The sequence below is a fragment of the Mediterranea sp. An20 genome (assembly GCF_002160055.1).
GTDB classification, from domain to species: Bacteria; Bacteroidota; Bacteroidia; order Bacteroidales; family Bacteroidaceae; genus Bacteroides; species Bacteroides avicola.
Genome location: NZ_NFJV01000026.1, coordinates 1 through 57,671 on the forward strand (window position 1 = coordinate 1; position 57,671 = coordinate 57,671).

Sequence of the window (57,671 nt, forward strand, 5' to 3'; positions counted from 1 at the left end):
ACCCGTTGGCGGAATTAAGTCAGCGCATACTTGACTCTGCCAATGGGCTTGTTGTTTTTGTAGTTAATGTATTGTAGGATTGTAAGTGCGCTGATTTTCCCGATAATCCGGGCGAACAACCCATCCGTGTCTTTCGCATAATTGCGTATGAGCATAAACTGGTCACATAGCTGTGAGAACAAGGTTTCTATCCTTTTCCTGGCTTTGGCAAATGGATGGAAGACAGGTTTCCAGTCCCTTTGGTTTCTCCGGTAAGGCACTTCCAAACGGATATGGGCCGTCTCAAAAAGGTCCAGTTGCACATCGGCACTGATATAGCCCCTGTCTCCAATCACAGTGCAGTTGGAATAATCGACCTTGACATCCTTCAGATAATTGATGTCATGCACGCCCGCCTTCGTCAGGTCGAAAGAGTGTATGACCCCGCTCAACCCGCAGACGGCGTGCAGCTTATACCCATAGTAGTATGTACCTTGTGAGGCACAATATCCGTAGGACGGGGCTTTCCGGTAGTCATTCCCGCCCATCGTACAACGCTTGGCGCGTGCCATCCGACATACCTCTACCGGCTTGGAGTCAATGCAGAAATAATCTTCGCCGCCATCCATCTCATTGGCGATTCTCTCCCGGATGAGCCTGCAGAGCTGTGCCGTAAACTTGCGCCTGTCGTTGTATTGCCTCCGGGATATAAGGTTCGGCATTTTGTCCCCGTATTCCTTCAATCTGGAAAACAACAGGGACTCGCTGTCTATTCCGACCGCTTCGGATGCCATACTCAGAGCGACCACCTCAAGGTCGGAAAACTTGGGGACAACACCCGGACGGGGCACATTCCCTTGTTCATTGACTAAATTTCCTGCTTTTTGTTTGCAGATGTCCAGAAATTTTGCGAATATTGCGTATAAGTTGTGCATACGGTGTATGTAAATCAGATGTTTAGACACCTCTAATTTACTAAATACCAATAATATGCGCAACTTTTTCTTCATAAAAGTTTTATGCCTTTAATTCCACCAACGGGTGGATAATAATGAAGTCTATGCGCTCTTTGAGGACATCAAGAATGACCTCAAGGGTATCAACGGGAAGTTGGAGAACGCTCCAAAAGTAGCAAATAACCAGTCAGGCGGACAGCCTCCGGCGGTGGACTTGATACCCATAAAGGAGCTGTTTGACAGTTCCGCAAAGGAGCATCAAGAGCAAACCAAAGCCATGCTGACCAAGTTCGCGGAAGCGGAGGTTTACGCATCGAACAGGATTTTAGGTCTGTTGCGGAATTTGAAAGAATCGTTTGTCAAAAGTTCAGAAGAACGGAAAGACGAACCGCAGGAACATATCCACCGCCACAGTTTTGACATCCGGTCAAGCAAGGTGTTTTCTCTTTTGGTCGGCATGGGTATCGTGTGCAGCCTTTCCATCTGGGGCAACATCGAGCTTTGGAAATCCAAGCGCCAGTATGCGGACGATGCGTTGAAGTTCCGCGTCATCCGCTCATGGGGAGGATGCAACGCCAATCATATCCTTTGGCTGAATGACGTGTTCGACATCCACCGCAACGAAGAAACCATTGACTGGATACGGCAGAAGGCTGACGCTTACGACAGAGGGTTAAAGACTTTATCCGACAGTCTGATGCAGGAGAAATTGAAAGTGGAACAAATTAAAAAGTAAGATATGGCACATATAAAACGCCCGATACGGCCTCCATAAAAAGAGTGGGTAATACACAAATTTCAATTATAAAAGCAGTTTGTCGTCAAAGCTTGAGTACTTTTGATAGGTAATCATTATCTTTGCAGATAAAATCAATTATTATTGCACGTATGCAATACGTTTTTATATGGGAACAGAAAAAATAAATCGACTAAAAATAGTATTGGTAGAACAAGGGAAAACTGGGAAATGGTTGGCTGAACAGTTAGGAAAGAACGAGGCGACCATATCGCGCTGGTGTTCCAATGCGACCCAACCCTCATTGGAAATGCTGATGAAGATAGCATCCATATTGAATGTGGATGCGAGAAGATTGATTAATAACGGGATAGAAGAATAAGGTCATGGCAAAGAAACAACTGAAAGAAAAGAGCATAGAAGAAAACCTTTGGGATTCGGCGAATAAACTACGTGGGTCGGTTGAACCTTCGGAATACAAGCATGTGGTATTGAGTTTGATATTCCTGAAATATGCCTACGACCGCTTTGTGGAACGCCGCAACGAATTGATTGCAGACGGCAAGGAAGCGTTCGTTGAACAGCCTGTATTTTATAATGCCAAGAATGTTTTCTACTTAAACGAGATAAGCCGCTGGGACTATCTGATAGAAAATGCCAAACAGAACGACATTGCCATCAAGATAGATGCTGCTTTGGCGCAAGTAGAGAAAGACAACCCGACATTGAAAGGAGCTTTGCCAAGCAATTATTATTCTAGCTTGGGGCTTGACCGCACTAAATTGGCAAGCCTGCTGGACGTTATCGGCAAGATTGATACACAGAAAGACAAGGAACACGACTTAATTGGACGTGTCTACGAATATTTCTTGGGCAAGTTTGCCATAGCCGAAGGAAAAGGTAAAGGAGAGTATTATACGCCCAAGACGATAGTCAACCTGATAGCAGAAATGATACAACCTTACCGGGGCAAGATTTACGACCCTTGTTGCGGCTCCGGCGGTATGTTTGTGCAGAGCATGAAATTTATCGAAGCGCACCACGGCAACAAGAAAGACATTTCCGTATATGGACAAGAATATACCAATACCACGTATAAACTAGCGAAGATGAATCTTGCCATCCGTGGCATTGCCTGCAACTTAGGCGAAAAGGCTGCCGATACGTTCCATGACGACCAACACAAAGACTTGAAAGCGGACTTCATCATGGCAAATCCGCCTTTCAACCAAAAGGCATGGCGTGCGGAAAACGAACTGACTAACGACCCACGTTGGCACGGGTATGAAGTTCCGCCTACAAGTAACGCCAACTTTGGCTGGATTCTGAACATTGTTTCCAAACTGTCAGCCAATGGCATGGCGGGCTTTCTGCTTGCCAACGGTGCATTGAGCGGCGATGGTACAGAGTTGAACATACGCCGCCAACTATTGAAGAACCATTTGGTGGAAACCATTGTAATTCTCCCCCGTAACATGTTCTACTCTACGGATATCAGCGTTACACTTTGGATATTGGCAGGCAACCGCAAAGCCCGTACGGTAGAGCAGAACGGCGAATTGGTGAACTACCGCAACCGGGAAAATGAGGTTTTGTTTATCGACCTACGTCAATGGGGTGAACCGTTTGAGAAGAAATATATTCAGTTCTCTGGGAAACAGATTGCACAGATAGCCGAAAACTTCCATAACTGGCAACGCGAAGGTCATGAACAGACTTATCGCAATGTACCCGAATACTGTTATTCCGCTACGCTGGAAGAAATCGAAGCAAAAGGGTGGTCGCTCGTGCCCAGCAAATACATCGAGTTCAGGAACCGGGATGAGGGCATCGACTTCGATACGAAGATGACGCAACTGCAAAGTGAGATGCAAGAACTGCTCCGTAAGGAAGAGGAAAGCAAAAAGGAACTGTTGAACCTGTTTAAAGAGTTGGGATATGGACTTGAATGACAAGATTGTAATTTACCGTACCGCTGATGGGCAAACCACCGTAGATGTCAGGATGGATGGAGATACGGTATGGCTTTCACAGGCACAGATGGCAGAACTGTTTCAAAAGGACAGGACTGTCATCGGACGGCACATTAACAACATATATAAGGAACATGAATTGGAGAGAGAGACCACATGTGCAAATTTTGCACATGTGGGTAAAGATGCTGACCAGACCTATCAAACAGCCCTTTACAATTTAGATGTCATCATTTCCGTAGGCTATCGTGTAAAAAGCCAGCGCGGTACGCAATTTCGCATTTGGGCAAACAAAGTGTTGAAAGATTATTTGGTGAAAGGCTATGCCGTCAATAAAGCTTTGACGGAACAACGCTATACGGAACTGAAACAGCTGGTCGCCGTTTTGGGGAGGACAGTCAAGGCACAAGAGGCATTGACTTCCGATGATGCCCTCAATCTGGTGGAAGTGGTTTCCGACTATGCTTATGCCCTCGATACGTTGGATAAGTACGATTATCAGCAGTTGGCGGTAGAGCAGACCACGAACGAAGCCAAGTTCCACGCTACCTATGAGGGAGCCATGCAAGCTATCGAAGAACTGAAAGCCAAGTTTGGCGGAAGTCAATGGTTCGCCCATGAAAAAGATGATTCGTTCAAAAGTTCCATCGGACAGATATACCAGACATTCGGCGGACAAGACCTCTATCCGTCAGTAGAAGAAAAAGCCGCCATGTTGCTTTACCTCGTAACCAAGAATCATTCGTTCAGCGATGGCAACAAGCGCATTGCTGCCACGCTCTTCTTATGGTTTATGGCAGGCAACGGTATCCTTTATAATACAGACGGCTCGAAACGTATAGCCGACAACACTCTTGTTGCCCTTACACTGATGATAGCCGAAAGCCGTACGGAGGAAAAAGATGTGATGGTAAAAGTAGTTGTGAACCTGATAAACAAGAACAACTATGAATAAGGGAGAAATGAAACGATTGGGCGATTATATCTGCGAGGTGGATGTAAGGAATCGGGATTTGGAGGTGACGAATTTGTTAGGTCTAAGCATGACAAAACAATTCCGTCCATCAACTTCTAATATTGTTGGTGTCGATTTAAGCAAATACAAGATAGTACATAAAGATGTTTTTGCTTTTGATACAATGTCTGTTATTCGTGTTCATAAAGTACCTATTGCAATAAATTTATCAAAGAGTCCAATAATAGTTTCTCCTGCTTATATTACGTTTGAATGCAAGGATTCAAATATTTTAAATCCTAACTATTTGATGATGTGGTTCTCACGTGACGAATTTGATCGATATGCGGATTTTAAATCAGATGCAGCCGTTAGGGGTGGTTATAATTGGGAAGAACTTTGTGATACACCAATATACTTACCTCCCATAGAACTGCAACAAAAGATTGTGTCTGAATATGAAACGGTTACTCGTCGCATTCGCCTTAATGAGCAAATCATTGCCAAGCTGGAAGAAACGGCGCAAACCCTCTATCGCAAGATGTTTGTGGATGGGATTGATAAGGAGAATTTGCCGGAAGGGTGGAGAATGGGAATAATTTCTGATTTCGGTAATGTCATTACGGGAAAAACTCCATCAAGTGAAGCTCCTGAAGATTTTGGGAATGATATGCCTTTTATAACACCTGGAGATTTTCAATATTATAATAAATTTGCTATTGGTTCAGAAAGGAAGTTGTCTACGATTGGATATGAACGTCTAAAGAATAAAATACTTCCCAATGGAAGTGTGATTGTTACGTGTATAGGTTCTGATATGGGAAAAGTCGTTATTGCATCAGAACAATGTGTTACCAACCAACAGATGAACTCAATTGTAGTTAAAGAAAAGTTTTACTCTGATTATTTGTACTACTATTTGTCAAATATGAAAGAGGAATTAAAAGGAATGGCATTAGGTAGTTCTACGATGCCTCTATTAAATAAAAGTGATTTTGAGAAAATTGCGATTGTAATACCTGCAAATGACAGTCTTTATGATTTTGACAAAAAAGTATCTCCAGTTAATAAACTACTAAAATTGCATTTTAAAGAAATATATAAATTAAAAGAATTACAGTCTTTGCTTTTAGCGAGGATGGGGAGATAAAACAAAAATATATGGCTTTTTCTTTTGAAACAGATAGTAAAGGATATATAAAGAAACGAGAAAGTTTCAATCTGGAATACAAACAAAATTTCCAGTTGGGAGATAATTTGCTCAAATACATTAAGACTTTAGTTGGAATGGCTAACAACAAAGGAGGACAAATAGTATTTGGAATAAAAGATTCTCTTCATATACTATTAGGTATGTCTAACAACAAATTATCCGAAACAGACCCCAAAGTTATTGATATTAAGGTTAGAGAATACTTTTCTCCTGATATTAGATGGCAATCTGCAATTCAAGAATTTGAAGGTAAAAAGTTTGGTGTACTATCTGTTGAAGAAGCAGAAGAAAAGCCTGTGGTATGTAAGAAAAACAAAGATGATATATTGCGAGAAGGGGCTATTTATTATCGCTATCGAGGAGAGACAAAAGAAATTGAATATCCAGAATTAAAAAAGATCTTGGACAAAGAACGAGAAAAAGAACGTATATTATGGATTAAGCATATTGAAAAAATAGCAATGGTTGGTCCGCAAAATATACACCTTCTTGATAGATACAATGGAGAAATCACTTATGGCGATAGCAAAATACTATTGGACAAGTCTTTAATTGACCAACTTAAGTTCATTAAGGAAGGACACTTTACAGAAAAAGAAGGTGAAGGCTTGCCTACATTAAAATTAGTTGGAACAATAGATGGATTAGTAGATGTTGATAATGCAATTATTGACCCGAATGTTGCATATCCATTAACAACAGGATTACTTCAGAAAGAATTAGGATTAAATCAATATGAAATGCAAGCTGTAATATATTCATTGGACTTAAAGAGCAAACCCAAAAGGCATACGTTGATAATGCAAGGAGAAAAATCTAATGGCATACACAAATATTCAAAATCTGTTGTTTCTGTAGTGCAAAAACTCATGGAGCAACGCGGAAAAGAGGCATTTCTTAATGAATGTACGGAAAAATACAAAAAGTACATAAGAGAAACGAAAGAAAAAAATCAACGAATGAGAAAAAGGAAATAGTTATGCCACACTTCAACGAACACGCCCTCGAACTATCCATCATGGAGCTGTTCCGGCAAGAAGGTTACACATACACAAGCGGAGAAGAAATCCACAAGGAAGTAAGCGACGTCTTGCTTCGGGACGATATGCGCCTATATCTGCGCAACCGTTACAAAGCAGAAAGCATTACGCCGTTAGAAATAGAGCGAATCCTCGCCACGCTGACTGCCAATGCGGTTTTCTCCTTGTATGAACAGAACCGTCATACCTATCGGTTGATGACAGAAGGCTTTTCGTTGAAGCGTGAAAATACGGCTTTGCCAGATTTGTTTATTGAGCCGATAGATTTCAGCAAAGACGGCATAAAAAACAACCTGTTCCGCATAGTCAACCAGTTAGAGATACAGGGCGCGGAGCGACGTATTCCCGATGGCATTGTTTATGTGAATGGCCTGCCCGTGGTGGTGTTGGAGTTCAAGAGTGCCGTAAAAGAAGAGACGACCATTATGGACGCTTATACCCAACTCACCGTGCGCTACTGCCGCGATATTCCCGACTTGTTCAAATACAATGCTTTTGTGGTGATTAGTGATGGGGTGAACAACAAGTATGGTTCTCTGTTTTCACCTTACGATTTCTTTTATGCGTGGCGAAAAGTAGAGGCGGATGATAAGGCAACAGACGGCATCAACTCCCTTTTGACGATGGTAAAAGGCTTGTTCCGGAAAGAGAGGCTGCTGAGCGTGATAAAGGATTTCGTGTTCTTTCCAGATTCATCTAAGAACGAGAAGAAGGTGGTTTGCCGCTATCCGCAATTTTTTGCCACGCATAAGCTGTTCGAGAATATCCGTCTGCACTCCAAACTCCAAGCAGGCGGCGATGGAAAAGGAGGTACTTACTTCGGGGCGACAGGTTGTGGTAAGAGTATCACGATGCTGTTCCTTACCCGTATGTTGATGCGAAGCCGGGAGTTTGCCAGCCCTACGATAGTCCTGATAACCGACCGTACCGATTTGGATGACCAGCTTTCCAAACTATTTGGAACGGCTAAGAAGTTCATCGGCGATGAATGTGTAGTGGAAGTAGAAAGTCGAGATAAACTCCGGGAACATTTGGCCGGGCGAACCAGCGGCGGCGTGTTCCTGACCACCATACATAAGTTTACCGAAGACACACGGCTATTGTCTGAACGGGCAAACATCATCTGCATATCCGACGAGGCACACCGCTCCCAAACAAACTTAGCTTTGCAAGTCAAGCAGACCGACAAGGGCGTGAAACGCAACTACGGCTTTGCCAAATACCTGCATGATTCATTGCCCAATGCCACGTACGTAGGTTTCACGGGAACACCGATTGATGCCACGATAGATGTGTTTGGTGAGGTAGTAGATGCCTATACGATGACCGAATCGGTGGAGGATGGTATCACACGACGTATTGTGTACGAAGGACGTGCTGCCAAGGTTTTGCTTGACAATAGGAAATTGCAAGAAATAGAGAATTATTACAAGCAATGTGCAGAAGAAGGAGCGAATGAATACCAGATAGAGGAAAGCAAGAAAGCCGTTACCAAGATGGAACGCATCTTGGGAGATTCCGACCGCCTGCAAGCCGTAGCCGAAGACTTCATTGCCCATTATGAGAAACGGGTGGAAGAAGGCAGTACGGTAGAAGGCAAGGCGATGTTCGTTTGCTCCAACCGTACAATAGCCTTTGATTTATATAAGAAAATCATCGCTTTGCGCCCTGAATGGGCAAAGATACCCGGTGAAGAAGTCCATACGACCAACTATATGATGGCAGCAGAACCGCGTATTCCTTATGGAAATCAAGAACTCCCTATCGAGAAAATAAAGTTGATTATGACCCGAAACAAGGACGACAAACCAGAACTGTACAACTTGTTGGGCACAGATGAAGACCGCCGTGCTTGGGCAGAGGAGTTTAAAAAGCCGAAATCAAACTTCAAGATTGCCATTGTGGTCGATATGTGGACAACCGGTTTCGATGTGGATTGTCTGGACACGATGTACATTGACAAGCCTTTGCAGCAACACACGTTGGTGCAGACCATTTCACGGGTGAACCGTGTTTATCCAGGCAAAGAGAAAGGCTTGGTGGTGGATTATATCGGCATTAAAAGTAACATGAATGTGGCATTGAAGCGTTATGCGCAAGGTGATGCCAACTTGGATTCGGTGGAAAATGTCGAGCAGTCTGTTACGATGGTGAAAGACGAATTGGACATTATCCGACGGATGTTTGGCGAATTTGACTATACAAAATTTTCTACGGGTACGCCATTGGAACAATTAGACTGCCTGAACAAGGGGGCCGAGTTTATGCAGCGCACCAAAGAACAGGAAAACTTATTCATGGGACACGCCAAGAAACTGAAATCGGCATTTAACTTGTGCAGCAACAGCGAAGAAATAAGCGACGATGAGCGTGAAGAAATCCATTACTTCTGTGGCGTACGTTCTATCATTTACAAATTGACAATAGGCGATACGCCAGACATCTCTCAGATGAACCGTCGTGTCAGAGAAATGATAGAAGAAGCCATTCAATCGGAAGGCGTGGAAGAAATCATCCAGATAGGCAACGATAAAGAAAACCTGGATGTGCTGAGCGAAGAATATATGGAACGACTGGGTAAACTGAAACTGCCCAATACAAAAGTAAAACTCATGGAACGACTGCTGAAAACAGTCATCACAGAGTTCAAGAAAGTGAACAAGGCGAAAGGTATGGACTTCTCCAAACGCTTGAGCGCTTTGGTTGACAAATACAACGACCGCAGAGATAGTGCTATCTTTGCGGATGAAGTCTTGACGGAAGTGGCTAATCAAATGGCAGATTTGTTGAAAGAGTTAAACAAGGAGAAGAAATCTTTCCTTGATTTAGGCATTAGCTACGAAGAAAAAGCCTTTTATGATATTCTGAAATCCATAGCCAAACAGTTTGGTTTTGAATATCCCGAAGATAAGTTACTTAAACTCGCTGCTGAAATCAAGAAGATTGTGGCAGATAAGTCTAAGTATACCGACTGGTCCACTCGTGATGACATAAAGGCAGAATTGAAAATGGATTTGATTTTGGTCTTAGCCGAATATGGTTATCCTCCGGTAACGAATGACGAGGTGTTTAAAGAGATCTTGGAACAAGCAGAGAATTTCAAGAAATATAATGGATGATAATATGATGATTACCGAATCCCAAAACATAGAGTTCAAAGAATCTTGGCGCGACGAATACCAGAAATGGATTTGTGGCTTTGCCAATGCACAAGGCGGTACGCTGTATATCGGTCTGCGCGATAATGGCGAAGTGTGCGGTATACTGTATGCCAAGAAACTGATGGAGGACATCCCGAACAAGGTGCGTGACATGATGGGTATCTTGGTGGAAGTCAATCTGATAGAAAAAGACGAAAAGCAATATCTGGAGATTGTGACTGAAGCCTATCCTTATCCCATCAGTTTCCGTGGAAAGTATTACCAGCGAAGCGGTGCAACCAATCAGGAACTGAAAGGGGCTGCACTCGACCGTTTCATGCTTCGCAAGCAAGGCAAGACATGGGACGGTGTACCCGTGCCTTATCTGAAAGCGGAAGATTTGGATAATGCCACATTTGATTTGTTTCGCAAGTATGCCAAACGGAGCGGACGTATGGAGGAAGCGGACTTAATGGACGACAATCACGGACTATTGGAGAAACTACGACTTTATGAAAGCAACTATCTGAAACGGGCTGCCGCCTTGTTGTTCCATCCCGACCCGGAACAATATGTGACTGGAGCATTTGTAAAGGTCGGCTTCTTCCGTGAAGGTATGGATTTGGTATATCAAGACGAAGTGCATGGTAATCTGTTCCAGCAAATTGTGAAACTGATGGACTTACTGTGTACCAAATACATGAAAGCTATCATTACCTATGAGGACATCCAACGGATAGAGACATTGCCTATGCCTCGTGAGGCTCTGCGTGAGGCGTTATTAAATGCCTGCATCAACAAAGACTATGCAGAACCTTCCCCATTCAAATCCGCGTGTATGAAAACAAGTTGGAGATAATAAACGGTGGAGTGTTGCCCGAAGGATGGACGGTGGAAACATTATTGTCTTCTCATCGGAGTATGCCGTACAATCCCGATATAGCCAACACATTCTTCCGTGCAGGTGAGATTGAGGCATGGGGACGCGGCATTGAGCGCATCATCACAGCTTGTAAGAATGACGGATTCTCCACGCCGGAGTTCCGCTATGATGCTTCGGGTATATGGACGACTTTTAAGTTTGAGTACCCGGAAAGAGCGACAATCCAAAGCGACCCAAAATCGACCCAGAAAACGACCCAGAAACGGCCAGAAACAGATCAACAAAAACAAGAAGATGCCATACTTGAATTGATAAAAGATAATCCTTATATACAAAGAAAAGAAATGGTAAATCGCTTAGGTATACACGAAAGCAGCGTAAAACGTCGGTTGGCTTCACTTCAAGAAAGAGGAATAATAAAACATATAGGTCCAAATAAAGGTGGTTATTGGAAATTAATAAATGTTGATTAATATGTCATATTATCATTATACATCATTAGAAGCTCTCAACGGTATTTTACAGAGAAATGAAGTTGGTGAGAAGAAATTATGTTTCTGGGCAACTCGTTATGATTGCTTTAAAGACAAAGAGGAATATCTTTTTGGCATAGATTGTTTAAGAGAATGTTTATTAAATCTTGAGAAGCAGGGTAATTTACAAGAAGACAGAAAGATTGCCGCGTTTTTTAAACATGAACTTATAGTAGAAAATATGAATCTACCTTTCCCTTATGTTATATCTATTACTTCACGAAATGACAATGCGTATATGTGGGAAAACTATGCTAACCATAATAACGGTGTTGTTCTAGAACTGGCATTACCTCAAGTAAACACCGAATTTAAGGATTATGCATTATATAGGTTGGAAAAGTGTATATATGTAGATTCTGCAAAAGAGCAAAAAATCCAAGATTTTATCAATCTTTACTATACGAATACAGGTTTAAGATTATTAAAGGATGGAGGAAAAGACGCATTTGATTTACTGTCGAAAAGACCTCAAGCATTTGTGGTATTTATGGCTATGTTTATGTTAGCCTTTGCAGCCCCAGCTCTCAAAAGAAAAAAATTTTGCAAGGAAGAAGAAACAAGAATAATATTATCTGTACCAGTACCTAGATATGCAGATTTCATCTATAACAATATACCACTAATACAAGATTTATGCCATGCTTTTCACTCTAATTTAGATGCCAAAAACATCGCAAATACAATTATGCAAGAAAAGAGCAGATTACGTGATGACAATACAGTTTGTTATTACAGAGAGTTTCCTTTACCTGAGAAATCCTTGTCACAAGTTCTTGTGTTAAATAATGAGTCTAAATTAAAAGCAGAAAATATACTTAAACAAAAAGGATTTGATAATGTTAAGGTAAAGATTCAAAAGTTGCCGCAAAAAGACAAAAGTATTTTGCTTCAAAAATAATATTTGTATCTTTGCAAAGGGAAACCTCCACGCAACCTGACGCAGAATGCTGCAACAATCCGGTGGAGCAATAGCGGGAGATTACGCTACTTGCAGAAAGATAAATCAAAGATATTCAGCCACTTGAATCAATAGTTCGATTCCTGGTGGGATTTGAACCTTTTCCTATGACCTAAATAAATATCTGAAAATCACACATTTACTTTATTCCCCTTTCATATGGTGTTTTTATTCAAAACCATTAATAACCAACATATTACACCACTCAATACCATAATCTATGTCTTATCCGTGTCCTATGCATCCGTCTGTGATATGGACACAATTAATATTTATTTCTTATGAGACATAGTTTTTCCATCTATTTCTATCTGAAACGTAGAAAGCTTCAAAAAGACAGCAAGTCAACAATCATGCTCCGCATCATAATCAACAACAAGGCCGCAGATATAAGTCTGAAGACATCCATCCTGCAGGAGCATTGGGACAAGCAGAACAGGCGTGTTTCCGACATGAATCCAGAAGCACACGACATCAATGCATATCTGGACAAAGTAAGTTCCACATTGCAGCATCATTACCAACAGGCCCAACTGGAAGGGAAACATCTTACAGCAAGCATGCTGAAACAACGCTTCGTGGCCACAGGATCCAACCCGCCTCCCTTTTGGAGATATTTGACAAACAGGTGAAAGATGCGGGCAGGCTGGCACATGCCGGACAAATCAGCATGTCCCATTCCAACAGGCATAAACTGGTCTACAGACGGCTTGAAGAGTTCTGCAAGAAGATGGGCAGGCAAGATATGGCATTGGAACAGTTCGACCGACAGATGATACACGAACTGGAGCTGTTCTTCAGGACTGACTGCAGGCTGTCGGTCAATACGACAGCCAAGATGATGAGTATGGTAAGAAAAGGAATTCTATGGGCATACCGGTGCGGAATTATCCTGACCAATCCGTTCTCAACCTACCGGATAAAGAAGGAGGAAAGCCAGAAACAATACCTGAACAGGCAGGAAATAATAAGGATAATGGGCAAGCGGCTGGATATTCCCAGGCTGGCTTCCATCCGTGACATATTTATTTTCAGCTGAGCCTACAAATGTTTCGCTAAACAAAATATAGCTGTAAATCAGAAAGTTATCATCAGGCGAAAAGAGAATAGGTAATGGTTTAGAAACCTTTGAAGTTCACCATTCTGCTCATTTCCAATAAGTCAATCAACTGATACAAAGATAGTAATTTGAGTTTAAATATCATTCATATTTTGCAAATATTAAAAGAAAAGTAATTGAAATAGCGAGAAAGTCATTGAAAATAAGTATTTTTGTCGAAAAAAAACAATGATGGAAAGTTTAAGTTTAGAGCCAGTAGAGAATGACAACATAGAAGAAATGAATGACCTTTCAGGGCTTGATACATCTGGAATTGTTGTTTATGCCCGTGATTGGACTATACAAACAATCTTTAGTCAGATAGAAGAAGGTAACATTGAATTAAATCCTAAATTTCAGCGGCGTAATGCATGGCAAGATGATAGGCGTAGCAAATTGATTGAGTCTATTATTATGGGATATCCTATACCTGAAATTGTACTTGCTGAAGATCCTGTAAAGAAACGTTCATTTATAGTCATTGATGGTAAACAAAGGTTGTTGTCCATTGCAGGTTTTATTAGCAATGATAAATACGATTATTGGAAAAAGCCTGTACTTCAAAAATTATCAGTTTGTGAAAATCTTAATGGATTAACATACTCAGAACTGCCAGAAACGGCGAAAAGAGAGTTTGATAATTCTTCATTAAGATGTACGGTTATAACTAATTTTAGGGATAACCAGATATTATACGATATTTTTTATCGCTTAAATTCTGGTTCCGTAGCATTATCAACCCAAGAATTAAGGCAAGCTTTAAATCGAGGCGCATTTGGAGACTATTTAATAGATGTTACAAATAATATTTGCTCTTTGCATAATGTAATGGGCCTTGATAACCCAGATACAAGATTAAGAGATGTTGAAATCTTGCTAAGAATAATATCTTTTTATCTTTATGCGAGAGACTATAAGGGGAATTTGAGATTTTTCTTAGATGATAAAATGCGCTATATAAATGAAAATTGGAATTCCATGAAAAATGAAGTAGAACAAATATATTCAATGATTAACGAATCAATCGCTTTGCTGTGCCAAGTTTTTGAAGATAATAAAAATATAGGAAGGAAATATAAAAATGGGCAATTTGAAAAACGATTTAATAAGGTTCTTTTTGAAGTTGAAGTTTTCTACTTTATGCATTTGTTAGAGCATAAAGAACTTGTCAGAGAAAAGAAAGTGAACTTACTACAATCGTTTAAGTCATTATGCGAAGAAGATACTTTGTTTATGTCTTCATTAGAAAGTTCGACAAAAAATATTGACAATTATAAAATTAGGTATAGTAAAATTGAAAATTTGGTCAATGACACATTAGACATTCGGCTTCAAATAAATCCTTTTAGATGAATTGGTTATGGACCTCACAATAGAACAAGAATTTATAACACTCCAAGATTACTTATTGGACATAGAAATAAAATATATATGTCCACTTGAAAAGAAACTGCTTTTAGATAAAGCGGATGAGTTAGATTTGAGGTCTTATTGTGTTCTTAGCCATGCTGCATTTGAGGAATTTGCAGAAAATATGTCACTAAAAGTTTTAGATGAGATTACGAAAAATTTTGCAAATACTAAACAAATTAGTGTTGGATTGATAATGCTATTGCACATAAAAGGAAGTCCTGAAGACATAGATAAAATAGATTTGCTTTATGATTATATTTTAGAAAAATTGAAAGATATAAAGTCATCTTTTTCAAAAGAAATAGCAACTAACAACCATGGAGTTTCGCTAAAATATTTAAAGAGAATGTTTATTCCTATAGGTATAGACATTCCCAATAATAGCAGATTAATATCTTCATTAGACCAGTTGGCTAAATATAGAGGTGATTTTGCTCACAAATTCTCATCTAAAAAGATTAAGACTATCCCATCACCCTTAGATTTAGTAAGTTACGTATCTGATATAACGGAAATGATGGGAGAAATAGTCAGAAGAGTTAAAAGCATGCATTATTTTGCATATAAATAACATACAATATTAGACATTATATCAATAAGGTTTTAGGGTACTGATAACTAATAACCTTGTTTCTTATTCTATATAAACTCTATATTGTTTACTACTTTATATAGTAATCGCATTTAGAAGTTTAAAGAAAAGCAGTTATCGGCTAAAATTTTAATCATATTATTACGCTTTTGTGCTGTATATTCTGAGACTCGTGTTACTGTTTCTTTTTCTAAGGCGATAATAAGCAAGCGGTTTTCGTTCATTGCAGTATCATAGATTTTGGGAAGTTTGCGATACATACCACGGGCAAGTACGACAATGATACCGCATTTGCCTTGAAGTAGGAATTTGAGGACATCCTTTTCAAGGCGAGAATGGAAACCACTTACAACGGCAACATCAGTATGTTTGCTTATTTCTACCGCCCAATCGAGTGTCGGCAAAACAGCGGAAGTGGAAATCTTGCGTGATGCAAGAAATCCAATCTTCCGTCTGTTCAGCAGGTCTTTGTTTCCAAGATAAGTACACACTGCTTTATTCTTCATTTAATTCGTCCCCCATGCGGTACTTGATGTCGTAGTTGATGATAAAGTCAAGCTCTTCTTCAGTAAAGCTATAGTGCTTGGCAAGGATTTTGTCTATACAATCTAATATATTTTTTGAAGAATTTAACCTGAATGATTCTAGCTCGATATCATCATTTACTGTGTTTCTTGTCGTTATAAAGGAATTTTTCTTTATGTCGTTTTCTAGGATTGTTCCTATTTCAGAAAGTTTATTATCTGATAAAAAAGCCTCATTTATCGGCATGTTTTTTACCATAGCATCTGTTAAATGGAAACCATCAGAAAATGCACTATACCAACAGTAAAACAATGAACTGTTTAGATAGGCGAAAATAATTCTCTGGTATTCTCTATTCTCGAAATACAAACAACGCCCATGTGGAGGTCTATCTTGCACCCCATTTTTTCTATAAAAAGGAATGCGCATAGCTGCTTTCATCCAATAGTTTGTAGCTTCTTGATAAAATATTAAGTGCGCTGTTGCTTGCTTAGTAATGAATGTCGCAATTGTTTTTTTAGAAGCGACCGTATCTATGATGGCTTTATGCCTTTCTGTATAAAGTTTTGCAATACCCTTTTCTGTATAAATTTCGTCTGCTAATGAATACACAATTTTTGCAAATAAGTTAATACGTTCAACTGAATACCATCTATGAAGTTTGGTTACAAAGAAATTCTTATAATTATTATTACTTAAGCATATTGTTACTCTTTGAAATGCACCGTCAAATAGTTTTGATGGGAATATTTCAAAATTAGCGAGATAAAAATTCGGAAATGATTTATACAAAAATGCACGTAACTTTCCCATGCGTTCTCCACATGTTAAACTTAGTGGCACAATCATACCAAAATAAGCAGACTTGTTTAGAATGATATGACTTCTTTCTATACAAAACGCATATAGATTTGCACAATCTATTGTTTCATAATTACTTAGTTTATACAAATCGCATATTGCTTTTCCTGTTTTCTTGTCTTTCTTTTTATATTCCACATACGGCGGATTACCAATAATTACATCAAAGCCTCCATTGTCATGGATAATCTGATAGAACTCTGCCAACCAGTGGAATGGTTGGTGCGTCCTCAGCCATTCATCGTATGGCAAACTGGTTGCAGCGTGCAAACGACGGTTGAGCAGTTCATTGAGTTTTGCAAGGCGTTCGTTCAGCCCGCGTTTCGCCTGCTTGAATGTCGCCATATCCTCGCTCTGCGTAAACTGCACAGCCTTGAACGTCTCGTATGCCGTGGCTACAAGCTGCATTTCCGTTTCCACCTTATCCTTGAACTCCTGATTAGCAAACATATCGCCCCACGTAAGGTCTTTAGCCAGTTCTTCTTCCGTGGCATACCCAACCAACGTATTACCGCAACGGATGTTGAAGTCAATGTCCGGCAACGGGTCGAGTCCCAGGTTGTCGGCACGAAAGTCCACTTCCACCACCGCCATCATCTTCAGGAACAGGCGCAGCTTGGCAATCTCGGTTGCCTCCACCATGATGTCCACGCCGTAGAGGTTGCGCAGGATGATGCTTTTATAGATGAAATATTGGATGTTGCTGCGGTACTTGTGGGCGATTTCCTCCAGTTCAGGTTTGAACCAGTTGGGATTCTGTGCGTTGAACTCCTGCATCCGCTCGATACATACCTCATAGAGCGGCTCAAGGATATTCATGGCGGCGAAAAGGAAAGCCCCCGAACCGCAGGTAGGGTCAAGGATGGTAACGCGCTGCAATGCCTTGTAGAAGTGGAGGACAAACAGACGGTAGTCAGTATTGTGCAACAGGTCATAGACAAACGAGCGGATGTCAAGGTTGTAAGTGATGAAGTCGTTGATGTGCGTGATTTCGCAGCCGCTGATTTTCTCCAACAGCGTGTCGCAACGTAGCAACCGTCCCACCGTTTCGCGCCATATTTCCGTGGGCAGCGCGAAAGCGTCCAGTGTTTTCGTGTTCCAGTCCTTGCGGCGTTCCAGCAGTCCGGGCTCCGTCGTATCAAGCCCTACGGCAATGTTTTCGGAAATGCGGTTCTGCCAGTCTGCCGTATAGCCTTTCTTCACTGCATCGTAGATGTAACGGTCACCGCTTTCACGCAGCGTGTGCCACACATAGCCGTCCGGTTTGAACGCTTCCGGAGAAGTTTCCGCCACCTTGTCCATGAGGAACGGCAGGATGCAGTTCTTGCCAATGTATTCAGTGATGTCCTCCTTTGTGTAATAAGCTCCCATCTGTGCGCGGTCGTTGATGTACTGCTCGAAGATATAGCCCAGTACATCGGGATTGATGTCCTTCCCGCTTGCCGTGATGCGCGTATCCAGATGCCACCGCCACGTGTCGAAGAACTTGAACAGGCGGACAAAGGCATCGTCCTCGATGTCTATGTTCGCATAGTCACGCTCTAACTGATGTTCCTCGAACATACCGCCATTAAGGTATGGGATGCGCCCGTACACGTTCTCGAACTCGTTGCTGTGCTTGGGCGAGTTCAGCCCTCCGTGGAACAGCTCGGAAAGGAAGCCGCGGTAGAAGGTCTTGAAAAAGCGGTTCTCGCCACGCTCGCGCTGCACCCACCTCAGCTTTTCCTGCAAATAGTCGAAATTGCCGTCAAGGAAGCCTTTCTTCTGTATGAAGTAACAGAACATGAGGCGGTTGAGCATGACGGACGTGTACCACTGCTTGTTGCGGTTCTCCGTGGCGGGTATCTGGTCGTCGATGCCGCTGATGAAGTCGGCAAATGCCTTGTGTTCCTTGCGGAAGCCCGCGTAGAAGTCCTTGGTGATTTTCTCCGAGTTCACTGCAAATGCACCCTGTATGCGCTCCTTCACGTCCACGATGGTGGTCTGTTCTTCCATGTCAAACGACAGGTCGGGTATCTTGGAGAATAAGAAGTCTGCCTTGTCAGCCGTTTCATACTCAATGGTCACAATATCACGCTTCTCCACGGTCTTTACCGGGGCAATCCACTGTTGGTGTTCCGTGCCGGGGATGAAGAATATGCAAATGTAGTCGTTGGCACTGCGGCGCAGCTTGCTGTCAATGCGCTTGCAAAGGGTGTTCGTGGGTATTTCATCGACAGCGCACGTCAGTATCTGAAAGCCATTGCGCTCAGCCACGGTGACTATCCTGTATTCCTTGTCTTCAATGGCTATCGGTGCGAGTTCTGCCTGTCCGTGGAACCTGTTCCAGCCCATTTCGGTGATGAACAACCCACGGAAACCGGCATCTTTGATATATTGGTTGAATGAAGTCCTTCTCATGATTCAAAAAAAGTTTTATGGTTCTTGCCTAAGCCCCATCGAGCAGATGATGACCGGGTCTTTATGGATATTTCTGTCCTCGTCAATCCGGCACAAGGTCATGTTCTTGCGCATCTCCAACACGTATTCCACTATCTCATCGCTGGTGTTGGTGCGGAGCATACGCCCTAACGTGAATTTCGCCCCTTCGAGCAACGGGTAGTTGTAGATGTCGTCTATGGCCAGCTTCAGCATGTCCTTGTTCTCCTGCGAAAAGAAAAGTGTCGGTGGATTTTTATAGTAGCTTTCCAGCAATGTAATGATGCGGTAACGGGTACTGAAACGGTTGCCCAATACGCCGCCGACAGAGGTCGTTTCGTTGTTGATGGATTCTACCGCCTTTGCCACCAGTTCATGATGGTTGGTGTACGGTGGCAAGGCCGGAGTGTCCGCATCGCAAGCCAATGCGTTCAGGATGCGTTTCTGCGACTGGCTTACCACGTTGCCGTCTGCGTCAAGCCATGTCAGCACGTCGAAATCGTTGTAAGTCTTGGCGTAGGTGATGACACCGCCCAGCTGTCCGTCCTCCGCCGTTTTCGTGGAATACACGACATTGCTCAATGTCGGGATTATCCTTTTCAGCTTCGGGTCGGCATCCGTCGCGTTCTTCCATATCTGGTAAGCCTGCGAAGACAAGTCCACGTCGTTGTCATCCTCGTCGTCAAGCGAGCCGCTCTTCTCGTTGAACATATCACGCAGGTTCTGCTCGTTGCCCTCGAAGAACACCTCGTCACTGCCCACGATATGCGCGTTCTCGTTTATACGGGCGTTCAGGCGCGACCGCAGGCGGATGATTTCCTCCACGCCGTCGGCAGGAAAGAAAGAATAACAGTAGATTTCATTCGCCTCCTGACCGATACGGTCCACACGCCCCGCACGCTGGATAAGGCGGATGATTGCCCACGGCAAGTCGAAGTTCACGATGACATGGGCATCCTGCAGGTTCTGCCCCTCGCTGAGCACGTCGGTGGCTATGAGCACACGGTATTGCTCATCGGCGAAATAATCCTTGTCGTTGCTCTTGGGAGAGAAATGCTCCACGATGTCCGTCGGGTTCTTGCTGCCTCCCGTCGCACAGCCGACCTGCGGTATTCCACGCCTTTTCAGCTGCCTGTAAACGTAATGTGCCGTGTCGGAGAACTGTGTGAACACGATAACCTTGTCCGCTCCGTGCTTCTTCTCCAACAGATTTTCCAGTTCGTCCAGTTTCGGGTCGGTATCGGGTTGCCATGTACCGCACAATGCTATCATCCTTAGCAGGATGTCGCAATCGTGCCTGAGTTGCTGTTTCAGGGTACGCTTGAAGTATTTGGGTGAAATCCACGAACAGGCATTGCGGTTCTCTATGATGGAATAGCATTCTTTTGCTTTCTCCATGTAATACTTGAAGTCTGTCGGGAAAACAATCTGCGTTCCGTCATCTCCTGTCTGTTCACCCTCATCGGCATTGCTGAACATGGTTACGTTTTCGTCCTCGTCCTCAATGTAGTCATCAGGCAGAGAACTCTCGTCACCGATGGGCAGCGGCAGCTTGTTGTCAACGGCATAAATGAACACTGCGTTGCGCAGGATATGGCGGTAGAGCGTCAGCAGGAAGGCGAAGCCGCTGCTGTCTATGCGCTTGAAGAACGTACTTCGGCAGAAACCCATCATGCGCTGTCCGGCACGCGAGAGGTTCTCGATTACCTGCCTTTCATGCGGCTGTATGTCAGTAGCCTTGTTCTCGTCATAAAAATGGATTAGCCCGTAACGTGGCAGTTTAAACTCTTCCATCAGGCTTATCATTTCAGGCGAATACAGGCGGCTGTACTGGTCGCCGGAAACAGTGGCGAACTTGACGGCACGTGGTATCCTGTCGGGAAAATAAGATTTCGAGCCATCGGGGAACAACAGGTATTTCCGCCCGTTGCCTTCATCCGTCTTGGCATAGTTCTCCTTGATGAACGTCCTTGTGCGACGGATGAGGAACAGCTTCATCAGTTCGTTCCAGTCGTCCGCATACGGGCTTTTCTCGAAAGCGTGGATGGAACGGATATGGATGTCACTGTGCCGACGTTGGAACTCCCTTTCACCACCGATGGAGCGGATGTACTCCTCCGGGCGTATGCCCAAGTCCTGCTCTTCGCCTATGAACAGGCGGAGCTGGCTGCCCAAATCCGAGAAGTCCTTGTTGTAGGGCGTGGCGGTGAGCAGCAGCACCTTGCTGCCCTGATGCTCGATAAGGCTGCGGATGTTGCGGTAGCGTATGCCATTGGCGTTGCGCAGGTTGTGGCTCTCGTCCACGATTATCAGGCGGTAATAGCGTGCCGAATCCACGTCTATCGCACGCGCCATTGACCAGACTTCCGCTTTCAGGTCGTACTTCCGGATGTATTTCCTCCACATGTCCTGCAAGTTTGCCGGACAGATGATGAGCGTGCTGCTGGCGAAAGCCATCTCGTACAGCTTGGCGATGGCGCAGGCGGTAATGGTCTTGCCCAGACCTACCACATCGCCAATCATCGCTCCGCCGCGCTTGTCGTTGTTCAGGTTCTTCGCCGCTATCTTCACGGCGGTCTGTTGGAAGTCGAACAGGTCGTGTCTGAACTCCGGCGGAAGCGTGAACTCCTTGATGCCGCTGCGTGCCTCTTGGCTCAGGTGGTAAGCCGTCTTCAGGTAGATGTAATAAGGCGGAATAGCCCTGTCACCCGCCCAACTCTCGTCTATTATCCGTGCAAGTTCCTCGGTAATGTCCAGACAGAACCGCTCGTTCCAGCGGTCATCAAACCACCGTGCCAGTTTCTCCGCACTATCGCTGTCGGCGAATTCCGCGTTCAGCTCGCCCTGTTTGGTCAGCCCGGCATACGTTAGGTTACTGCTGCCCATGATGGCCTGAATCTTGTTGAAGTTGTCATCCGGGCGGTGGGCAAGGTAAAGCTTGGCGTGCAACGGTTCTTTCAAGTACAGCTTTACACACACCTTTCCCTCCTTCAACTGTACGGATAGGCGGCGCAATGTCTTTTCATCGGCGGCGGAAGGCAAGCCTAACAGAAGCTGGTTCCTGAAATCCTGCGCAATCTGCCGCTTGCAACGTTGCACGTATTCCGCATCGGGCATGGTTTCCTGACGCGAATAAAGTCCTCGTATCAAGTCCTCGTCGGGGCGGTGCATTCCAATCAACAGTCGGCAATACCTCATCTTGCGCTTGTCATCCTCGTACACGTAACCGCCGGGCAGTTTGTCCACCTGTTCCACTATCAGGTTCCAACCGCGCAAATTGAAATAACCCACGCAGAAATCAACACGCTTCACCCCAGTATTCTCGATGATGCCGCGAAGCCCGTCCGTAAACTTTATGTCTATGTTGTCGTATATCCTCGCCATTTTCTCTTGGTAAGAGATATGCACAAAGGATATAATTCCTATGAATCAGGACGTTATCAAACAAAAAAAAGAGGATTTGTCAAATAAGTCCGTACAGATTTTATTTTTTATCCCATTATAAATGAGAACTTTTCACGGAATTTGCAATATTTTGCGTACCTTTGCGATATAACTATAACTCTTACCAAGAGATTCCGATTTTTGAAAAACACATCTCCGCTTGCATTTTCAATTACAAGTCTTTCAGGATAAGGCTGTTTGCCCTGTCCACCACGCTCGTGTCAAGCGAAGCAAGATAAATGCGCGTGGTTTCTTCCGAATCGTGTCCCATGCCATCGCTGATAACTGAAAGCGGTATGTTCTTGCTCTTGGCGACGCTTGCCCACCCATGCCTCGCACAATACATGGTCAATGGGATTTGCAAGTCCACCAAATGGGCGACTTCTTTCAATGCTACATTTACACGGCTGAGGGCGTTCATGTATTGTACCCGTTCACAGGCTAACGGGTTGGTGATTATCGGCAACAAGTATTGTGTAACGGAACGGGCTTCATATTTGGTCACGATTTCTTCCATGCACTTCTCCCACTTAATGGTAAGCTGCTGTCCGGTCTTTCTCCTGCGGTATGTCAGGATGCCGTTCTTCAAATCCGTTTTTTTGAGATAAGCCATGTCAATGAACGACATTCCACGGGTGTAAAACGAAAAGAGGAACATATCCCTCGCATAGTCCAGATGTGGTTTTAGTGTCAGGTCAAGTTCCTTGATGCGCTTGATGGCCTTCAATGGTACAGCCCGTTTCACGGTCTTGTCAATACCTGTATAAACATGCTTGAAAGGATGCCGCTGTTCCGTCAGCTCTTTCTCCACTGCACGGTTATAAACGGCACGGAGTATGCGCATATAGAACGAGGTTGTATTGGGGCAGTTGCCGTTGGCTTTCAGCCATGCCTCATACAGCATCATTGTGTCGCTGTCCATTTCACACAAGAGAATGTCCTGACCGTTACGGAACTTCATGAAGCTGGCAAGCGTAGCGACGTAGGTTTCCGATGTGCGGATTCTGTTCAGCCGCTTTAACTGACCAATGATGCCTTGCATGAAAGGGAACAGGGATTGTCCGTCCGCTTGCCTGTTGAATTTTACGAGGATGTCGTCCACCGTGTAACCGTTGTTCCCTTTTTCAAGCAATGCGATGATTGCCGTCAGGCGTTTTACATCCCATTCGATTCGGTTTGCAACTGATTGAAGGTAGTTTTTGCACTCATTGCTCGCCAAAGCAGGAACGGCAACTGCCGATGTTTTGCCGTTCCATTCGCTTTCAAATATCCGGCAATCCGTCTTGATTTGGCGGACCGCGCGTTTGTGTATCACCTGATAGTATATGCTGCCCTCCTTGCCGTTTACGGAAGAAGGACGGAATTTCACTTTTACCGATGCCATTCACGTTACTTTTGGTTATTGTTATTCTTCGTTTGTTTCACTTTCAGCTTCTCCTGCATCAGACTGTCGGACAAAGTCTTTAATCCCTTGTCGTAACCGTCAGCCTCCTGCCGTATCCATTCGATGGCTTCCTCGTTGCGGTGGATGTCGAACACGTCATTCAGCCAAAGGATGTTGTTTGCATTGCAACCTCCCCATGAGCGGATGACACGGAACTTCAACGCATCGTCCGCATACTGACGCTTGGATTTCCAAAGCTCGATGTTGCCCCAGACGGAAAGGCTGCATACGATACCCATGCCGACCAAAAGAGAAAATACCTTGTTGGACTTGATGTCGAATTGATGACGGTGGATATGCTCCTGTGGCTCGGTATCTCGTTCTTTCGAACTTAGGGCAAACGACTCTTTCAAATTCCGTAACAGGTGTAGAATCCTGTTCGATGCGTAAACTTCCGCTTCGGCGAACTTGGTCAGCATGGCTTTCGTCTGTGCCTGATGCTCTTTTGCAGAACTCTCGAACAGCTCCTTTACGACAGTCAAATCTACTGCCGAAGGTTGTCCGCCAGACTGGTCGTTTATTACTTTAGTAGTGTTCTCCAACTTTCCGTTGATACTCTTAAGGGCATTCTTGATGTCCTCAAAGAGCGAGTAAACTTCATTATTATCCATATTCAGAATCTTATTTTACGTTGTTTCTTTTTCTTGTTCCTGCGTTTTAATTCTTCCTCGAAGCGGTTTTCCTCAGCCTGTCCGTCCGCATTGTCCGGCATGAAAATACCAATCGAACCGCTGTACAAATCATCGTTCCCCCTTGATTCAGGTTGAAACATTGGCGGTTCTTCACGATGTGGTGATGATATGATTCCCTGCCGTTCATTATGCCTATTATAGCCCAGTGCCGCGTCAATCTTGGCATAGCTGAACCGCCTATCAATCTTGGAACCGCTGAACGAATAACCGTTCATGGTGAAAACTACACCCTGCACCTCGTCCAACTTGCCTTTGTACTTGAACCGCATATCCACGCCTTGTTTCTCCAGATTAGCTGCTAACTGCCGCCAGTTTCCACACCTCGAAACCTCCGATTTAAGGATGGAGTAAAGCCCGTACTTGGTCTTGTCCGGCTCTTTCAGGCGGTGCTGCTTCACACGCTCCTTGCCACTGGCGAGATAAAGGCTGTACTTCCTTGTAATCTCCTTACAGATGCGTGCGCTGCGTATCCGTTCGTTCCGGTCACTGATTGTCCTGCCGTTGTTGGCAATGCGATTGAACGCTATATGCACATGCGGATGCTCCTTGTCGAAGTGGCGTACGATGAGAATCTGCGTGTCGGTTATTCCCATTTCCTTCAGGTATTCCAACGCTATTCCAGCCATTGCGCGGTCGGTCAGGCGGTGTTCATCCTCCTTATGGAAAGCCAACGAGATGTGTCCGACAGGCTTCGTAACCTTTGGATTCATTTTTGATTGCGCCTCGAAGCTCATAGTTATCGTGTCCTTGTCCTCGACAAAAAGGCTGTCGCAGACAAGGATTTTAGCGTCCTTTCCCTTGTCAAGAATGTAGTTTACCACACCCCTAAAACTGCTTCCCTTTACGATTTTAGCTATCATATCCGGCTGTCATAAGAGGATTAAATTCAGCAGTTCCTCAATCCGTGCCACGAGCACACGGCACTCCATCCTCACCGTGACGAAGCCCGCCGCATTCGCCTTGTGTGCAAGCTGGTTCAGGTTGTTCGCCATGCCGCAGAGTTGGCGGACGTAACCAGTATGTTCCGGCGTGAGCCGTTCCTTCACCTGCCCCTCCCTCATGCAACGGCGCAGGAACTCCCCGGCGGATATGCCTGCGCTCCGTGTCTTGCCTTTCAGCGTGTAGTAGTCCGATGTCGCCATCTTCACCGTAAGGCGGTATTTCAGTTTGTCTGCCGCTCCCTTCTTGGGGCGACCTCCTTTGTTTTTGTTGTTGATTTTACGTTTATGCTCCATTGGCTTTTAATTTCTAATGATTAGAATGCGATTACTGATTAGACCAACGGGATGCGGCTTCCACGGAGTTCATGAGTGGAAGCAAGTGGTTTCGGTATGCCCGAAACACAAACTTGCTCCCCTCAAAACTCCGTTGGATAGGTTCAGGGTAACTCTGAATTGTCCCCCGTCAATCCACTTCTTAATTCTCAGAGTTTACGCCATGCCTCGATGTCCTCCCCGTAGGTGGCAAGGTGCTGCCGTGCGATGTTCTCCACCAGTCCCGACACGCTCATCCTGCGCTCGCCGAACATGCGGACGATGCGGTCAAGGGCGTCGCGCGTGCGGCGGCTGAGGAACACGGGCTTGCGGTCTTCGATGACCGGAACGGGAAGGAATGTTTCCTTGTAATCCTCCAACGATGCCCTGCGTTGCTTGCCGCTGATGCGGCGTACCACTTGCGGAGTTTCATCTACTTGTTCCGGCACGGTTTCACTTGCCTGTTCCTGTACAACCTCGCTTGCCTTTTCCTGCTGTTCCTGCGTGTCAGCAGGCTGAGATTCCGGCTTAGGGATTTCCATACTCGGCTTGCTGCCTAAAAAATCCTGTAATGCTGCATCCATGTTTTGGCTGCTTAAATTTTTCTTCATACTTGTTTGAATTAAATGTTTAACAATGTTGGTCGTTGTGCGCACATTTGACCGATTATCGATTGCAAAGGAAATGGCTATAAAACAGACAGTCAAAGGATTGGACTGAGTGTGACAACAATGTACGGTTTTGCACTTTACGCATTGCCTAAGCGGTACAGGCTGCGCCGTTTTGCCATAGTACATGAAACGGGCATTGGAAATTTTAAGGGCTTAATTGGAGCTGTCAGGGCGGATTTAAGGATATGGCTTTTAGGAAACCAGAAGAACATATTTTCGGATGGCATTAGAAACCGAAGAACGCCACAGGCTACCACACCGACGCCAAATGCTGCCACACAGATGTGAAGTGGTCGGATTATGCCGGACTTCACTTTTCTTTGCATCACGGACGCTTGGAACAGACGCTACGGGTTCGGTAGATTACGCCACTCCCGACCACTTGCTGCCACAAGCTGCCACCTCATTGCAAATCCATTGTTCCATGCGAACAACGGATTTACTTTGCAGGCAAAACGGATTATTAACACTAAAATCAGTATAAGAAATGAATGTAGTAATTATTTCGAAAGAAAAGTACGAAGAGATGGTCGGCAAGCTCAACCGCCTGTCCGACCGGGTAAATGAAATCCTCCGCAAGAGGGAAGGGAAACGGCTCAGCCGTTGGATGGACAACCAAGAGGTCTGCCAACAGTTGCGCATCAGTCCGCGAACCTTGCAGACGCTCCGCGACAACGGTACGCTGGCTTACTCGCAGATAGGGCACAAGATTCTCTACAAGCCGGAGGATGTGCAGCGCATCGTCCGGCTCGTGGAGGACAGGCGTAAGGATGCAGCCTATCGTGGCTGTAGCATCTAATCAGACAATAATATGTATAACCACTAAATCCACTGTAAATTATGAACGACTTGATTCTTGCCGACCGTGAACTGGAGGTCGGCTTCATCGGAAAGCTGGATGCTTTGTTTGAAGGTATCGAAAGAATGGATGCGGGGCACAAGGCTTCGCCAAGTAACGAACAGTTCCTGACGGACAAGGAGGTGTCAGCATGGCTCAAGGTGAGCCGCCGCACCTTGCAGGACTACCGCAGCAACGGGATGATTGCCTATTACCAGTTGGGTGGAAAAATTCTGTATAAGGAATCGGACATCGAAAAGATGGTGATGAGCGGTTATCGGAACGCCTATCGTTTGGAAACGTGATTTGATACATGCAAAAACTGAGTAAGCCGATGGCTGCAAGATAACTGCCTAGCCATCGGCTTACTCTTTATGGGAAGGTCGTTTCGCTTTATCCTAACATGCGCATCGGGGATGGGCATTGGATAGCGAAAAAAACAAATGGATGGAATTTCCTCTATTGAAAGAACAGAGTTTGTCCATGATGAACCGTCTGAAAGCCATTGCCTCGCGGCTTCGCTACCTGAAAGCCACGGCAATCACCATTTCAAGGCTGTACACGTCATAGCAAATCCTGTAGTCCAGCCTGACATGTCGCACCGTTTCCTCTTCCGACAATTCATTGTTTTTGTAAATGACAGCAATAGCCTTACGAATATAGCAACCGAACACATTGAACGCATCGCACATCTCCTGCTGCGTCATCCAAACGGGAGCGGTCGGCATCGTGACCGCCCCGTTTTCAGTGATTGTGATTATTCCTCTTTCCATGTCCGCATCATTTTTCATTGTCTGAATTCCGTTTACATTCCTTTTTCCAGCCGCTGTAATTGCCGCATTTGAACACACGCGATGGCATCCCGTCATCAGGCAGGGAGAACTTGCCTTTTGTGGTCTCGGACAATACAGCCAAGTCACGGCTCACCTTCTGGTTGGTGATTTCCGCATAGATTTGCGTGGTGCGGATGGAGGAATGTCCCATCATCTTGCTGATGCTTTCTATCGGCACGCCGTTGTTCAGGCAAATCAGGGTTGCGAAGGAGTGACGGCTTTGATAGTAGGTAAGATGGCAGTCCAAGCCACATTGTTCGGCAATCATTTTCAGGCTGCGGTTGAGGTTTCCGGTGATTGGCACATAAAACAGTTTGCCGTCCTTACCTTCCCCGCGATACTTCTCAATGATGCGCAAGGGTATGTCCAACAATTTGATATGGCACTCCGCCTTGGTCTTCTGGCGTGCGATGTGAATCCACTTGCTACCGTCCTCCTTCGTGATGATGTTGTCCTCCGTCAAATTCGCTAAATCCGCCCTCCCGATGCCCGTGAAAGTCGAAAAGACGAACAAGTCCCTCGTATGACAAAGTCGGTATGTGGGCAGCTTGGCTTTCAACAGCTTCTCAAACTGCTCACCCGTCAGGTAGCGGTGGTTCACCGGAACCTTCTCTATCTTGTGTCCCGCGAAAGGGTCGCGTTTGAGAATATGCTTCTTCAAGGCGAGCCGCGTCATCTTGTGCAGCAGGATGAGATAGTCGTTGTATGCCGATACCTTCAATCTCAGCACGGTGGAAAGGTAAAACGTGAAGTCGGTCATGAAGCGCATGGTCAGCGAGCGCAACGGCATGTCCTCCATGTTGTACTTGTACTTCATGAAATTGTGAATGTGCTTGCGTGTGGTCAGATAGCGGACATAGCTGTGCCTTGTCCTGTCAATGCCCACACGCTTGGCATATTCTTCGTTATGTTCGTCCATTAGCGCAAGCAGGGTTTCCTTCACCTGCGACTTGCCCGTCACGGCGTTCTTGATGATTTCAGCCGACACGAAGCCGTATCTGTCCACATTCTCCTTGTAGGCGGCATGGGCTTTGGCTTCCAGTGCGGACAGGGCATCGTTTAGCCTGACCAGTTCCTTTTTCTTCTCGCAGTCAAGGCTTTCCTTGCGCCAGTCGGTGGAAGCCCTGCCCGTGTCGGCTTCCCAATACGCAGGCTCGACTTCCAACCCTGTAGAATACTGGCTGACCTTGCCGTCAAGGGTAATACGTCCCATGACAGGGCATTTGCCGTTCTTCTTCAACTTCTGTCGGTTGATGTAAAATAATAGCTTGAACGTGCTGCGCATGGCTTATCCCTCCATCATTTGTTTGACAATAGCCCTTTGTTTCCAACTCGGATTTACCCTGCGCCGGGTGTTGTCCTTGCGTATCGTGGAAGGGGATGCATCAATCCCGAACAGGGAGAACTTGCCGCCGATGGCTTCATTCAGCCTGTCCACGTCACGGTCAATCTTGTCCTGCGTGACTTTCGCATACCGCTGTGTGGTTTTGATATGCTTGTGCCCCATGATTTTGCTTACCGTTTCGATGGGTATTCCTTGCGATAAACAAATTATACTGCCGAATGTATGACGTGCCTGATGGAATGAAATCGGACGGTTGATGCCGCACATCACCGACATCTTTTTGAGGTGGCGGTTCATGCTTTCTTTCGTAAGCATGGGCAGCAATTTCCCGTCGGCATCCATGCCCTTGTATTTCTCCAATATGGCGAGCGGTATTTCCATCAGCCTTACACATTCGGGCGTTCCGGTCTTCTGCCGTTCGGTATGAATCCACAGGCTTCCATCCTCGGTTTTTACAAGGTTCTTCTCCGTCAACGCCCTCATGTCGCAGTAACAAATGCCCGTCCAACATGAGAACAGGAACATGTCCCTCGTGAAATTGCGGTTGGGCGTATCATAAGTCATGTTGGCGAACTTGCCCAGTTCCTCTTCCGTAAGGTACATCTGCTTGAACTCCGGCTTTTGTGGTCTGTAGCCTTTGAACGGGCTGAACGGGATAATGCCACGGAACACGGCAAGCATCATCACGCTTTTCAGGCGGTTTACATGTCCGAGTATGGTCTTGGGCATAAACCGCTTGACGGTGCGCATGTACATGTCGAAATCCTCGATGAAATTCTCGTCCATCTGTTTGACGGGCATGTCTGAAAGGTGGTACTTGTCTTTCAGGAAGGTGGCGAGGTGGCGGTAAGTGTTCGTGTAATGGTAATAGCTGGTTGCGGAACGGTTTACGCCCACGCGCAAGGCATATTCCTCATTATGCTCCGCAAACAGCTTCATGATGGTGTCCTGCGATTCCGCCAGCCCTTGGTAGGCGTTCTTCACTTCCTCTGCCGAAACAACCTCCTTGATGTCTTTAAGTTCGTTGAAACGCTGGCGCAACAACAATAGCGTGCGTTCAATCTCCCGGTTTGCCATGACCGCCATCCTGCTCTTGCCCGTACACCGTTGAGCCGTGGCGTTCCACAGCCTCACGTCCACCTTGAACTTGCATGAGAACTGTGCGATGGAGTTGTTCTTACCCCTGACGGCTATCCTGCCCATGAGGGGCGACAGCCCGTCCTTGTCCTGTCCGCTGCGCTTGATGTAGAGCAGCACTTTCATTTCTGTCTTCATTGCCATAACTTTTTTGGTTGCAATATTAGTGATACATTGCCGACCGACAGAATTGGAAACGGGGCAGAACGGCGCAAACGGAACGGACGCTGCTAAATCTGCGGATTTGAAGCCCCTTCCGCACGTATAATGCTTGTTTACAAGCATTAGAAACGCTGTTTTTCAGGCTTCAGGCAGGTTGCGGAACAGGTAATGACTTGGTAGCGGAAACCTTGCATTATCCTGCCTTTCCCTGCTGTTTGGCTGCAATGGCAAACGACTGCAAAACCGCTTGTTTACAACGGGTTGCGTTTAATTCTCTTTGTTCCTATCTCCCTTGCTTTGATGCTTCTTTCTTGCTTCACGGGCATCGCCTACTCAGACATCTGTCGGTTGAGAAAGGATCAAATCATTTCAGATCCTGACAAAGGAATGTATATCCATCTGTACAGGACCAAGACCAATCACCCCGCATTCATTCCACTTCTTCCCCAGGCCAGGAAAATGGTCAGCCTCTACATCGGGAAAGGTGAGTCGGAATACCTGTTCCCGACCATCTCGAACCAGAAAAGCAACGCCTACCTTAAAGAGCTTGCCGACATCTGCCATATCAGAAAAAGAGTGACATTTCATGTGGCAAGACATATCAATTCTTCTTACCCATTGAAAACAAAGAACTTACAAAGATTGTCAGCTTAACAGGTAACGATTTAGAAACAACTATTCGTTCCAAATGTAAATCATTATCTATCAGTTGATTGTGATAAGTTGTTTTGATGATAGGTAATGGATTTGTAACGTGCTAACTTCTGTATTCTTCATCGCTTTGAAGTGGGGTGATTAGCTGAGGACAAAGATACGGCTTTTTCTTGAAAAACTCAACATCATACACAAATTTTGATAATCCACAGATTAAGCCTACCTATATGACTCCTATAACACGTAACGCTTGGAATTTCTATTTTAATCAGCATATTTGTAATTTTGCTACGATATTTTATATTATATTTGGTTGTATGCCGTTTTGTTTGTATCTTTGCACCTAAACAAGATAAAAACATCAAGTATGATAGTAAACTTCTCAGTTGAAAACTTTTTCTCCATTAAATCGGCTCAAAAAATTAGTTTTGAACCCACATCAGATACTTTTATGTCTGATGAATATTCGTATGAGGTTAAAGAGGGAGTCAGATTGCTGAAGGTAGGCATCATCTATGGCGCCAACGCTTCCGGTAAAACTAATGTATTAAATGCCATTGAGTTCTTCAGAATGTTGGTTTTGAGAATGCCTAAAGACCGGAATGAGAAAACGGGAGTTGTTCCTTTCATGCTGGACGATACTTCAAGAAATGGAACAACAAAGATGTCGATGGTATTTTATATCAACCAATCGAAATATATTCTTAGTTTTGAATTAGATGCAAAGTATATTCATTCTGAGACATTGGTCGTTTATGATTCTATTCGCCCTACCAAGTTGTATAATCGCAGTTATGATGCCGCGACAGATTCCACATCCATTGAGTTTGGTTCAAACCTGAAAATGTCACGGAAAAGCCAAGAAGTAATTTCCGGGAATACAATCAATAATTGCAGTGTGCTTGCCGCGTTTGGCAAAAGCAATGTGGAACGGACAAAGTTGAATGATGTGTACGATTACTTTGCCAACCATGTAAAGGATGTATTAGCTCCTGGCATGTTGCTTTCTGGGTATGTCAAATCACGATTGGATAAAGACGAAACTGGAGATTTGAAGAAATTCATTTTAAATTTCTTGAAAGCATCCGATTTCAACATAGAAGATGTGGTGTTGCACGAAGAAGAAGAGTTGATTACCCCTGAATTGGAACAACTGATTCAGAATGCGCCTATTGACAAAGAGGCCAAAGCCGAAATGCTAAGGAGGGGTAAAATCACAAACGCGGCGCTGACTTTCAAGCATAAGGCAGGCGATAAAGTATATGATTTGTCTGAAGAATACGAATCCAATGGTACGATGAGGTTTTTGGGAATGGCAGTGATTCTGAATTTCTTGTTAAAGACTAATCGGTTTGTGCCTATTGACGAAGTAGAGACAAGTATTCATTACGAACTGCTGGCTTATTTCCTGAAAGTATTTTTAGCAAACAGCAATAGGCCGTCTCAAATGCTCCTGACAACGCATGACATTAATCTGCTTAACGAAGATTTCATTCGACGTGACACAATATGGTTCACTGATAAAGACGAATTTGGCGAGACCCAAATCGTACGCCTCTCTTCTTTAGGATTGCATAAAAATCTCTCCCCTTATAATGCCTATAAGCAAGGAAAATTAGTAAAGTTGCCGTTCCTTGGCAGTCAATATATTAACCTAAACGACTGATGATATGGGGCGAACAGTGACAAAAAGTATCGCCATCATAGGCGAAGGGGAAACGGAGTGGTTCTATTTTGACTCTTTGAGGGTTGCGTGTCGCTATCCTTTCAAGGTCGCACCTGATTTTCCTCAGCATAGCGACATCAAGCATATGCTGAAGTTGGTCGAATCCTATTTGAATAAGCAATATGATTATATTGTATGCTTGTTTGATATGGACAGACTGTTGCAGTATCCCTCTGAAATGCAATCATATCAACGTGCAAAGAAAAAGTATCATGCAAAGAAGTATGCCGGAAAAGTGATGTTCGTAGAAACGAATCCTTGTACGGAATTTTGGTTCTTGCTTCATTTCTTGCCTAATGTGGTTTGTCGGCGATATGAGAGTTACGAGCAGCTACTTCCCGAATTGCAGAAATACATGCCGGGATATGAGAAAACGAAAAGATATTTCATACGCACAAACCTCTATAAATACTTGACAGATAATGGAGATTTGGAACGGGCGATGTCAAATTCAGAAAAACTTTGTCAACTATGCCAAGAATCTCCGGAAGATTTGAAAGCATATTCGGAAATACATCAGGTGATAAGGCTATTAACTAATATATAAATATACATTAAAATTGAAGAATATATGAGTTTTGACAAAAATAAACATTTGAGAGAAGTGTTAGACACTCACAAGATGTGCCACGTCCAGGATTTCGTGAATAAGGTTAAAAGCCGTAGAGAAGAGATTAAGACCAAGATGCACGACCACTATGGCAGCGACAAGTATCCATCATTTGGTTCTGGCAGTTTTGCCAAGCATACCGCCACCAATGTGAAGTTCGACCTTGATTTGGTGGAGCCGTTCAAGCATAATGCTTTCGGAACATTACAGGAAATGTTTGACAGCGTACACGATTTCCTTGCAGAGGAGTATAAGAATACAGGCGTGATAATTCGCAAGCAAAAGGTTTCAATTGGCGTAAGTTTCCCTATTGAAAAGGGGGATGAGAAGCCGGTTGAAGTTGATGTGGTACCTGGCAGAGAACTAAGCAATGATGACTATCTTGATTCGCACGATTTGAACCTATGTTTTAATGAAGACCATTGGGGATTCAAGAAGGGAACAAGCCAAAAAACAAACATCCAGAAGCAGATATCGCATATCGAAGGTAAATCAAATGAGCGCCAAATTATCCGTCTGCTTAAAATATGGAAAAAGCAGAAAGGCAAGAAATACAAGTCGTTTGTTATTGAACTAGCTGTAATAAGAGCCCTTGACGGCTATGATGGTGATAATGGTCTTTGGCCAAGGTTAAAATACACGATGGAGTATCTACGTGACCACATTGCAGAAAACAGTTTCCATCTTTATGACCCAGGTAACACGAACAACGATGTCATAGCTGCTATGCAGGACTACGATAGAAAATCATTTAAATCGGATATGGAGAGTATGCTTAACAATATTGACAGCAATCCTGATTTATATTTACCCTACTACTTCAAGGTAAACGAGAAGTATAGTGGATATAAAGAGAAAGATACGGGTGCCGCTTACCCGACGAGTGCAAAGCGATTCGGATAGTAAGGAATATGATGACAGCAGATAAAATAAAGGAACTGATAGAGGGGCTTTACGGAGTTAGCCTTGTTGATGATTTTACCATTAATGAGGCTGGCTCGTTGAAAGGTCGTATTGCAGTGGCTACAGGGCAAGACAGTGCTGATTTGGAATGGGATGTAGAGATTAGCCCTACCTATCCGTTTAAAGTAATGGGTAGGGAACCTATCTATTTTCAAAATAAGAATCTGCTGAACTATCCGCACATTATGCAAGGCGGTAATCTGTGTATGCATTCTGCGGAATATGAGAATACTGAGAGACAGTTCGTGAACGACTTGGAACAGTTAAAGGAATGGGTAGAAAAATACTATGTAAAAATGGAGAAAGATGCACACTATGAACATCTGGTAGTAAACCATCATCTGATTTGCGGACAGTATTATACTTTTTGCTTCGCAGAAACCAAAGAAGACTTTGCAGAAGGAGACTATGGAGTGGTACACTATGCAGTGTTGCCAACAGGCTGGAAAAATGACAGCCCTGTCAGCAACTATATGGCACAGAAGTTTGTGTCGTGCGCACAGGTGAAGAAAAGAGAGTTGTTCTGTAAGATTAGTAAGTCCTACCAAAAATTAAAGTCATTTGACGGTGTATATTGCCTGCTGAACGGCATCCCATCGGTGCATAACAAGTTTATTGTTGAGGATTACGATTCTATCAAAGGATTGTTCTCGCAGAGTCAGAAAAACTATATCCATAGTTTTGTTGCATTGCATAAAAACAAGTATAATTCCTTCCCACTGTTCTGTGGATATAGAATTCCCGGAGGCGGTGTCTATTGGCAGGCAATGATGCTTTTCATGGATGATTTGCCAATAGAACCCGTGCGGGTGGGCACTGGTAAAAACAGACTTTGGTTTACTGATTTTAAGCAGGGACTAATACAATGGGCAGAAACTGTGGATATTTCATATAAGTATTTCTTCGGGCGTGGAGCCATGCCCGAAGAACTGGCTAACAAGAAAATACTAATTATGGGGGTTGGAGCTATAGGAAGTATTGTGGCTGAGACCCTAACAAGATGTGGTGCGAAAATCCTAACTCTCTATGATATAGATAATAAGGAACCTGGTAATGTTTGTCGGTCTGCCTATTCTTTTTATAGTGGCATAACAGAGAAAACTTTGGATATGGAGAACTTACTGACGCAGATTTCGCCTCATGTTGAATGTACCAGCTTGAAATCCATCGTTGACTTGGTGGTAAAAACATACTCGGCAGGACATGAAAACAAAAGTGCTCTTGCAAAGTTGTTTGACGAATTTGATGTAATATTTGATTGTACTACAGATAATCAGTTGATGCGGATTATGGATTCTACGGGGACGAAAGCCCAGTTGGTTAATCTCTCAATCACCAATCACGCACAAGATTTGATATGTGCCTTTTCACCTAATGTGGCAGAGGCTGTTTTGTTGATATATGGCTTGCTTAAGCGCAACACGGAAACCGACATGTATAACCCTACGGGTTGTTGGAATCCGACCTTTAAGGCTTCGTATAACGATATAGAATGCAAGGTGCAGGTCGCCCTGAAGCATATTATCAGGATGTTAAGTAAGCTAGAGCCCTTAAGCAATTTTTATATAACAGAAGACGATTTGAATTTAAAGATAAATAGGCTATGAAGTATTATCTGGCTGGTTATGATTTGTATATAGAGATACAAGCCTCTGTGTTCAACCAAATACAGTTGCAGGCCGAGGCTGAGTATCCTAATGAGAACGGAGGGATGCTCGCAGGACGATATTCCGTAGATAGGCATACGGTGTATATAGAAAAGGTAGTAGTGCCAGTGGAGAAATTGACTAGCAGGACAACATTTAAGCGTAAAGCCAAGGGGTTGGAAAAAGTATGGGAACAATTGGTCAAGGATGGGTTACGATATGTGGGCGAATGGCATAGCCATCCAAATGGTTCCACCCAATATAGCAATACGGACTTGACGGCTATGGTAGATATTGAGAAGGAAGTGACCATTGCTAATCCATTACTACTGATAGTTGGTGTAAGAGGTGACGGACTTAGTGCCCATACATTTTATTGTTATAAGAATAATAAGTTGTTAAAATACAAGAAGATGATAGATTTAAGAAATTTATTTCATGGTTTGCAAGAACAAATGTTAACCAGTCTGAATGTAAATAGGATGTTTATAGGACACCCTGGTAGTAAGGGGGACGCCACGGAACAACATTGGATAGAATTTCTACGAGCCTATCTTCCTGAGAGGTATAAGGTGGATAAGGCTATCGTGATAGATTCGACGGGCAATGTTAGCGAACAGATGGACGTAGTCATTTATGACGCAATTTACACCCCCTTCATATTCAAACAGGATGGTTTCATGTATATACCTGCGGAAAGCGTATATGCTGTGTTTGAGGTGAAGCAGGATGTGAAAGGATATATAGAATACGCCGCCAAGAAAATTGAGAGCGTACGTAAACTGAAACGAACAAGTATTAGTATGGTTGCCTCAGGAATAACTAAGCCTGCTCGACCATTAACTAAGATAATAGGTGGTATTTTGACTACAACAAGTTCGTATAAAGAGAACGATAGGGTAATAAAACAGTTAGAGGAACTAAAAGGCTTACAGACGTTGGATTTGGGATGCCTCTGTGATGCGGGTAGTTTTTATGTTGATTACAAAGAAACTGTACCTAAAGATATAGACCCAATTACGGATAACTGTAAATATATCGAACAAGTATATGAGAGCCGCGAAGTAAAAGAAATTGAGTTTAGCAACAAGGAGGTGTCTTTATTCACTTTTTTCCTTCAGCTTGTGAGCTATTTAAAATCCATTGGTACTGTTGCTGCAATAGATATCAATGCATATCTGAAGGCTATTAATGCAAAAATCGACGAAGATATTTAAAGTAAAGGTGATAGATTTGTGAACTGCTACAATAATTAGACTTTGCTTCAGAAACATAGATAGAAAGGGTAGAAATTTGGGCAATTCTACCCTTAATTTGTTACATTAGCTTGGCTTCTCAATAAATGCTATTCGTTAGATGGTATTTCAGTTATGGATATCAGTTATTTTTGGTAGAAAGTACTTCTTTTATATACTGTTGCTGTGCGTCATCTATCCCGAACAGCTTGTATAACTGTCCATTAACATCTCCATTATAATCTATCAAACCATTATTATCGGTATAATACAATAAATCAGGAACTTTTTTGGCTAAGGATGTCAGTGATTCATCTGTCATCAAAAAAGCAAACAGTATTATCTCACTTGTTGCATACTTGAAGAAATTACGTGCTTCATTTTCGGTTTCAAAAGTTTTCAAGGCTACTCGTGAACGTCCAAACGCACTATGGTTGTCCATTACGGCTATTTGATTACTTCGTTTTTGTCCTCCGGCATTCGCACTTGAAACAATGACTTTCCAGCGTCCTAAATATTCTGTTCCCGAAGAAATGACATTCTTATTTGCTATATACCAACGCGCACGACCACTTTTCCCTGCCTTATCATTGGTAAATAGCTTTATTTCCGTATCTGGATTGAAATAATCTCCATCGTTATATTCCCTGACAAGAGAAGGATTCTTTTCAACAAAATCGCTTTCAATGCCAAATAAACTACGAGGAAGAACAGAGTCATGCAAACATCCATATTCCTTAATAGCCTTATCCAATTCCCTGACAATCTCATCGTCATTAGGATTGAGTGGGAACAAGTTCTCCCCCGGATTATCTGCATGTATGGATATAACCTTACTTTCTTTTGAATAACGATATGTAAAGCCTTTTTCTGTCTTACCCATATCTTTTAGCACGATGGAAAGTCCGTCCGCGATAGCAACATCCTTGAATACATCTGTAGAACATGGGAAAAACTCCAACATCATTAAATGACAATCATTTATCTGCGCCATTCCAAACTTTTCAAGTCCTTTTCCTGAACGATGAATCCATCTTGCGCCGGGATAGATTAAGGATGTATATTTTCCAAGTCTTTCGCTAATCATTTGAAAATATTGGAAAATACTAATGCTTACTTTTTGACCATTAGAACTCTCTTTCTGTTCCACAACTTCTTGATATGGTGGATTTCCCACTACTGCATTGAATTTCATATTGTTTCCAGCTAAATCATGTACCTTTTTGATGAAAAGTTCCGGTTGGTTCTTAATTTTGTTGATAAGGTCATCTGGTGCATACATATTTGTCTTTGTTCCGCGAAAGCCCACGAGTGTCCGCTTAGTAATACTTTTCGCCATCGGCGTCTTGCAGACCACGAAAATATTTTCCGCCACAACCTTATCCCACACCGCCTGCTGTTCCTCCAATGTGTCGGCAGAAATGGTACTGTCCTTCAGCCGGGAGCGGTAAATGCTGTAAGCCATATAAAGCGGATACAAGCCCGACTTGGAATTGATTTCAAGAATACGGCTGTCAGACGTGAACACTTCTTCCGTTACCTTGCCGTGTTCGATGAAGCGCGGCTCGTCAATGGTATGCTCATAATCCTTGTCAAAAAAGCAGTAGCCACCCAAACAGTCGCCCAAGTGCATGTTTACCACACGCCACGGGGTAAGCACTGTTTCCTTGTCGGGATTGCGGAACGTGCTGAAGATATCCGTGATACGCCCGATGCGTTCTTCCACACCCAGTTTGTCAGCGGCTTTCGCCATCGCACGGATACGCTTGCCTGCGGCGCGGAAGATGTCCGGGTCGTAGTATTTCTTGAAAGCATTGAACTTCTGCTTGCTCACCCCTTTGGGCATGAATTCCTCCCACGAGCGTGGGTCTATCTTCTCGGCGAAGTTGTCAATGGTGATTTCCTCGTCTTCGTTATCCAATTCCGCACCGTAGATGAGCAGGGGCATGCGGATGGATATGCCACGGAGGATGGAGATAGCCGCCTCGCGGTTCTTCGTCTTCTTTTTCAGTTCCTCCAGCCTGCGCTTCTCCTCCTCGGTCAGTTCCTTCTTAGGCTTTTTCTCCAGCTTTTCCTTTTCCTCGTATTCCTCTCCCGTCAACCCTTGGTTGTTGATGTCCACCTGATTGGTCTTGGGCATAGCCTTGGTCTGACCAATAATCTTTTTCAGGTCATCAAACTCCTGCAACTCCAAATCGCCCAGTTTCAATAACTCATCATTGTAGAGGCTGTTGTCCTCGAATCCGTTGCGCACCACACGCTCCACATAGACCTTCTTCAACTGCTCCAGCATACGCGGCACGTCGAACTTGTCCATACGCGAGCCTTCGATGGAAATAACCGGGCAGAAGTTGAGGAAGTCGCCCATCGTCTTGCGGTCGTCCTGCGAGGTCTTGCCTGCCTTGGCGGAAATCTTCGCGGTCTCGGCAAGGACTTTCAGCGTGCGGTCCGGCGCGAAGTCGAACACGTAGCATTGTTCCTTCACCCGTCCGTTGATGGTGGCAGGTGTCTGCACACGAAAGATAGTCTGCATATAGCTGGATGCCGCCGTGTTATATGAGCCTGAGAGCATGAACACGGCCGTCCATGCCGGAACGCTAACTCCCGTAGTCAGGCGTCCGCAGGACAGGGTGATGGTGCGTGTCTCGTCCGGGTCTTTCCCGATAGCCTCATTTACCATTTCAAGCGCACCGCGGTTTTCCTCGTCCTCGTCGCCGTCACCCGCCACGTTTACGATGTGGAAATGCTGGAACACGGGATGCCACTGCAACAACGCACTCAACGCCTTTGCCTCCTTCACGCCCGGCACCATCCACAGCGTATGGCGGAAAACATTGCGGTATTCCTCGCTGGCGAAAGGATAACAACTTTCCTTGTCCTCCTTGGTAAGCAGGTTGAGGAAAGCGGAAACGTCACGCTCATGGATAAAGCCGCCGTCCTTGCCCACACGGAAAAACTCGCGGAAATTGAAAGCCACGTCCTCATCGACAAACTCTTTCAGCAAACGTCCGAGGTCGTAAGTGTAGATGTTCATGGCAGGCAACGCCACATACGGGTTCGGGTCGCCGAAGTGGGTCTTGTCCCATTCGCATTTGGCACGCTGCTCCATCACGTAGTCCCACGTGTAGATTTCGTTCTCCTTGAAATCGTCTAAGAGATTGAACGGCGTACCAGACAACCGTAAAACTTTTGTATCCTCCTTGACCAACTCAGCCATTACAGCCTTGCCGAGTTCGGTCTGCGTTCCCTCGTGCGCTTCGTCAACAATGATTAAGTCCCAAGGCGTAGCGAATACCTCATTATTTTTGTCGAAGTTGCCGCCAACGAGCTCCGACCCGCGCAAGTCCTGCATGGAGGCGAAATAGACATAATGCAGTCCGTCAGCCTTTGCCCTGCGTTCAAGGCTTTCATGGCTCTCGCCGTTGTTCTTAGAGCCGTAGGCAAAATCAGTACGGTCGTAAAATATCTTGCCGAAGTCCTCGAACCATCCGCTGTCCACCACGGGGCGGTGGGTCAGGATGAGCGTCCGCTTGAAATCCATGTCCTTGACCACTTGTAGGGCGGAAAGGGTCTTGCCGAAACGCATCTTGGCGTTCCAGAGCATCTGGTTGCCTTTCCTGAACTGCCTTTCCGTCTTCTCAATGGCTTCCCTCTGTTCGGGGCGGAACACAATGGGGCTGCGCCCGTTTATTACCTCTCCCGGCGACAGGGATTCCTTGCCCTCCTTGACGGCTACAATGGCATGTTTTACCACATCAAGCGTAGTCACGAACCACTCGTTAGCCTTGTTCTCCTTGTCAAACACTTTCCTTTTCACGCCGGAACGCTCCAGCACGGTATGCACCTCCTTGTCGTTGAACGAGCGCAAGCCGCCACGGTTGTACAGCGTCAGTTCGGTATGCAACAGGTCGTAGCGTATGCCTGCGGTCTGCGTGTATTGGTTGATGCGTTTCCTTGCCGCCTCGTTCAGCGGCTTGCTGTTCGGTGCCAGCCCAATGACGCTCTCATCGTCACAGGTAGCCTCGCCTATCTTCAGGCAACCTTCGTGTGCAGCATCGTTGATGCGGAACACGTATATCAGCTTCAGTTTAAGGGAAGAAAAGTATTTCATGGGCATTCATTTTAGGAGGTCGATAAAACGTATGCGCTTGCCTTTACGCCCGGTCTGTGGGTCTTTGGAGCGCCAGTCCTTTATGAGGCAGTAAGTGCCGTTGTGCTTGTAAATGTTGTCCGTCTTGCATCCCTCGCAAGGTGTGACGACTTTCGTATTCTCACCGAAAAGCGACATTTCTGTATGCACCTTGTCGTGGCAACTGTCAGGCACGACTCCTTTCAGTCCGTCCATCTGCCATACGTTCCACGAAATGATGTAGGCGATGTAGTTGACGGACTTCGCCAACGGGTCTTTCCCGAATTTGGCACGGTAGTATTCGACAAAAGAGGCGAGCATGGATTCACGGGCAATAAGCAGGCTGTCGCCTTGCCATTCGTAGGCATATATGCTCTTGTAGGCTTCCTGCGCGGCTTCCAGCCATTCGCCGGAAGTCCCGGTGTTCTCGCTGGCGACGCGCAGTTTACGGTCAAGCAGTCCGATACGGTCGGCAAGCGGAACAACTGCGCCTGTGGTGGTGTCATAGCGGCTGACGATATAGGGTGCTTCGCCGCAGGTGATTTCAAGACGTGTGTCACGGACATAATCCTTCCATGCCTTTCCTTCGGGGAAAGAGATTCTTTCAGGATTCGTTTTCCAGCCGTGCGTGCCGTCCTCTGACGTGTATTCCGTATTGAACACGCCTTTCCTGCCAAACCACGCCTCGTCAATGAGGTTGTTCTGCGCGTTGCACACCCACGCAGGGGTGAACACCTCCGCCATGTCACGGACACGCGCCGACTGGGTGTCCTTATGCTTCAGGACACGGGGCATGATTACCTGACCGTTATCACCCGTGATGAGTTCGGGCAATATCGGGTCATGGTAGCCATACCCTTTGCCAAGGTGTTCATAGTCGGAAGTCGCCCAGAATATGTTGCACACGGCATCGCCCCTGCTCGTCGTATGGTCTTTGAGCAGGGTGGACAGCAATCCGGGGGAATCCTGCAAGATGCTGTTCTCCAATATGTCGGCTGTTTCAGGCATGTTGATACACTCATGTTAAAGTGTATCTCCTGACGGGAGAGCATAATGCCTGATAATCAAACCGTTTATTTCTCATTTGTAAAACAACAGCCGTTTCAATGCTGCTTTAATGCTTGTTTGACGCATTTTTATGGAGTGCAAATTGCCCGTTTTTCACAAAAATGTGTAATTTTGCATCCGATAGTGTATCTCCCGTCAGAAGCACCCCCATTATTCCCAAACAATTTCCGATTACAAGTCTTTCAGAATAAGCAAGTTCGCTTTGTCTATCACCGAACCGTCCAATGACGCGAGGTATATGCGCGTGGTTTCCTCCGAATCGTGTCCCATGCCCTCGCTGATGACTGAAATCGGTATGTTCTTGCTCTTGGCGATGCTTGCCCAAGAGTGCCTGCTCACGTACATGGTAAGCGGCGCGGCAATGCCGCATAGTCGGGCAATCTCTTTCAGGTACTTGTTGATGCGGAACAGCGTACTCTTGTATTGGCTGCGCAGTTTCTTGGAAGGCAGTTTCAGGATAGGGAGCAGGTAATCACCGGAACATCCTGCGGCATATTTCGCCACGGTTTCCTCCATGCAGCTTTCCCACCTGATGTGCAACTGCTGTCCGGTCTTGTGCCTCCGGTAACTCAATATGCCGTTTTTCAAGTCCGACTTCTTCAAATAAGCCATGTCAATAAACGACATTCCACGGGTGTAAAACGAAAAGAGGAACATATCCCTTGCCAGTTCCCAATGCGGCTTTCCCGTCAGGTCAAGTTCCTTGATGCGCCGGATGTCCTTCAGGGATATGGCGCGTTTCACGGTCTTGTCCATTCCTGTATAGACATGCCTGAAGGGATGTTTCTGTGCGGTCAGCGCCTTTTCCACTGCACGATTGTAGGCGGCGCGCAGGATGCGCATATAGAAAGATATGGTGTTCAGGGATGCGCCATTTATTTTCAGCCATGCCTCGTATTCCATTATCAAGTCCTCATCCATGTCGTCCAACTGTATATCCTTGTTCCGCCTGAAACGCATGAAGCTGGACAAAGCGGACGCATAGGTTTCCGATGTGCGTTCCTTGTTCAGGCGTTTCAGTTGCCCAATGACGGAATCCATGAAATTAAAGAACGATTGCAGGCTTGTCTGTTTTCGATAACCGTCCACAATGGCATCTGCCGAACAGACACCTTTGAGCGTCAGGTCGCGGATAATGTTCTCCAACCGCAATACGTCACGGCTGATGTATTTTTGGATAATATGAAGATGGTGCTTCCTGTCTGCATCAGCTTGGGAGGGAGCCGTTACGGATGATGTTCCGGCGTTCCACTCGCTTTCATGCACATACAAGTCTGCCGTAATCTGGCGGACCGCGCGGTTGTGTATCACCTGATAATAGATGCTGCCCTCCTTGCCGTTTACGGAAGAAGGACGGAATTTCACTTTTACCGATGCCATTCACGTTACTTTTTGTTATTACCATTTATTTGTGTCACTTTCAATTTCTCCTGCATCAGACTGTCCGACAAGGTCTTTAATCCTTTGTCGTAGCCGTCAGCTTCCTGTCGTATCCAGTCAATAGTTTCTTCGTTGCGGTGGATGTCGAACACGTCATTCAGCCAAAGAATGTTGTTTGCATTGCAACCTCCCCACGAGCGGATGACACGGAACTTCAACGCATCGTCCGCATACTGACGCTTGGATTTCCAAAGCTCGATGTTGCCCCAGACGGAAAGGCTGCATACGATGCCCATGCCGACCAAAAGAGAAAATACCTTGTTGGACTTGATGTCGAATTGATGACGGTGGATATGCTCCTGTGGCTCGGTATCTCGTTCTTCCGAACTTAGAGCAAACGATTCCTTCAAAGCCCGTAACAGGTGTAGAATCCTGTTCGATGCGTAAACCTCCGCTTCAGCGAATTTGGTCAGCATGGCTTTTGTCTGTGCCTGATGCTCCCTTGCGGAACTGTCAAACAGCTCCTTTATGGGTGTCAAGTCCACCGCCGTAGGCTGTCCGCCAGATTGATTGTTGGTTACTTTTGGAGCGTTCTCCAACTTTCCGTTGATGCTCTTGAGGTCATTCTTGATGTCCTCAAAGAGCGAGTAAACTTCATTATTATCCATGTTTAAAATCTTATTTTACGTTGTTTCTTTTTCTTGTTCCTGCGTTTTAATTCTTCCTCGAAACGGTTTTCCTCAGCCTGTCCGTCCGCGTTGTCCGGCATGAAAAGACCAATCGAGCCGTTGTACAAATCATCGTTGCCCCTTGATTCAGGTTGAAACGTGGGTAGTTCTTCATGACGCGAGGGCGGTTGCATATTCATTCGCTCTGTGCGCCTATTACGTTCCAATGCTGCGTCAATCTTGGAAAAGCTGAACCGCCTGTCAATCTTGGAACCGCTGAACGAATAGCCGTTCATGGTGAAAACTACACCCTGTACCTCGTCCGACTTGCCCTTGTACTTGAACCGCATATCCACTCCTTGTTTCTTCAGATTAGCGGCAAGAATGTTCCAGTTTCCACACCTTGAAACCTCCGATTTAAGGATGGAGTAAAGCCCGTACTTGGTCTTGTCCGGCTCTTTCAGGCGGTGCTGCTTCACCCGTTCCTTGCCGTTGGCAAAGTACAGGTTATATTTCTTCGTCAGTTCCTTGCAGATACGTGCGCTGCGTATCCGCTCGTTGCGGTCACTGATTGTCCTGCCATTATTGGCGATTCGGTTGAACGCTATATGCACATGCGGATGCTCCTTGTCGAAGTGGCGTACGATGAGAACCTGCGTGTCGGTTATCCCCATTTCCTTCAGGTATTCCAACGCCATTCCAGCCATCGCGCGGTCGGTCAGGCGGTGTTCGTCCTCCTTGTGAAAAGCCAACGAGATGTGTCCGACGGGCTTCATTACCCTCGGATTCATCTTTGATTGTGCCTCGAAGCTCATGGCTATCGTGTCCCTGTCCTCGGCAAACAGACCGTCACAGACAAGGATTTTAGCGTCCTTCCCTTTGTCAAGAATGTAGTTTACCACACCCTTGAAACTGCTTCCCTTTACGATTTTAGCTATCATATCTGACTGTCATAAGAGGATTAAATTCAGCACTTCTTCAATCCGTGCCACGAGTATGCGACACTCCATCCTCACCGTAACGAAACCCGCGGCGTTCGCCTTGTGCGCAAGCTGGTTCAGATTGTTCGCCATGCCGCAGAGCTGGCGGACATAGCCCGTATGTTCCGGCGTGAGCCGTTCCTTCACCTGCCCGTTCCTCATGCAACGGCGCAAGAATTCCCCGGTGGATATGCCCGCGTTCCGCACCTTGCCTTTCAGCGTGTAGTAGTCCGATGTCGCCATCTTCACAGTGAGGCGGTATTTCAGCTTGTCTGCCGCTCCTTTCTTGGGGCGGCCTCCCTTGTTTCTTCTGTCAAAAATCCGTTTCTGTTCCATTGATTTTTAATTGATTTCTACTGATTAGAATGTGATTACTGGTTAGACCAACGGGATATGGCTCTCCACGGAGTCTATGAGTGGGAGTAGGCGGTTTCGGTATGCCCGAAACACAAACTTGCTCCCCTCAAAACTCCGTTGGACAGGTTCAGGGTAACTCTGAATTGCGCCCCGTCAATCCACTTCTTAATTCTCAGAGTTTACGCCATGCCTCGATGTCCTCCCCGTAGGTGGCAAGGTGCTGCCGGGCGATGTTCTCCACCAGTCCAGACACGCTCATCCGCCGCTCGCCGAACATGCGTACGATACGGTCGAGGGCATCGCGCGTACTGCGGCTGAGGAACACGGGCTTGCGGTCTTCGATGGTCGGAACGGTGAGAAAGGCTTCCTTGTATTCCTCCAACGATGCCCGGCGTTGCTTGCCGCTGATGCGGCGTACCACCTGCGGAGTTTCATCCGTCTGTTCCGGTACGGCTTCACTTAACTTTTCCTGTACAACCTCGCTTGCCTTTTCCGGCTGTTCCTTTGTGTCGGCAGGCTGGGGCTCGGGCTTCGGTGTTTCCATACTCGGCTTGTTGCCTAAAAAATCCTGCAATGTTGCATCCATACTCTGGCTGCTTACGTTCTTCTTCATACTTGTTTGAATTTAGTGTTTAACAATGTTGGTCGTTGTGCGCACATTTGACCGATTATCAGTTGCAAAGGAAATGGCTGTATTGCAGGCTGTCAAACGAATGGGCGGACTGTGGCAACAATGTTTGGTTTTGCACTTTACGCATTGTCGGAACGGTGCGTGCTGCATCGTTTTGCCATTGTGCGAGAAATGGCATTAGGATTTTTAAGGGCTTAATTGGAATGGTTGGAACAGATTTAAGGACATGGCTTGGCGTGAAACAGATGAAGCTCCTTTCAAGAAGTATAGGAATCCGAAGAACGCCACAGGCTACCACACCGACGCCAAATGCTGCCACGCAGGTGCAAAGCGGTTGGATTATGCCGGACTTCGCTTTTCTTTGCACCACGGACGCTTGGAACAGCCGTTACGTGTTCGGTGGATAACGCCACTCCCGACCACTTGCTGCCACAAGCTGCCACCTCATTGCAAATCCATTGTTTCAAGCGGACAACGGCTTTACTTTGCAGGCAAAAAGAAGAACAATTAGTAAATATAATGAGTATGGAAGTAGTAATCATTTCAAAAAGCAAGTATGAAGAAATGGTCGGCAAGCTCAACCGCCTGTCCGACCGGGTGAATGAAATCCTCCACAAAAGGGAGGGAAAACGGCTCAGCCGTTGGATGGACAACCAAGAAGTCTGCCAACAGTTGCGCATCAGTCCGCGAACTTTGCAGACGCTCCGCGACAACGGTACGCTGGCTTACTCGCAGATAGGGCACAAGATTTTCTACAAGCCGGAGGATGTGCAGCGCATCGTCCGGCTCGTGGAGGACAGACGTAAGGATGCAGCCTATCGTGGCTGTAGCATCTAATCAGACAACACAATGTACAACCACTAAATCCACTGTAAATTATGAACGACTTGATTCTTGCCGACCGTGAACTGGAGGTCGGCTTCATCGGAAAACTGGATGCCTTGTTTGATGGCATCGAAAGAATGGATGCGAGTCATAAGGCTTCGCCAAGTAACGAACAGTTCTTGACGGACAAGGAGGTGTCGGCATGGCTCAAGGTGAGCCGACGCACCTTGCAGGACTACCGCAATAATGGGATGGTGTCCTACTACCAGTTGGGCGGAAAAATCCTGTACAAGGAGTCTGACATCGAAAATCTGTTGATGAGCGGCTACAGGAACGCTTACCGCATGGAAACGTAAATCTGAATGTGCAAAAACAAAGAAAGCCGATGGGCGGACAATTTACTTGTCGCCATCGGCTTTCTTTGTGTAATGTTATATCTTTTACTGCTAACACGTACACCGTGGACTGGTTACGGACAGCGAAAAGAACAAATTTACAGGTTTTTCACGACTTGCTGTGTACAGCCTTTCCATGATGAACTTTCGAAAAGCTATTGCCTCGCGGCTTCGCAACCTGAACGCTACGGCAATCACCATTTCAAGGCTGTACACGTCATAGCGAATCCTGCCGTCCTGCCTGACGTGCCGCACCGTTTCCTCTTCCGACAATTCATTGTTTTTGTAAATGGCAGCAATAGTCTTACGAATATAGCAGCCGAACACGTTGAACGCATCGCACATTTCTTGCTGCGTCATCCATACGGGAGCGGTCGGCATCGTGACCGCCCCGTTTTCAGTAATTGTGATTATTCCCCTGTCCATAATGTATGTTTTTAATGTTTTCCTTATCCTTGTTCCATTCCTGCATACGGAACTTGTTGCCTATGCGCTGTGTCAGTTTCTTCATGTCCTCGTCCACTTTCTGATGGGTCAGTCGGGCGTAGATTTGTGTGGTGTTCATGCTCTTGTGTCCCATCATTTGGCATACGGTTTCCAGCGGAACTCCCTGAGAGAGTGTAATCAGGGTGCCGAAATTATGTCTTGCCATATGGTAGGTAAGCCGATGTTCTATACCGCATACTTTGGCAAGTTTAGGCATGTTGTTGGTCATGGCTGAGCGGCAGGGCATATTGAAAAGTTTATCGCTTTTCCGTTCGCACTCGTATTTTTCCATGATATTCCGTGGAACATCAAGGAGAAGTATACTGCACTCGCTTTTTGTCTTTTGGCGTTTGAATTTTATCCAAAGATTTCCTTGTCCATCCCTACTTAAGTTGGAAACATCCAGATTGCACATATCCGCATATGCGATGCCAGTGAAGCTGCTAAAGACAAACAGGTCGCGGACAAAACACAGGAACTTTTCCCGGATAGGCGTGTTCATCAGCCTCTGCAACTCGTCCGTTGTCAGATGGCGGTACTTCCTCAACGCCTTTTCAGGCGAGAACGAAGCAAACGGATTGTATTGGATTGTACCTTGTGCCATTGCCGTCCTTGTCATTGTTTTCAGCATGATGATGTGGTTTTCTATGGTCATGCCTGAAAATCCTTTTTCTACACGCAAGTAATGGTCGTACTTTTCGATGAAGGCATAATCCAATTGCTTGAGAGGGATGTCCTCAATGCCATAATGTTCACGGATAAAATTCTGAAGATTGCAATAAGATGTCTTATGACTTCTCAGAGTGCTTGGCGCACGGTTGATTCCCACACGTTTGGCAAAGTCTTCTATATACTCACGATACAGCTCCAACAGCTTCCGCTTGTGTTGCCCGATGCCGTTCACGGCGTTCTTGACAAGTTCTGCTGTGATATACCCCTGTTCGTCAAGAATTTCTTTATAATAACGGCGTATGTCCTCTTCAAGCCTGTCTATCTTGGCATTGGTTTCTTTGGCGGTGCGGCTTTTGCCTGTCAGACGGTATGCCTTGGCATCCCACAAGTCAGGTTGCACTTCCATTTTCGTGGAGAACTGTGCGACCTCGGTGTTGATGGAAATCCTGCCCATGAGCGGACACAAGCCGTTTTTCTTCACCTTTTGTCGGTTGATATAAAACAATACGGCGAAAGTATTGTAAGCGGTCTTTCTCTCCTGTCTCATGGTTTCATCCTTTTGGTACGTTTGATTTGGGGTGTTGAAATAACAACTTCCGCCATTTTATTGTCTGTCAACTCGAACTTGTTACCGATACGTTCTTGCAACCTGCCCATATCCTCGCTTACCTTGTCGTTGGTAAGATGCGCATAAATTTGTGTAGCCCTCCAGTCGCGATGTCCCATCAATTCACGCACTGTATCAAGCGGAACACCCTGAGAAAGAGTGATTACCGAGGCGTATGTATGGCGGGCAAGATGAAAGGTCACCCGGCGTTCGATTCCGCATATTGACGCTATCTTTTTCAGATTAATGTTCGTCTTGCTGCAACTGAGCATCGGGAAAAGCCTGCCATTTGGAGCTATGCCACGGTACTTGGCAATAAGTTCCAATGGCAAATCCAGCAATGGAATATGGAAAGGCGTTCCTGTCTTTCTACGCGCACTATGAATCCACCATATCCCGTCCTCCGCTTTCAAAAGGTTCTTTTGGGTGAGATTGCGTATGTCGCTGAAGGCGATGCCTGTGAACGCGGAAAAGAGAAACACGTCACGCACAAGATTGAGGTTCGGTTTCGGCAATGGAGTGTTCATCATCTGTTCCAGTTCCTTTTCTGAAAGGAACTTCGGAACAATCTGCGGATAATCAAACGTATAACCGTTAAAAGGGTCTTTACGCAAAAGTCCGTCATTGAGTGCCGACTTGATGACGCTGCGCAAACGTCCGATAATGTTGTTCACTGTTCCCAATGCCATTTTCAGGTCTGCACGGAGATAGAGGTCAAAAGAGGAAACGAAGGACGGAGTGAGAGCTTGAAATGGCATATCCTTAACATGATATTTCTGCCTAAGAAAATTTTTCAAGTGGTTCAATGCCACACCATACCGCTTATAAGTTTCCACTTTACGGTTTGTGCCGACTTTCTCGTAAAACCGTTCATTACATTTGCCATAAAACGATACAAGGGTTTCCTGCTCGGATGAGATGCCCTGAAAGGCATTTTTCACTTCCAACGCTGATACGGTTTCCTTTTTCGCCAACAAATCCTTGTAAGCGGAATGGATGTCCAGTGAAATCCTGTCAAGCTCCTTGTTGGTGGCTGCGGCTGGCTTGCTTTTGCCCACAGCCCTTCCAGACTTGACGTCCCATAGAGAGGGAATGACATACACCTTGGTGCTGAACTGTACCATTGACTTGCCGATACGGATTCGTCCCAAGATAGGTACCGTCCCATCGGCTCTTTCCTCGTTCTTCTTGAGGTAAAACGTTACTTTTAATTCTTCCATAAACAGCTCTATTTTTTGTTCGCAAAATTACAGTCAATAGAGCTAATCATCCGTTTGCAGAATGGTGCGGACAAGTGCAAGAAAATCCGTTGAGAAACTATTTTAACCCATTATGGAAAGGAAAGCCTCACAAGCAGGCTAAACCGTTGTCCTACAACCTTGCTGAAAGGATTTTGGAGAGGCTTCTTTCGCTATAAACAGGTAATGCATTCGTAACGGAAAGTCTGCATAAATCCGCTGCATCTTGCTTTTTTGCCACTTGGCAGCAATAAGAAGAAAATGGAAGTTTACACGTGTGATTCAGTGAGTTACGTTATTTGTCGCAATCTTGCTTTTTTGATGCTCGATTTAGAAACCAGCGGACTTCTCTATTCTGCAATGTTCTGCATCAATCAAAAGAACGCTTCTCTCATTTGCAAAAGTAGTGTTTTTCTCCCTCACTGCCAAAACTATTCCTCTAAAGAATGAAGAAATTATACTTCACCAACACAATAATCCTATTAGCAACAGAAAAATTAGTGTTAGGTGTAAAGAACTTCTAAGATATTCTCTGCCAATTTTAAATCATAAATGCATATGGCATTATTTTCATCAGTGTTGTAACCAAGATAGTTGACACTGCCATACCATATCAAGGATTTGTCAATGATTACAACATCAATAGCCAAGGAATCATTAACTCTGACATTTGCTCCTGTTTCTTTTAACCGTTCTTCCTTTTCCAAATCACTTCTGATTACGGCAATGACTTCCACACCTCGTGCCAACAAGTCTTTCAGCATATCAAGCACAGATGAACGTTTAGAAAACCAAAGTTTTGTTGCGGAAATAACGACCGAACGTTTTGCTTGAGACAAATCATTGAAAAACTTACCTAGATATGTATGACCGTTAAAAATAACGCTATGGCTTTCATTGAATATGTTCATTGGCTCATTTGATTTTATCTGATAACCCACAGATGCATATCCACGTAGCCTCCGCTTGTACATGACATCACACATTGGTATGCGAATGTCGATATAATCGTAAATCCGAACTTCCTTTTTGCCCGGATACTCCCGATGCAAACGCCCTGCATATTGTGCAATAATGCCTTTCCAAGAAACGGGCAGGGCTAAAAACAGAGTGTCCAACCGAGGATAGTCGAAACCTTCACCCACATATTTCCCTGTCGCTACTATGACAAGCGGTTCCGTAGGAGAAATACCTTGTAGCAATTCCATTTTCTGATGTTTTTCTCTTGCCGATTCAGAACCGATAAGAGTAACAACATACTTGCAATAGGGAGCTAAGGCATTTGCCAATGTTTCGACATGGGTGGTAAGATTTGTCAATACTATGGGAGAACGTCCTTCCGTTAATGTCTTACGCACATCGTCTATGATAAGATTGTTCCGATTTTCATCTTTGACCATTTTCTGAATCATTCGTGCATAAGTGGACTTATCATCCGTCAATTCTCTGTAAGCAGTGAAACGGGGAACAAGCAGGCGCGTGAATGTTTGGGAGGTCATTTGGACCTTTGCATCTGCCGAATAGCGGATAGGGCCGCATTGCATGAAAATAATAGGCTGGTGCCCGTCCTTGCGGATTGCGGTAGCTGTCAGTCCATAGACATAACTGGCATTGGCATACTTCAATATCCGTTCAAAATTCACTGCTGATACATGATGGCATTCGTCCACAATCAGCATTCCGTAATTCCGAACAAAAGATTTCACCCCGTTGTCTTCCAAACAGGATTGCATCAAGGCAATGTCTATTTTCCCATGCAGTGAATTTCCCTTAGAATCCAATGTACCGAACGGTGAAAAGGCTTTTTTACGGCCACGTTTCTTTGGAGTATCTTCTTCCGTAAAGTCTATTTCCAAAAATTCTTCCAAACGGGATTTCCATTGGTCCAATAAAGCTTTAGTGTGTACAAGTATCAGCGTATTTACTTTCCGTTCAACAAGTAGGCCAATAGCCGTAACCGTTTTTCCAAATGCGGTAGTGGCATTCAATACCCCGTTGTCATGTGCTGTCAAACTGGCTATGGCTGCTTTCTGCTCTTCACGGAATTCGCCTTTAAACCTTACGGTTACGTTCTCTCCATGATTGGTCTTATCCTCTATCCGGTAGGTGATTTGGTTGCTTTCCAAAAGAGCAACAACCGCATCTTCACATCCACGGGGCAGGGTGATGTAATCCTCTTCCATATCGGCACAGGAAATGATACAGGGAATGTTGTAAGTAGACAAGCGCATACCTCGTCTGGCATAAAACTCCGGATTCTTGAATGAGGCAATCCGTTTCAGATGGTTGATTGCTCTTGCGGAAAACCCAGACAAAGGGATGTATAGCATATTGGAGCGTATGAGAATAGGATTAGCAGGAAAATCGTTAGGAGTGATTTTCTGAGGTACCGGAGTCTCCCACGGTTTGGATTCACTGGTAGTGGACAATTCACCCAAATCGGAATCTGTCCTATGTTTAGCCAATATTGCATCAATCATTGTTTCGGAAATCCGTTTTATCTGAAGTAGATAGTCCCACTGGTCCTCGTAAACTGTAAAATTCTCGTTTACAAATACGCTGTTTCCTTCTTTGCGTGCTTTCCCTTGTAATGGCAACGCCACCAGATTCCCGAAACCACCCTCTGGCAATCTGTCTTGATTGGGAAAGAAACGGTCGTATGATTTGAAAGTCATCCGCCCGTATCTTTCCATCGCTTCTGTCAATATTGTATTTCCAAGTCTTCGCGCTTTGGAAGCAGGCAATGACTGTTCAAAGAATATCCATACATGTGCACCGTTTCCGGAGCGGGAGCGCTCGATGGAACAAGGAATATCCCAATCTTTACAGACCCCGACATACGCCAACACATCTTTCTCGTATCCATGTTCGCAAGACTTGTCATCGAAATCCGCACACAGAAAATTGCAGTTGTTGTCGGCAAGAATGGCATAGGCTCCGATTACATCCTGTCCGTCTGGGTCTTTCCCTTCAAGATGCCGGTATATATCCTCATACACTAACGGTTTGAACAACCTGTTGGGACATTCTGCGCACTTATACTTTTTCTTGTCACACAATTGCCTGTCCCATTCATTCCGGCACACTGGCTGGTAACCTGATTTTCCGCTTGTCCTACTGTACCATCTCCGTGCAAACACATCCTCGCGTCCCTTGAACAGATTACGGAATACACTTACTTTTTCTTCCAAAGACAAATGTTGCTTCGTAATGGGCTGTGTCATATGAATATCCTTGCTATTTAGTAATGCCTGTAGCCTATCTACCTCCTTATGAAGAAACTCATTCTCCATAAGAAGCTTGTTGTATGCAGCCAACAGTTCTTGGTATGTAATCTGCTTTCCCATATCATTCAAAGCAATGGTGTCATATATAAAGGCATATACACAATCCCATCTTCTATTTTCATATCCTTATCGTGAAGCACGTAGGGCGTGGATAACTGGGAGCCGTATTTGGCGATACACTTCCTCAACGAGTTCAGTGTGTAGCGCTGTCCGGATTTTACCTCAATAGGTGAAATGTTATGCCTGCTGGTCGTTATAGGTTTGGCTATCAGGAAATCAATTTCCATACGGTCTTCGGCTGATGTCCGGGAACTGTTGCTGAAAAAGTAGAGTTTGTGTCCTGTCGCCCGAAGCATTTGCGCCACAATGTTCTCCACCAACATACCTTCGTTTACTTCCAGCTTGTCAAACATCAGTTTACGGTAAAGGTCCGCACTTACGATTCCACGTTCGTCAAAGGCGTGGCTGATGAGCAGCCCGGTATCACCCATATAACATTTCAGCGTTGTACGTTCTTCATTCAGTTTCAAGCCGATACTCGGTTCGGTCGAATTATAACAACAGTTAATTATTTTAGCGTCACTCAGCCAAAAGAAAGCCTGTGAATAATCACGCATACGGGCTTCACTCTGCAATGCGGATAAGACAAACTTCTTTTCGTGTTTCTGCAATTGCCCCGGAATCTCCTCAAAGATAGCGGCAACTTTCGTTTCCTGATTGTCCGCATATTGGCGGATGTCATTGCGGTAAAGAGCCAATATATCGCGCTTCACCTCATCTACCTTTTCAAAATCCCGCGTTTCCACATATTTCTGTACAGCCTGTGGCATTCCTCCGACAATCAGATATTGCCGGAAATAGTCCATTGCCCGGCGGTGGAAAGCCTCCATCGGAAGACGTTTGTCAAACCGCATCCGGATGTAAGACATCAGCATTTCATCACCCATTGCCCACAGGAATTCCTCAAAGTCCATCGGAAACATTTCAATGGCATGTTCTTCGGATGGCAACATGATGTCCTTGACATTCTTCTTAATAGAAATAAGCGAGCCAGTCTCAATATAGTCATAACGCCTGTCTGCAACCAAGTGCTTGATGGCTGCACGGGCACGGGGGCAGAACTGTACTTCGTCGAATATGACCAAGGAACGGGCTTCCTCGCCTTTCGTCTGGCGGGGAGTAAGTTTCCGCCTGAAGTAAAGTTCCAGACTCATGAAAAGCATATCGAGGTCATCCAGATAAAGGTTGAAAAACTCCATTACCTGAGGATTTACCTTGCTGAAGTCCACCAGAATGTAAGACTCGTATTCTTTGCGTGCAAATTCTTCCACGATATAACTTTTCCCTATACGCCTGGCTCCTTCTATCAAAAGGGCAGTATCACCCTTATGGTTTTTCTTCCATTCCAACAGTTTATCATATATCTTTCTTTTCATAATTCACCTATTCACCTTTATTGTCTGATTAATATTTCACGTATTCGAGATTATTATGTCTGCAAATATACACATTTTCTTGGATTAGAAAGAATTTCAGGATGTTTTCATTTCAATTATTCCTTTGATATCGCCACATTGAAAGGCGAACTCATTGTACCACCGATTTACTTCCTCTGAACTCTACTCCTCTAAATCCGCGCCCCATTGATGAAACTTTTATTTGAAGTTTCGCTGTTGTAAACCAGCACAACAGCACGACAGCAAACCAGCATATCATTGAAACCATGTTGCTTCCTATCTGCATTGAATTACTTTCTTGGTTGTCGGGTTCTGTTCTTCATTGTTTTAGCAAACCATTGGTTTGCTGAATTTGTAAACAAGCGAGGATGTATTTGCTCAAAATAGCATTTCCTTATTGGTCTAATGTCTGTTTTGGCTGTGATTGGCACATATTGACATCCGAATTGGCACTATTGTCTGTTTCTCAGAAGGATGAAAATCCGGCTTTGTTCTCTGTAAGCTCAATAAAGTGCAGGCTTGCACACCGCCCTCATTCCATTTCTTCTTTTGGCAGCTTGGGCATCGGGAAACGATGCTTTAAGAATGAGAATAACAGCATTTTTTCAATCCGTTTGCTGACGGATTATTGATTTCACGAGAAATCAGCAAGGTGTCCTTCGAGTTACTCGAAGGCTTTTCGGTTACTGCCGAAAAGTGGCAGCAGCAAGGTATGTTTTGAGTTACTCAAAACGTTTCGGGTTACTCCGAAAACCTTGCCGCCGGGTTGCCTCTCCGAAGTCGGGCAACCTGTGATTTTTTAGAATTTTGCGCTTGACGAGTATAACATGTTACGATGAGGATTTCCCGAACATCCTTGCCAATAAAGATAATCTCTTTTTGGGCATCTTGGTATCGCTTCCTTTCCGATACACGGCTTTCAGCGAGCCGTCCTTATATGCTTCTATTTCGTCCCGCGTCCATTCGCTTTCAGGCAAATCTCCAAGGAACAGTCGGCATCCGTTCCCGGCAATGACGGGTATTGTACAGAGGATAATTTCATCCAGCAGATGCATACGTGCCATGCCGTTGATGATACTTGCGGTCGTGGTGTTGGCTTCTATAAAATAAGTTGTGGAGGTCTTGTCAAGCACCAGCATGGTGAGGGAGGTATATTCAGAGAGCGGACGGGCGGTTCTCTTCATTTTGGCAATTCCGAACCTGTCCGGCATGTCGGTACTGGCAAGCCATTTCTGTGCTTCCCCTGAGCAGTCTGCAAGGCATCCGTCCATCGTGAGAACGGCGAATAATACGACTTTTCCCATTCGGTCTCTTTTAGTGGTGGTTATGACCGAAAGTCGTCATACGAAAATAGCGTGCAAATCACACTACCTTCAAGCGACGGCTCTGGAATGCCTTTACGGAACGTACGTGACTGCACGCTATGCCGAGGCATAGCATAAGCATCACGCAATCGCTTCCGTAGTTCCAATTTTCCAGATTTATAATGTAAAGGTGTGAAATGAAAACAACATCCAAACAAGTGCAAAGAAAATGGCTTTATTACAGGGATTTATAAGGG

At 45.0% G+C, this 57,671-nt stretch carries 49 protein-coding genes and 1 pseudogene; 25 read left to right on the forward strand and 25 right to left on the reverse strand.

The genetic code is table 11. From position 1 onward, the window contains the following. Positions 1-14: 14 nt before the first annotated feature. The gene (locus B5F34_RS13320) at positions 15-989 is read right to left on the reverse strand and encodes an IS982 family transposase (RefSeq protein ID WP_087339957.1); all 975 of its coding nucleotides are present in this window, start codon (positions 987-989) and stop codon (positions 15-17) included. A gap of 31 nt (positions 990-1,020) precedes the next feature. On the opposite strand from B5F34_RS13320, the gene B5F34_RS13325 reads away from it, so the two are divergent. The 14 genes from B5F34_RS13325 to B5F34_RS13380 all read left to right on the forward strand — a co-directional run bounded on the left by B5F34_RS13325 (position 1,021) and on the right by B5F34_RS13380 (position 15,452). Further along, complete coding sequence (locus tag B5F34_RS13325; protein ID WP_087339960.1) at positions 1,021-1,671, forward strand: hypothetical protein; 651 nt, start codon at positions 1,021-1,023, stop codon at positions 1,669-1,671. A 169-nt stretch (positions 1,672-1,840) separates the two neighbouring features. Beyond that, positions 1,841-2,053, forward strand: coding sequence for a helix-turn-helix transcriptional regulator (locus B5F34_RS13330; protein WP_087339963.1), 213 nt, complete (start codon positions 1,841-1,843; stop codon positions 2,051-2,053). Between the two features lie 4 nt (positions 2,054-2,057). Continuing rightward, a complete protein-coding gene (locus B5F34_RS13335) occupies positions 2,058-3,623 on the forward strand; it encodes a class I SAM-dependent DNA methyltransferase (RefSeq protein WP_087339966.1) in 1,566 nt (521 codons plus the stop codon). Then, positions 3,610-4,599 (forward strand): virulence protein RhuM/Fic/DOC family protein, encoded by a 990-nt coding sequence (locus B5F34_RS13340; protein WP_087339968.1) that lies wholly within the window; start codon positions 3,610-3,612, stop codon positions 4,597-4,599. The genes B5F34_RS13335 and B5F34_RS13340 overlap by 14 nt, the downstream gene beginning before the upstream one ends. Further along, positions 4,592-5,749 carry a restriction endonuclease subunit S gene (locus tag B5F34_RS13345; protein ID WP_087339971.1) on the forward strand — a complete coding sequence of 386 codons (1,158 nt, stop codon included), beginning with the start codon at positions 4,592-4,594 and terminating at the stop codon, positions 5,747-5,749. Before B5F34_RS13340 ends, B5F34_RS13345 begins: the two co-directional genes overlap by 8 nt. 11 nt (positions 5,750-5,760) lie before the next feature. Beyond that, positions 5,761-6,789 carry an ATP-binding protein gene (locus tag B5F34_RS13350; RefSeq protein WP_087339974.1) on the forward strand — a complete coding sequence of 343 codons (1,029 nt, stop codon included), beginning with the start codon at positions 5,761-5,763 and terminating at the stop codon, positions 6,787-6,789. A gap of 2 nt (positions 6,790-6,791) precedes the next feature. Beyond that, the gene (locus tag B5F34_RS13355) at positions 6,792-9,971 is read left to right on the forward strand and encodes a type I restriction endonuclease subunit R (protein ID WP_087339976.1); all 3,180 of its coding nucleotides are present in this window, start codon (positions 6,792-6,794) and stop codon (positions 9,969-9,971) included. Positions 9,972-9,975: 4 nt separating this feature from the next. After that, entirely contained in the window at positions 9,976-10,851 is an 876-nt protein-coding gene (locus B5F34_RS17940) for an RNA-binding domain-containing protein (protein WP_239448963.1), read from the forward strand. Next, positions 10,842-11,348, forward strand: a complete 507-nt coding sequence (locus B5F34_RS17945; RefSeq protein ID WP_239448965.1) for an ATP-binding protein — start codon at positions 10,842-10,844, stop codon at positions 11,346-11,348. Before B5F34_RS17940 ends, B5F34_RS17945 begins: the two co-directional genes overlap by 10 nt. A 1-nt stretch (position 11,349) precedes the next feature. Further along, positions 11,350-12,309 carry a DUF2971 domain-containing protein gene (locus B5F34_RS13365; protein ID WP_162609340.1) on the forward strand — a complete coding sequence of 320 codons (960 nt, stop codon included), beginning with the start codon at positions 11,350-11,352 and terminating at the stop codon, positions 12,307-12,309. A gap of 341 nt (positions 12,310-12,650) precedes the next feature. Then, on the forward strand, positions 12,651-13,001 hold the full coding sequence (locus B5F34_RS17950; protein WP_239448967.1) for an Arm DNA-binding domain-containing protein: 351 nt from the start codon (positions 12,651-12,653) through the stop codon (positions 12,999-13,001). After that, positions 12,977-13,408, forward strand: a complete 432-nt coding sequence (locus tag B5F34_RS17955) for a phage integrase SAM-like domain-containing protein (RefSeq protein WP_239448969.1) — start codon at positions 12,977-12,979, stop codon at positions 13,406-13,408. The genes B5F34_RS17950 and B5F34_RS17955 overlap by 25 nt, the downstream gene beginning before the upstream one ends. 249 nt (positions 13,409-13,657) lie before the next feature. After that, on the forward strand, positions 13,658-14,821 hold the full coding sequence (locus B5F34_RS13375) for a DUF262 domain-containing protein (protein WP_087339981.1): 1,164 nt from the start codon (positions 13,658-13,660) through the stop codon (positions 14,819-14,821). Between the two features lie 7 nt (positions 14,822-14,828). Then, complete coding sequence (locus B5F34_RS13380) at positions 14,829-15,452, forward strand: HEPN domain-containing protein (RefSeq protein ID WP_122121830.1); 624 nt, start codon at positions 14,829-14,831, stop codon at positions 15,450-15,452. A 113-nt stretch (positions 15,453-15,565) separates the two neighbouring features. Here the strand turns inward: B5F34_RS13380 and B5F34_RS13385 are convergent, their stop codons facing one another. From B5F34_RS13385 to B5F34_RS13420, 8 genes are all read right to left on the reverse strand, one after another. Further along, positions 15,566-15,979: a DNA-processing protein DprA gene (locus B5F34_RS13385; RefSeq protein ID WP_087339987.1), complete on the reverse strand. Its 414-nt coding sequence runs from the start codon at positions 15,977-15,979 to the stop codon at positions 15,566-15,568. Next, positions 15,969-19,259, reverse strand: coding sequence for a DNA methyltransferase (locus B5F34_RS13390; RefSeq protein ID WP_087339990.1), 3,291 nt, complete (start codon positions 19,257-19,259; stop codon positions 15,969-15,971). Before B5F34_RS13390 ends, B5F34_RS13385 begins: the two co-directional genes overlap by 11 nt. Before the next feature lie 15 nt (positions 19,260-19,274). Then, positions 19,275-22,661, reverse strand: a complete 3,387-nt coding sequence (locus B5F34_RS13395) for a helicase-related protein (protein ID WP_087339993.1) — start codon at positions 22,659-22,661, stop codon at positions 19,275-19,277. Between the two features lie 232 nt (positions 22,662-22,893). Then, positions 22,894-24,105 (reverse strand): site-specific integrase, encoded by a 1,212-nt coding sequence (locus B5F34_RS13400; RefSeq protein WP_087339996.1) that lies wholly within the window; start codon positions 24,103-24,105, stop codon positions 22,894-22,896. A 5-nt stretch (positions 24,106-24,110) separates the two neighbouring features. Continuing rightward, positions 24,111-24,776, reverse strand: coding sequence for a hypothetical protein (locus B5F34_RS13405; RefSeq protein WP_087339999.1), 666 nt, complete (start codon positions 24,774-24,776; stop codon positions 24,111-24,113). A 2-nt stretch (positions 24,777-24,778) separates the two neighbouring features. Then, positions 24,779-25,717, reverse strand: a complete 939-nt coding sequence (locus B5F34_RS13410) for a relaxase/mobilization nuclease domain-containing protein (protein WP_087340002.1) — start codon at positions 25,715-25,717, stop codon at positions 24,779-24,781. Between the two features lie 9 nt (positions 25,718-25,726). Further along, positions 25,727-26,092 (reverse strand): plasmid mobilization relaxosome protein MobC, encoded by a 366-nt coding sequence (gene mobC / locus B5F34_RS13415; RefSeq protein WP_087340005.1) that lies wholly within the window; start codon positions 26,090-26,092, stop codon positions 25,727-25,729. Positions 26,093-26,280: 188 nt separating this feature from the next. Continuing rightward, a complete protein-coding gene (locus tag B5F34_RS13420; protein WP_122121835.1) occupies positions 26,281-26,721 on the reverse strand; it encodes a DUF3408 domain-containing protein in 441 nt (146 codons plus the stop codon). A gap of 547 nt (positions 26,722-27,268) precedes the next feature. On the opposite strand from B5F34_RS13420, the gene B5F34_RS13430 reads away from it, so the two are divergent. Together B5F34_RS13430 and B5F34_RS13435 are read left to right on the forward strand one after the other, a co-directional pair. Continuing rightward, positions 27,269-27,580, forward strand: coding sequence for a helix-turn-helix domain-containing protein (locus B5F34_RS13430; protein WP_087340009.1), 312 nt, complete (start codon positions 27,269-27,271; stop codon positions 27,578-27,580). Between the two features lie 41 nt (positions 27,581-27,621). Further along, entirely contained in the window at positions 27,622-27,924 is a 303-nt protein-coding gene (locus B5F34_RS13435) for a helix-turn-helix domain-containing protein (RefSeq protein WP_087312334.1), read from the forward strand. Between the two features lie 93 nt (positions 27,925-28,017). On the opposite strand, the pseudogene B5F34_RS13440 reads toward B5F34_RS13435, so the two are convergent. The 3 genes and pseudogenes from B5F34_RS13440 to B5F34_RS13450 all read right to left on the reverse strand — a co-directional run bounded on the left by B5F34_RS13440 (position 28,018) and on the right by B5F34_RS13450 (position 31,072). Beyond that, positions 28,018-28,392 (reverse strand): annotated as a pseudogene (locus tag B5F34_RS13440) (transporter). Between the two features lie 7 nt (positions 28,393-28,399). Beyond that, positions 28,400-29,737: a site-specific integrase gene (locus B5F34_RS13445; RefSeq protein WP_087340011.1), complete on the reverse strand. Its 1,338-nt coding sequence runs from the start codon at positions 29,735-29,737 to the stop codon at positions 28,400-28,402. Between the two features lie 3 nt (positions 29,738-29,740). After that, on the reverse strand, positions 29,741-31,072 hold the full coding sequence (locus B5F34_RS13450) for a site-specific integrase (RefSeq protein ID WP_087340014.1): 1,332 nt from the start codon (positions 31,070-31,072) through the stop codon (positions 29,741-29,743). Positions 31,073-31,396: 324 nt separating this feature from the next. Between B5F34_RS13450 and B5F34_RS13455 the strand changes: the two genes are divergently transcribed. The 6 genes from B5F34_RS13455 (at position 31,397) to B5F34_RS13480 (ending at position 37,912) form a co-directional block, all read left to right on the forward strand. Then, positions 31,397-31,750, forward strand: a complete 354-nt coding sequence (locus tag B5F34_RS13455) for a tyrosine-type recombinase/integrase (protein ID WP_239448973.1) — start codon at positions 31,397-31,399, stop codon at positions 31,748-31,750. A gap of 367 nt (positions 31,751-32,117) precedes the next feature. After that, entirely contained in the window at positions 32,118-33,416 is a 1,299-nt protein-coding gene (locus B5F34_RS13460; RefSeq protein ID WP_087340019.1) for an ATP-binding protein, read from the forward strand. Between the two features lie 4 nt (positions 33,417-33,420). Next, positions 33,421-34,023: an RloB family protein gene (locus B5F34_RS13465; RefSeq protein ID WP_087340021.1), complete on the forward strand. Its 603-nt coding sequence runs from the start codon at positions 33,421-33,423 to the stop codon at positions 34,021-34,023. Between the two features lie 24 nt (positions 34,024-34,047). After that, positions 34,048-34,989: a hypothetical protein gene (locus B5F34_RS13470; RefSeq protein WP_087340024.1), complete on the forward strand. Its 942-nt coding sequence runs from the start codon at positions 34,048-34,050 to the stop codon at positions 34,987-34,989. 11 nt (positions 34,990-35,000) lie between these two features. Further along, positions 35,001-36,656 (forward strand): ThiF family adenylyltransferase, encoded by a 1,656-nt coding sequence (locus tag B5F34_RS13475; protein ID WP_199612373.1) that lies wholly within the window; start codon positions 35,001-35,003, stop codon positions 36,654-36,656. After that, entirely contained in the window at positions 36,653-37,912 is a 1,260-nt protein-coding gene (locus tag B5F34_RS13480) for a DUF6602 domain-containing protein (protein WP_087340031.1), read from the forward strand. The genes B5F34_RS13475 and B5F34_RS13480 overlap by 4 nt, the downstream gene beginning before the upstream one ends. 160 nt (positions 37,913-38,072) lie before the next feature. Here the strand turns inward: B5F34_RS13480 and B5F34_RS13485 are convergent, their stop codons facing one another. The 7 genes from B5F34_RS13485 to B5F34_RS13515 all read right to left on the reverse strand — a co-directional run bounded on the left by B5F34_RS13485 (position 38,073) and on the right by B5F34_RS13515 (position 47,125). Next, complete coding sequence (locus B5F34_RS13485) at positions 38,073-42,041, reverse strand: Eco57I restriction-modification methylase domain-containing protein (RefSeq protein WP_087340080.1); 3,969 nt, start codon at positions 42,039-42,041, stop codon at positions 38,073-38,075. A gap of 6 nt (positions 42,042-42,047) precedes the next feature. Continuing rightward, entirely contained in the window at positions 42,048-43,067 is a 1,020-nt protein-coding gene (locus B5F34_RS13490) for a restriction endonuclease subunit M (RefSeq protein ID WP_087340033.1), read from the reverse strand. Positions 43,068-43,298: 231 nt separating this feature from the next. Continuing rightward, positions 43,299-44,507: a site-specific integrase gene (locus B5F34_RS13495; RefSeq protein WP_087340035.1), complete on the reverse strand. Its 1,209-nt coding sequence runs from the start codon at positions 44,505-44,507 to the stop codon at positions 43,299-43,301. Between the two features lie 5 nt (positions 44,508-44,512). Beyond that, positions 44,513-45,175 carry a hypothetical protein gene (locus B5F34_RS13500; RefSeq protein WP_087340038.1) on the reverse strand — a complete coding sequence of 221 codons (663 nt, stop codon included), beginning with the start codon at positions 45,173-45,175 and terminating at the stop codon, positions 44,513-44,515. A gap of 2 nt (positions 45,176-45,177) precedes the next feature. Further along, positions 45,178-46,116, reverse strand: a complete 939-nt coding sequence (locus B5F34_RS13505) for a relaxase/mobilization nuclease domain-containing protein (RefSeq protein WP_087340041.1) — start codon at positions 46,114-46,116, stop codon at positions 45,178-45,180. 9 nt (positions 46,117-46,125) lie between these two features. Continuing rightward, positions 46,126-46,491, reverse strand: a complete 366-nt coding sequence (locus B5F34_RS13510) for a MobC family plasmid mobilization relaxosome protein (RefSeq protein WP_087340044.1) — start codon at positions 46,489-46,491, stop codon at positions 46,126-46,128. A 193-nt stretch (positions 46,492-46,684) separates the two neighbouring features. Next, positions 46,685-47,125, reverse strand: coding sequence for a DUF3408 domain-containing protein (locus B5F34_RS13515; RefSeq protein ID WP_087340050.1), 441 nt, complete (start codon positions 47,123-47,125; stop codon positions 46,685-46,687). Positions 47,126-47,369: 244 nt separating this feature from the next. On the opposite strand from B5F34_RS13515, the gene B5F34_RS17415 reads away from it, so the two are divergent. From B5F34_RS17415 to B5F34_RS13525, 3 genes are read left to right on the forward strand one after another with little or no spacing between them, the layout of a single operon-like run. Next, positions 47,370-47,654, forward strand: coding sequence for a hypothetical protein (locus B5F34_RS17415; RefSeq protein ID WP_117910950.1), 285 nt, complete (start codon positions 47,370-47,372; stop codon positions 47,652-47,654). 14 nt (positions 47,655-47,668) lie between these two features. Beyond that, positions 47,669-47,980: a helix-turn-helix domain-containing protein gene (locus tag B5F34_RS13520; protein WP_087340054.1), complete on the forward strand. Its 312-nt coding sequence runs from the start codon at positions 47,669-47,671 to the stop codon at positions 47,978-47,980. 41 nt (positions 47,981-48,021) lie between these two features. Further along, the gene (locus tag B5F34_RS13525) at positions 48,022-48,324 is read left to right on the forward strand and encodes a helix-turn-helix domain-containing protein (RefSeq protein ID WP_087340056.1); all 303 of its coding nucleotides are present in this window, start codon (positions 48,022-48,024) and stop codon (positions 48,322-48,324) included. Between the two features lie 90 nt (positions 48,325-48,414). On the opposite strand, the gene B5F34_RS13530 is transcribed toward B5F34_RS13525, so the two are convergent. The 6 genes from B5F34_RS13530 to B5F34_RS13555 form a co-directional block, all read right to left on the reverse strand. After that, positions 48,415-48,789, reverse strand: a complete 375-nt coding sequence (locus B5F34_RS13530; protein WP_087340058.1) for a virulence RhuM family protein — start codon at positions 48,787-48,789, stop codon at positions 48,415-48,417. Further along, positions 48,761-50,068 (reverse strand): site-specific integrase, encoded by a 1,308-nt coding sequence (locus B5F34_RS13535; RefSeq protein ID WP_087340061.1) that lies wholly within the window; start codon positions 50,066-50,068, stop codon positions 48,761-48,763. The genes B5F34_RS13530 and B5F34_RS13535 overlap by 29 nt, the downstream gene beginning before the upstream one ends. Then, positions 50,065-51,348 (reverse strand): site-specific integrase, encoded by a 1,284-nt coding sequence (locus B5F34_RS13540; protein WP_087340065.1) that lies wholly within the window; start codon positions 51,346-51,348, stop codon positions 50,065-50,067. The genes B5F34_RS13535 and B5F34_RS13540 overlap by 4 nt, the downstream gene beginning before the upstream one ends. Positions 51,349-51,869: 521 nt before the next feature. After that, complete coding sequence (locus B5F34_RS13545; RefSeq protein WP_087340069.1) at positions 51,870-54,713, reverse strand: DEAD/DEAH box helicase family protein; 2,844 nt, start codon at positions 54,711-54,713, stop codon at positions 51,870-51,872. A 5-nt stretch (positions 54,714-54,718) separates the two neighbouring features. Further along, the gene (locus tag B5F34_RS13550; protein WP_087340072.1) at positions 54,719-56,089 is read right to left on the reverse strand and encodes an AAA family ATPase; all 1,371 of its coding nucleotides are present in this window, start codon (positions 56,087-56,089) and stop codon (positions 54,719-54,721) included. Positions 56,090-56,940: 851 nt separating this feature from the next. Beyond that, entirely contained in the window at positions 56,941-57,414 is a 474-nt protein-coding gene (locus B5F34_RS13555) for a hypothetical protein (RefSeq protein ID WP_239448971.1), read from the reverse strand. Between the last annotated feature and the right edge of the window lie 257 nt (positions 57,415-57,671).

Excerpts from the sequence above, each read along its gene's own strand:
- B5F34_RS13460 (WP_087340019.1), top strand. The coding sequence starts at position 32,118 with ATGATAGTAAACTTCTCAGTTGAAAACTTTTTCTCCATTAAATCGGCT.
- mobC (WP_087340005.1), bottom strand. The coding sequence starts at position 26,092 with ATGGAGCATAAACGTAAAATCAACAACAAAAACAAAGGAGGTCGCCCC.
- B5F34_RS13410 (WP_087340002.1), bottom strand. The coding sequence starts at position 25,717 with ATGATAGCTAAAATCGTAAAGGGAAGCAGTTTTAGGGGTGTGGTAAAC.
- B5F34_RS13390 (WP_087339990.1), bottom strand. The coding sequence starts at position 19,259 with ATGAGAAGGACTTCATTCAACCAATATATCAAAGATGCCGGTTTCCGT.
- B5F34_RS13450 (WP_087340014.1), bottom strand. The coding sequence starts at position 31,072 with ATGAAGACAGAAATGAAAGTGCTGCTCTACATCAAGCGCAGCGGACAG.
- B5F34_RS13345 (WP_087339971.1), top strand. The coding sequence starts at position 4,592 with ATGAATAAGGGAGAAATGAAACGATTGGGCGATTATATCTGCGAGGTG.
- B5F34_RS13335 (WP_087339966.1), top strand. The coding sequence starts at position 2,058 with ATGGCAAAGAAACAACTGAAAGAAAAGAGCATAGAAGAAAACCTTTGG.
- B5F34_RS17940 (WP_239448963.1), top strand. The coding sequence starts at position 9,976 with ATGATGATTACCGAATCCCAAAACATAGAGTTCAAAGAATCTTGGCGC.
- B5F34_RS13545 (WP_087340069.1), bottom strand. The coding sequence starts at position 54,713 with ATGGGAAAGCAGATTACATACCAAGAACTGTTGGCTGCATACAACAAG.
- B5F34_RS13475 (WP_199612373.1), top strand. The coding sequence starts at position 35,001 with ATGACAGCAGATAAAATAAAGGAACTGATAGAGGGGCTTTACGGAGTT.
- B5F34_RS13330 (WP_087339963.1), top strand. The coding sequence starts at position 1,841 with ATGGGAACAGAAAAAATAAATCGACTAAAAATAGTATTGGTAGAACAA.
- B5F34_RS13350 (WP_087339974.1), top strand. The coding sequence starts at position 5,761 with ATGGCTTTTTCTTTTGAAACAGATAGTAAAGGATATATAAAGAAACGA.
- B5F34_RS13455 (WP_239448973.1), top strand. The coding sequence starts at position 31,397 with ATGCTTCTTTCTTGCTTCACGGGCATCGCCTACTCAGACATCTGTCGG.
- B5F34_RS13405 (WP_087339999.1), bottom strand. The coding sequence starts at position 24,776 with ATGGATAATAATGAAGTTTACTCGCTCTTTGAGGACATCAAGAATGCC.
- B5F34_RS13530 (WP_087340058.1), bottom strand. The coding sequence starts at position 48,789 with ATGGACAGGGGAATAATCACAATTACTGAAAACGGGGCGGTCACGATG.
- B5F34_RS13385 (WP_087339987.1), bottom strand. The coding sequence starts at position 15,979 with ATGAAGAATAAAGCAGTGTGTACTTATCTTGGAAACAAAGACCTGCTG.
- B5F34_RS13495 (WP_087340035.1), bottom strand. The coding sequence starts at position 44,507 with ATGGCATCGGTAAAAGTGAAATTCCGTCCTTCTTCCGTAAACGGCAAG.
- B5F34_RS13355 (WP_087339976.1), top strand. The coding sequence starts at position 6,792 with ATGCCACACTTCAACGAACACGCCCTCGAACTATCCATCATGGAGCTG.
- B5F34_RS17415 (WP_117910950.1), top strand. The coding sequence starts at position 47,370 with ATGGCTTGGCGTGAAACAGATGAAGCTCCTTTCAAGAAGTATAGGAAT.
- B5F34_RS13485 (WP_087340080.1), bottom strand. The coding sequence starts at position 42,041 with ATGAAATACTTTTCTTCCCTTAAACTGAAGCTGATATACGTGTTCCGC.
- B5F34_RS13445 (WP_087340011.1), bottom strand. The coding sequence starts at position 29,737 with ATGCGCAGCACGTTCAAGCTATTATTTTACATCAACCGACAGAAGTTG.
- B5F34_RS13365 (WP_162609340.1), top strand. The coding sequence starts at position 11,350 with ATGTCATATTATCATTATACATCATTAGAAGCTCTCAACGGTATTTTA.
- B5F34_RS13535 (WP_087340061.1), bottom strand. The coding sequence starts at position 50,068 with ATGAGACAGGAGAGAAAGACCGCTTACAATACTTTCGCCGTATTGTTT.
- B5F34_RS17950 (WP_239448967.1), top strand. The coding sequence starts at position 12,651 with ATGAGACATAGTTTTTCCATCTATTTCTATCTGAAACGTAGAAAGCTT.
- B5F34_RS13320 (WP_087339957.1), bottom strand. The coding sequence starts at position 989 with ATGAAGAAAAAGTTGCGCATATTATTGGTATTTAGTAAATTAGAGGTG.
- B5F34_RS13480 (WP_087340031.1), top strand. The coding sequence starts at position 36,653 with ATGAAGTATTATCTGGCTGGTTATGATTTGTATATAGAGATACAAGCC.
- B5F34_RS13465 (WP_087340021.1), top strand. The coding sequence starts at position 33,421 with ATGGGGCGAACAGTGACAAAAAGTATCGCCATCATAGGCGAAGGGGAA.
- B5F34_RS13395 (WP_087339993.1), bottom strand. The coding sequence starts at position 22,661 with ATGGCGAGGATATACGACAACATAGACATAAAGTTTACGGACGGGCTT.
- B5F34_RS13375 (WP_087339981.1), top strand. The coding sequence starts at position 13,658 with ATGATGGAAAGTTTAAGTTTAGAGCCAGTAGAGAATGACAACATAGAA.
- B5F34_RS13505 (WP_087340041.1), bottom strand. The coding sequence starts at position 46,116 with ATGATAGCTAAAATCGTAAAGGGAAGCAGTTTCAAGGGTGTGGTAAAC.
- B5F34_RS13520 (WP_087340054.1), top strand. The coding sequence starts at position 47,669 with ATGGAAGTAGTAATCATTTCAAAAAGCAAGTATGAAGAAATGGTCGGC.
- B5F34_RS13400 (WP_087339996.1), bottom strand. The coding sequence starts at position 24,105 with ATGGCATCGGTAAAAGTGAAATTCCGTCCTTCTTCCGTAAACGGCAAG.
- B5F34_RS13515 (WP_087340050.1), bottom strand. The coding sequence starts at position 47,125 with ATGAAGAAGAACGTAAGCAGCCAGAGTATGGATGCAACATTGCAGGAT.
- B5F34_RS13525 (WP_087340056.1), top strand. The coding sequence starts at position 48,022 with ATGAACGACTTGATTCTTGCCGACCGTGAACTGGAGGTCGGCTTCATC.
- B5F34_RS13555 (WP_239448971.1), bottom strand. The coding sequence starts at position 57,414 with ATGGGAAAAGTCGTATTATTCGCCGTTCTCACGATGGACGGATGCCTT.
- B5F34_RS13430 (WP_087340009.1), top strand. The coding sequence starts at position 27,269 with ATGAATGTAGTAATTATTTCGAAAGAAAAGTACGAAGAGATGGTCGGC.
- B5F34_RS13420 (WP_122121835.1), bottom strand. The coding sequence starts at position 26,721 with ATGAAGAAAAATTTAAGCAGCCAAAACATGGATGCAGCATTACAGGAT.
- B5F34_RS13540 (WP_087340065.1), bottom strand. The coding sequence starts at position 51,348 with ATGGAAGAATTAAAAGTAACGTTTTACCTCAAGAAGAACGAGGAAAGA.
- B5F34_RS13470 (WP_087340024.1), top strand. The coding sequence starts at position 34,048 with ATGAGTTTTGACAAAAATAAACATTTGAGAGAAGTGTTAGACACTCAC.
- B5F34_RS13510 (WP_087340044.1), bottom strand. The coding sequence starts at position 46,491 with ATGGAACAGAAACGGATTTTTGACAGAAGAAACAAGGGAGGCCGCCCC.
- B5F34_RS13435 (WP_087312334.1), top strand. The coding sequence starts at position 27,622 with ATGAACGACTTGATTCTTGCCGACCGTGAACTGGAGGTCGGCTTCATC.
- B5F34_RS13340 (WP_087339968.1), top strand. The coding sequence starts at position 3,610 with ATGGACTTGAATGACAAGATTGTAATTTACCGTACCGCTGATGGGCAA.
- B5F34_RS13500 (WP_087340038.1), bottom strand. The coding sequence starts at position 45,175 with ATGGATAATAATGAAGTTTACTCGCTCTTTGAGGACATCAAGAATGAC.
- B5F34_RS13550 (WP_087340072.1), bottom strand. The coding sequence starts at position 56,089 with ATGAAAAGAAAGATATATGATAAACTGTTGGAATGGAAGAAAAACCAT.
- B5F34_RS13490 (WP_087340033.1), bottom strand. The coding sequence starts at position 43,067 with ATGCCTGAAACAGCCGACATATTGGAGAACAGCATCTTGCAGGATTCC.
- B5F34_RS13380 (WP_122121830.1), top strand. The coding sequence starts at position 14,829 with ATGGACCTCACAATAGAACAAGAATTTATAACACTCCAAGATTACTTA.